The sequence below is a fragment of the Staphylococcus sp. AtHG25 genome (assembly GCF_003217445.1).
Lineage (GTDB): Bacteria > Bacillota > Bacilli > Staphylococcales > Staphylococcaceae > Staphylococcus > Staphylococcus haemolyticus.
Genome location: NZ_QJSN01000009.1, coordinates 1 through 57421 on the forward strand (window position 1 = coordinate 1; position 57421 = coordinate 57421).

A 57421-nucleotide genomic window follows, 5' to 3' on the forward strand; every position below is an offset into this window, starting at 1 on the left:
CACTCGGATGTCTGTCCGAGGACTCAATAAAGTCAAAAGAGAACTTGGTTTTGTATTAATGGCACTTAATATAAGAAAAGTAGTAGCTCAACGAGCTGAAAATAATCAAAAAATTTATAAAAAAGACAATTTCTATATTATTTCAATAGAAATTGTCTTTTTTTCACTTATCCAAGAACTTTATGTCCCGGACTCTCTTAACCAAATGATTGCTACTTTTCTATTTATCTTAACCAATTTAATACAGTAGTAATCATACTGCCAGTTGGGCCTTTTGGACCTTTATAGCTAGTCTTGTTAGTTGTCGCAGGACCAGCAATATCGAAATGGATATGTGGTGTAGATCCACTAAAATGGGTAATAAATGTGGCTGCAAAGAGTGCTTTTCCATGACCATTTGTATGATTTACTAAATCTGCAACGTCAGATTGACGTATTAATCGTTGCTCAGTTTGAGTCATAGGTAATTCAAAAGCATATTCATCCATTTCTTTAGCACTAACTCGTATTTCCTCAATCTCTTTATCTGCATTAGAGTTAAATAAAGCTGCTTTATCTTCACCTAGTGCTGCAACTGCAGCTCCTGTTAATGTAGCGAAATCTAAAATAATCTTAGGTTGAAATTGATTAGCATAGAATACAGCATCTCCTAGTACTAAACGCCCTTCCGCATCACTATTTAACATTTCAACTGTTTCACCACTCAATGCCGTCAATACATCATCAGGTTTCATTGCATTACTACTTATCATATTTTCAGCAGAAGCAATAACTCCTACAATATTGATAGGAAGTTGCAAGCGTGATATCGCATCAATCATTCCAACTACATTAGCTGCGCCACACATATCAAATTTCATAGTCTGCATACCTATCTTAGATTTAATGCTATAGCCACCTGAATCATATGTAATACCTTTTCCTACTAATACAATTGGTGCGTCTTCACTGTCACCACCATTATATGTCATAGTTATTACAACTGGAGGATTCTCCGACCCTTTACCAACAGCATGAATAAGTCCGAATCCTTCATCTAATAATTGTTTTCCATCTTTAATATCAACTTTTACTGATGTTTCATCAAAGTGTTGCGTAACCTGTTCAGCAAAATAATTAGGCGTTAGTATATTAGGTGGCATATTGCTATAGTCACGTGCAACATTAACCGATTGTCCGATTATAGCACCATTGATAAAATATCGATGTAAGTCCTCTTTATTCGTACTTATGTTTAACTCTAATTGATAGGGTGCAGATTTATCAGATTTATAGTTGTCAAAACTGTAAACTGCCTGTTCACTTTGTAGTCCCATAACCTCTGCGACTTTGGCTTGCTCCATTTTCTTTGAAATCAATGTATCGAATAATACATCTGCTTCAGTTACACGTTCTTCTTTTAAAAATTGAAATAAATTGCCGAAAGCTCTCAATAGCGCACCATAATCAAGCGTCTTTAAATTTCCTAATCCAACAGTAATAAGTCGTTTTGATGAGTCTTTTAAAGGTAACAAAGTTGAAGATATTTTACCTAATTGACTGCTAATTAAATGATGATGACGGTATGTATCAATTTGTTTTGTTATATCTTCATTATTGTAATTAATATAACCAAGTTGATTGATGTGATCAGGCAACCCTATAATAAATACTTCTGAATTTAAAACTGTATTACTTATATTGAAATTAACCATAACCTCTACACTTCCTTTTTATATCATATAAAAGAAGGAGTGGAACAGAATTCACAATGAATTCGTTGTTCCACCCCCATAAGGATGACTAGAAATGAGAAAAGCTTGATTTATGCGCTTTTTCAGTTCAGTCAGCTACTGCGAATTGGCATTGTAGCTTTAAATTAGTATTTATTTTCAAAATCATATTAGATAATTTATATGAGAAACTTAGAATTTACCTTTTTTGAATGCTAAGCCTACGCCACCGATTTTGAATACTGCACGAGTATCGATAACTTTTTTCATGAATGCAGCTTTTTTACCAGTAATGTCTCTACCGTATACGATACCAACACCATCATGTGCACCTAATGAACATACAGTACCACGATCAACATATTCAAAGTCTGTAGCTGCTTGACCGTTTAAGATGTTTTTAATGCTTTTCGCAACGTGTTCACCTTGTTGCATTGCAATTTGTGCTGTAGTTGGTAATGGACGTTCTTCACCAGCTGGGATGAATGCTGAAACGTCACCAATAACAAAGATATCATCATGACCTTCAATAGTTAAATCTTGTTTAGTCACGATACGACCACGTTTAACACCTTCAAATGATTCTTCCATTAATTTACTACCACGAACACCAGCAGCCCAGATTGCTGTGCCAGCTTCTAATTGTTGTTCTTGATCATTAATTTTAACTACGAAACCTTTTTCGTTACAAGCAACGATTGGAGTAGCAATTTTGAATTCAACACCACGGTCTTCTAAGTAGTTAACTGCGTAATTAACTAATTCATCAGAGAACATTGGTAACATTTTTGGTGCAGCTTCAACACAAGTTACTCTAACTTTGTTTTGATCAACACCGTATTTATTACATAATTCAGGAATTCTTTCAGTTAATTCACCTAAGAATTCGATACCTGTAAATCCTGCACCACCAACTAAGATAGCTAAGTCTTTATCATCTTTTTCTTTAGAAGCTGCATAGTTTGCAAATTTATCTTCGATGTGACGAGATAATTTACGTGCAGTTTCAATATTTTCAATTTGGAATGCATAGTCTTTCATACCATTAATTCCAAATGTTTCACTTTCGAAACCTAATGCTACTACTAAAATGTCGTAATCATAGATACCGTGATTTGTTTCTACTTTTTTAGCGTTACGGTCGATTTTAGTTACTTCTGCATTGATAAATTTAACTTTATCTTCTTTAATTACACTTTCAATTGGGTAAATTAAATCTTCATAGTTTAATGTACCAGCTGAAGCTTCATGTAACCAAGTTGCTTCGTAGTGATATTTATTTTTGTTAATTAATGTAATATCCGCTTCGTCAGCAGAAAGTTCTTTTTGTAATTTAGTTACTGTTTGTAAACCCGCATAACCTGCACCTAAAACAAGTACTTTTTTACGATCTTGTGCCATTTCATTCACCTAAGCTTTCATAATTATTTTCTTAAATGTAGAAAAAGGCTACAAATTTCAGAACATAACAAAGTTCAGATGTAACAATATATTTTACCTTAATATATGTTTATCTGATTCATTTAAAAGACTTTGCACTTAACCTATTGTTCATCCCCATTTATAGTCTTAGTCAACACTTTCATTTTCAGTTCGATTTTATGAACTTTAGTTCACAAAAAAGACAAAGTTCAATCCATCTTCAATTTTATAGCTTTTATAGTTCATTTTCAAGCAACAACAAGACTATTATTAAAATAATCATATTATCCTGAAAATTACTGTCTTAAAGGATTACTCTTAGTGATAAATTACTTGCAATTATATTAGCATTCTTCCGGATTTCCAGCTACTTTAGCAGTTCTAAATGAACTACCACAACTACATGAAGCGATTGCGTTAGGGTTATCAATTTGGAATCCTCCACCCATTAAAGATTGTTTGAAATCAATTGTCGTACCATTTAATACAGGCATATCATATTTGTCTACTAATACTTTTAATCCATAAAATTCAAGTACTTCATCATTTTCTCCTGGTTGTTCTTCAGCTGACATACCATATGTCAGACCTGTACAGCCACCACCGTTTACTTTAATCTTTAAATATCCATCTTCCATGTCATTACTTTTCAACATATCTTTTACTTCATAAGCTGCTGCTTCAGTTAATGTTACAGTTGACATAAACCATTCCTCCTATAATAAGTTAGTAAAGTCATTCTCTTCTATATGTTTATAAATATTATTTAATAACTCATCTGGTGTATCACCTTCAACAGTATCACCATCTACCAATGCATACAACCCACATGAACATACGCCACAATTATTTAAACATCCGTATTCTAATACATCCACATCAGGATCATTCTCAAGCTTATCGTAAACGTAGTCTCCGCCTTTTGCCATATTTGAAATGCAAAATTCGACTAATGGAAACATACTTCACCTTCTTCTTCATTTTTTTAATTATATTATTATAACAAATCTTGATTTGACCTGCATTGTCTTCGCTCATCATTTTTATATTATTTAGAACAACAATACACACCTATATCTTTAGCTTAGTTTCGTTACCACACATTTCATTGTAGTCATTTTGAAAAAAAGATATAATAGCCATATACATATATCATACACTTTATTGTTAGGGGCAATAAATGTGGTGGATAAACTACTTTGATTGTTTGAAATTTTTAAATAAAAGTTTAAATAATTTACTAAAGTTTGCTTAATTCAAAGGGTATTAGTCAAAATCATTTCGGAATAACAAATTTTTATAAAGGGGTATAACAGATGAAAAATTTAGTATTACTTGGTGGCGGCTATGGTAATATGCGTATCATGTCGCGTATCTTACCTGATGCATTACCAAAAAATTATACTTTAACGTTAATTGATCGTATGCCATTCCATGGCTTGAAACCAGAATTTTATGCTTTAGCTGCGGGTACTAAGTCTGATAGTGATGTTCGTATGAACTTTCCTGATTCAGAACGCATTAATACAATTTATGGAGAAATTAATGATATTGATTTAGATGCTCAAATCGTATCTGTTGGTAATACAAAAGTAGATTATGATGAATTAGTTATTGGCTTAGGTTGTGAAGATAAATATCATAATGTTCCTGGTGCTGAAGAATACACGCATAGTATTCAAACACTCTCCAAGGCGCGCGAAACATTTCATAGTATTAGTGAATTACCTAGTGGCGCTAGTGTAGGTATTGTTGGTGCTGGCTTAAGCGGCATAGAGTTAGCAAGTGAGCTTCGTGAAAGTCGTGAAGATTTAGAAGTCATACTTTATGACCGTGGTGAGCGAATTTTAAGGAATTTCCCTGAAAAATTAAGCAATTATATCGCTAAATGGTTCCGTGAAAACAATGTTAAAGTAGTTCCTAATTCTTTAATTGATAAAGTGGAACCAGGAAAAATTTATAATAGTGGTACACCAGAAAATGTCGATTTAGTTGTCTGGACTGCTGGAATTCAACCTGTTGAAGTTGTAAGACATTTACCGATTGATATCAATCGAAGTGGACGTGTCATCATCAATCAATATCATCAAGTGCCAACATACCTTAATGTATTTATAGTCGGAGATTGTGCTGATTTACCTCATGCACCAAGTGCACAATTAGCTGAAGTTCAAGGTGATCAAATCACTGATGTACTTAAGAAACAATGGAATAATGAACCATTACCAGATAAAATGCCTGAATTAAAAGTACAAGGTTTCCTTGGTTCTCTTGGCGAGAAAAAAGGCTTTGCCTATATTATGGACCGTACAGTTACCGGACGTCTTGCTCATATACTTAAATCGGGCGTCCTATGGTTATATAAATATCATAATGGTTAATATTAAAATAAGGGGTAGGATAGAATTCATGATGAATTCTATCCTACCCCGACCTCTTTTTCTCAAGAATTATACTTTAAATTAATTTGCAAAATGTTTATCTACAAAGTTTGTAATTTGCTTTGTTTGAATGTAACCATCTGCTACATACTCATCATTCATTGTAATTAAAGGATAAAATAATTCATCTTCCTCAATTTGTTCAATATACTGTTGGTCATGATCACTTAGATTATCTGTTTGATTTTGAAAATCAATGTATGTGTATTTAAATTGAATGTCTGGATACTTTCTTTCTAATAAAGGTTTAATCCATTCAAATGTATTAATAGATGTTGGTGCATTGACGCAACTTGCACATACGACATCAGCGCCATATACTACCACGCTTACTTTAGTCATACTCAAATCCCCCGTTTTGTTTTATAGATTTTTCTTTCTTTATCTATTATAATAAATTAATAATGAATTTATGAAGTAATTTACTTGAAAGGAGACATATCTCATGCCTACTGAGAATGCAACAATGTTTGATCAAGTAGCTGAAGTCATTGAACGTTTACGTCCATTTTTATTACGTGATGGTGGAGACTGTACATTAGTAGATGTAGAAGATGGTATCGTGAAATTACAATTACACGGAGCTTGTGGTACTTGTCCTAGCTCAACAATCACATTAAAAGCCGGCATTGAACGTGCATTACACGAAGAAGTTCCAGGCGTTATTGAAGTTGAACAAGTATTCTAAGCGTCTGACATATATGATATATATTCAATAAAGCACCAACGCGCAGAGTCCTTAAACTCTAAGCGTTGGTGCTTTTGTTAATTATTGGTGTTCATGTTGTTTATTATGATCTTTGTTATGCGGGTTTTTGTCATCATTCATATGTTGAACAATATGTTGGTTCATGTGAGCCCAACCTTTCCAACCTACGTGAACGACATCACTAAGAACATATTTCTCATAATCTTTATCTGACATATCATACACCTTACCACCATGTGCTACTACAGTTTGATGTATTTTTTTATAGACTGGTTCTCTTGTTGAGCGTTCAATACCTAAGTAATCATACCATTTACCATTCACAGGTAAAATAACATATTGTACGTCTGCACCTGCATTATGCATTGTATCTACTAACAATGATAAATCATTAAATTCTGGAGAGTTCATTTTAAACTCATATTTACGATGATTCATTGGCTTTTTATGCATAAGTTTTTCCCAATATTCATTACGTATTCCATAATTATTTGATGATGAGCGTTTCGCACCTAATGTCACAGCTTTATCTTGCATTTCCTGCCATGATACATTTGGCTCAGTCACAGGTTTCACATGTGATAATGGCGACTTATCTAATGAGAAGTAAGTTTTAATCGCTTCAATTTTTAATAACTGATTCTCTTTAAAGCGAGAAACATAGTTAGCATCTACTTCACCGTGATTATTTACGACGTCTTTCAAGAATTCTTTATTCGACGCACTTTTAAATTGTAATAAGCGTTTGGCATATCTCTCTTTTAATTCTGAAGGCATATCTTTTTGTTGAAATAACTGATTAATTTGATTTGGTGTTGTACGTGCTGCAAAATCACGATCATTAACACCATGTGTACTAAACCATTGTGGTGAAATAATAAATGTCATCTTTTTCCCTTTTAGTTGATCGTATTGACCAGCTAATTCAATTGTATTGATTAAATCTGTATTACCACCCGTACCAATTAGAAAAATTGGTTTAGTATGTTTTCTATGATTTAGAGCAAGTGCAGGGTTAAATGGATCTAATTTATTCAGTTCACTTGACCCATATATTGGATAATATTTATCACTACTAAATAGTTTATTTTGAATGAGCGTACCTTTAAGAACTTTATCTGTTAAAGATATTCTATTATTAGCGACAGCCTTGTTTGTAACTAATCCAGTAAACCAGCTAGCAGGCATTAATACGAAGGCTAGAAATAAAATGCCGCTAATAATAATTGGTAAAAATGGTTTTAACTTCATCGTAATTCTTCTAATGCTTCAACAATTTTGTTTGGAGTTGCCCACTCATCACGATCGAAATCCATGATAGATACTTCAATGCCTAATCTGTTTTGAATCTCAAGTAATAAACCTACCGTTTGGAATGAATCGATGATACCCTCTTCGAAGATTTCAACATCAGGGTTCTCTTTTACAACATCATTTTCTGCCACATCAACTAATAAATCTAATACTTGTTCTTTAAATTCCATAATTTATGACTCCTTTTAAATTAATTTTCCTGAAAAGATTAAAAATCCAAATGCTACAAAATGGAAAGTAATGATAATACTCAACGCTGTAGTAAAACCATTTTGCCAACGTGGTGGATGTTTCTTTCTCCAACGTTCATAGTATCCATAACCAATAAACATTAGTCCATGGTAAATACCATAAACGATATAGAATAACTCTAAACCATGCCACACACCCATGATAAAGAAGTTTAAGAAGAATGCGAAATTAGACATCGCAAATTGACTTTTAAATGTTTTTTTACGTGACATATAGAATAATGTACGCATATAAATACAATCTCTAAACCAGAATGATAATGACATATGCCATCTATTCCAGAAGTCTTTTATATTTTTGGCTTTGAAAGGTTGGTTGAAGTTAGGCGGTGTATGAATACCGTATAAATAACTTATTGCTACAGCAAACAAGCTGTATCCTGCAAAATCAAAGAATAAATAGAAACTATAAGCATACATATATAGCCATTTATGAGTAAATCCATCTAGATTCATTAATAATGGATGAATTGCATAAACATTGATTAAATAAGCAATAATATACTTGTATAAAAATCCAAGCATAATCATGTGTATCGCTTTGGCAACCATTTCCCTATATTGTTCACTTGTAGGAACCTTTTTATCGTCTTTAACAAAACGTTTATAGCGATCAATTGGCCCTGAAGACACCGTTGGGAAGAAAGAAATGAATTGGAATAATTTCCCAACTTTGATCTCTTTAATAGATCCATCTCGAATCTCCATAATTAATTGTACACTTTTAAACGTTACATAAGAAATACCTAGGAAACCTACAAATTCTATAAGCTTGTGTTCATGGAAATGGATTTGTTGACCACCTAGCCATGAGCTTTGTAATACTTTAACAATCACTAATGGTAAAATGGATAAAATCATAACAATGACAAATTTGCTAAATGTATTACTCTTCTGTCTTGATTTATAATATCCCATGATTAATAACACTTGCCATATGAGATAAATTACAAAACTGATGAGTTGAATACTTAAATATTTATTACCGAATATATTATGTTTATCTGATGAAAAGATGATGACAATCATAATTGCAGTACTTAAACCGTTATAAATATAGCTTCGCTTACCTAAAAATCCGAGTATGATGACTGGTAAAAGTACTATAAATGCAACTAAGAAGAAGGTAAACGTGCCATATGGAATCATGCGTTAATATCCTCTGCGACTTGTTTACGATCAAGCTTTCCGTTTGACGTTAATGGTAACTGTTTCATCCAAACAAATTTTCTCGGAATCATATATTCAGGTAAGCGAGATTTTAGTTCAGATTTAATTTGTCTTGTCATTTCTAAATCATCTTTAACTTCTTCAGTCGGAACGACAGCACCGATTAAGTGTATTACTTTATTATTTTTATATACTGGAACGACAACAGTTTCTCTAACAAACTCTGATTGTCTAAGTTGCGTTTCAATTTCTTCCAATTCCATTCGGTAACCGTTAAGTTTAATTTGGAAATCAATTCTTCCTTGAATGAACCATTGTCCATCTTTCTCGATGGCTTTATCACCCGTATGATATATACGAAGTCCATCTTCAAAGTTAAATACCGCATCGGTTTTTTCTTTGTTATCTAAATACCCAAGACTAACACTATTACCTTTAATAACAAGTTCATCTTCGTCTGTTGTAAACAATGATGTGTTAGGTCTTGAAACACCAACAGGTAGCGGGTTATAAGCTTCAATAATTTCAGGTGTCAATTTAATACCTGTAACAGCTACTGTCGCTTCCGTAGGTCCATACGTGTTATAAACCACTGCACTTGGATATCTATCTAAAAGTGCTTTCGCAGTTCTATGAGGCAAGATTTCTCCACAGAAGAAGAAATGATTCAAGCTTGGATAACTTGATTCGTTAAGGTTAGGTAATAGCAAGCACATTTCCATAAATGATGGTGTAGATACCCATGCATTGATTGGTGTATTAACTAACATTTCATTGAGTAATTTAGGTTTATTGATCATTTCTTTATCTACTAAATTAAGTGTGCCACCTGATGTTAAACAAGGATAAATTGCCATGACTGATAAATCAAACGAGAATGGTGCTTGATTTAACCACTCTTGTGAACCCTCTGATTCATTAAGTGATACCATCCATTCTGCAAATTCTATTAAACTTGCATATTCGATCTGAACACCTTTAGGCGCACCTGTTGAACCAGATGTAAAAATAGTATATACAACATCCGTTAATCCCATTTGACTGTCAAATAGTGTTGGATTATCAGAATCTTGGATACTTTGAATTGTAAGTTCTTGTATATTGGAATGATTTAATTGTGTATCTGTTGTGTTAAATATAATGACCGGTTGTACTTTATTTATAATCATATTCACACGTCCACTTGGTACTGAAGTGTCAATAGGTACATAGCCACAACCTGCTTTGATAGCACCTATCATTCCTACTAACATGTAAGGTGACATATGTCCATAAACGATTAACGGCTTATGATTATCTTGTAATAGATGCGCTAATTTACTAGATTCATCCATTAATTGTTGATATGTTAATTCTTCATCTTTATGTCTAACTGCTACACGTTCAGGATTACTTTGACCGAAGTCATTTATTAAATTTATGATATCTGTCATAATTAGACTCCTTATTAAAATTCATTGTAAATGAAATTATTATGTGTATCGCCGGAACCATAAATTAGGTACAGCGCAATAAATATCGCTAAATATAAAAGTGTTAATAAATAAGGTTTAGCTTTCTCATAATATTGCATCATCTTATGATTATTCTCTTTCAATGCACTATTGCACCTCACTATCATTTCAAATATCGGAGTGAAGTATTCATCCTACTCCTGAGTTAAAACCGAATTCACGAAAACAAAACAAAATTCATTAAATATATTTTTTATATATTATACATTCATCTTATTATAATTAAAATTTGATTTTAAGGCAAATTAAATTTCCCACTTCAAACTATTGTGCTAATGATGCTAAATTAATTCTTAAAAAATTAATAAGATTTTATGCGTTAATGTTACTATCAACAACACTGCATTAGTGGCAATGACGAATTCAAATGACAATAATTATATTAGTACCAAATAGTTAGCTTAACAATTACATACGGTATAACAAAACTGTTAGTTATAATAAAAGAACCTCTATCGTTCATGGTTTAATCTTTACCTAAACGTTAGAAGTTCTTTAAAATTTATTTATTAGTAATCGGAGTCAACGGTTTTTCTCCTTTTAATATCGCAGCAATGTTATCAACACATAATTGAATCATTCGATCTCTAGTTGCTACAGAAGCACTACCTATATGCGGTAATATGACTGCTTTCTCCATTTTCAAGAGAGGGTGATTAAGTTTAATAGGTTCCTCACGTAAGACGTCTAAACCACATCCACCAATTTCATGATTGTTCAATGCATCAATTAGAGCATCCTCGTCTACAATAGCACCGCGGCCGATATTAATGAGGATTGCATCGTTTTTCATTTTTGAAAACGCATCTTTATTAAACTTATTCTCTGTTTCAGGTGTCAATGGCGCAGTACATACGACAAAATCACTGTCTTCTAATAATGTATCAAAGGATACATAACTTGCATTAAGTTCTGATTCTGCATCTTCATGTCTTGAACGATTATGATACAAGATAGTTGTATTAAATCCTTGAAGTCGACGTGCAAAACTCTTTCCAATATCACCCATACCATAAATACCTACAGTTGAACCATGAACATCCTTACCAGATAATAAGTATGGTCCCAGCTTTTCCATTCACCATCTTGTACATATTTTTCCGCTTCAACAATACGTCGTGCCACAGTTAACATTAACGTAAACCCTAATTCGGCTGTCGTTTCCGTAAGTACTTGAGGTGTATTAGTAACGACTATACCTTTTTCTTGAGCTAGCTTAACATCAATGTTGTCAAAACCAACCGCCATATTTGCTATTACCTTTACATGTTTAGCATGTTCGAGACATGTGGCATCAATCTTTTCACTTAATGTGATGAAACATGCATCAACATCTTCTAATTCTTTCAAAAATTGCTCTCTAGGCATAGGTTCAAATGCTTCTTTCCACATTTTAACGTCGCCGAACTGTTCCAATTCCTCTATGAAACGATCTGGAATTTGACGTGTGACTAGAATTTTAACCATGTCATGCCACCCCTCTTTTTATTTTTGGGCATTTCTTTCTAATTCTGAAATTGCTACATTTAAGTCTTTAAAAGAATATGTAGGTTGTTGGTCTTTTTCTTTTAGTTCTTCATAAGTCGTTACACCAGTTTGTACATGAATTGTGTCAACACTTACATTAATACCAGACATGATATCGGTATCATACAAATCGCCAACCATTGCTACGTCTGATTTATCTAATTTCAAGATGTCTAAAGCAATATCCATAATGACTGACTCCGGTTTACCAATAAATTGTGGTGCTTGACCTGTAGATAAACTAACTACACTTGTAATCGCACCATTACCCGGTAAGAAGCCACGTTCTTTAGGAATCGATACATCAGGGTTCGTTGAAATAAATCTTGCACCCTTACGTACTGCAAGCGTTGCCACAGCTAATTTTTCGTAAGTAACGTTTTCATCTAAACCAATCGCAACATAATCAACGTTTTCATCATCTTTTACAGTTAATCCAGCTTCAGTTAAAGCTGTGCGTAAGCCACTGCCGCCAAGCATGAATACCGTAGCATCACTTTTCTCATCTGCAATATAATTTGCTGTTGCTAAGGCAGACGTTACAACTTCCTCAGGTTTCGCATCAATATTCATTTCTTTTAATTTTTGCGTTACCTCTTCAGGCGTCTTTGTAGAGTTGTTTGTAACATATAAATGCGGGATTTGATGATTGTTTAAGTAGTCAATAAATTGTGCTGCACCATCGATTTCATCTGTACCTAGATACATAGTTCCATCTAAGTCGATTAAATATCCTTTATAATTCTTCATTACTTGTTGTCTCCTTTTCCAAAAGCGGTAACTGGAACATTCTCTTTCTCAAGGAACTGAGTTACCTCTTGAATAAACTGTTCATAATAAGGCAAAGCCTCGTCAAATAATGGCTGAATCTTGCTATTATCAAGTTCTGTATAATGGTGTGCGAACTGCTTTCTAACGTCAACTGTTTCATTAACATGTTGTTGAGTAGATTTCGAAATAACACCTTCTAGTTCAAGAATATCAATGACATCTTTATAATTTCCTGGATCCCTCAAGATAAAACCATCAATAATCATATTACCTATATCCACAGATGATTCAATTAACATTTGTGCGATACGTTCAAATGCATAATGATTTCCTTTATTCGATTCATAATCTTTAATTAATTGATTTAAGTAAGTTAATTTTAAAGTAAGCTGATCTTTATCTACAAAATACATATCCTTCACCTCTTAATATGTCTATCATATCACAGTTTTGCATAGGTCTTCATTTGTCGTTATACTTAATTAAAAATACAAGATAAAAGGAGTTCTACTCTTATGATAGATATGTACTTATATGATGATGAAGAACAAAGCCAAGTACAGTTTGTAGGCTTTGTAGGTGAACATAGCCGTTATGATTTAATGCTCGTTCAAACAGATCGTCATTACGGTAAGACACTTGTGCTAAATATGCAAACAAACAAATTCGGTATTATCGGGACAGATGATATTGAAGAAGAAGGATATATCGCGCATATTCTAGGTGTGAGTCAAGAAGAAAGTGATGAAATCATTGAATATCTTAATCAAGTCATTCAATAATTACTATTTTAAAAGCTGTGAAAAAATCTCTTCTCATAGATTTCTTCACAGCTCATTTTATTAATTCTATAGTTACTCATCTTGGTGCTTAACTTCCTGAATGGTAGGTTTAATTTTAACATCATGCAATTTATCTTCAGAATCAGATAAAATAACATCCTCTTCATCATGATTTAATTGTTGTACCTCTTTGTTAGATAAATGACGTAATACAAAATAAGGACAACCGAAATTGCAATATTCTAATATATAATCTTGAATACTCGAAAAACGTTTCGAGATTTCAGCTTTTTTATTCGTATCCTTATAAAAACCTTTTAATCGTAATTGATCATATCCAAAATCCCCTACAATAAAATCATACTTATCTAATATATCTGAATATCTCGATGCAAATAATTCTTCATCAAAGCATGATCTATATTCTTCAATGATTTCAAAATATTGTTGACCTATCTTAATCATAATTTGTCACCTTTAACTCGTATAATAAAAACTTAGATTACACAATTCAATTTAAAATGTGCAACCTAAGTCTCTAAAAACTTAATCCAAACCGTTTAATTGTTCAAATTAATTTTGTTGTAATTTTTCTTCACCTAGACGGTGTTTTTCTTTAGCCGCTTCATTTACTTGTTCGTCGGCATGATAAGAACTACGTACCATTGGGCCAGCCTCACAGTGTTTGAAACCTTTGTCCATAGCTACTTTTCTTAATTTACCAAATTCTAATGGTGTATAGTATTTTTCAACTTTCAAATGCTTACGTGATGGTTGTAAATATTGACCAATTGTTAAAATGTCTACATCATTTGCACGAAGATCATCCATTGTTTCATAAATCTCTTCAATCGTTTCTCCTAAACCAACCATTAAGCTTGATTTAGTAGGAATATTTGGTTGCAATTCTTTAGAACGACGTAAGAACTCTAATGTTCTTTCATATGTTGCACGTGCACGAACTCTTGGTGTTAAACGACGTACTGTTTCGATATTATGGTTTAAGATATCAGGTTTAGAAGCCATTAATGTTTCAAGTGCTTCATAGTCACCACCCATGTCTGATGGTAAGATTTCAATTGTAGTGAATGGATTACGTTCACGTACTTTACGTACTGTTTCAGCATATACGTTAGAACCTGCATCTCTTAAGTCATCACGTGCAACTGCAGTGATAACAACGTGTTTTAAATTCATTAACTCAACTGATTCTGCAACACGTTCTGGTTCATTTAAGTCTAGTTCATTAGGTAAGCCAGTTTTAACTGCACAGAAACGACATGCTCTTGTACATACTGCACCTAAAATCATAAATGTAGCAGTACGTCTAGCACCCCAACATTCATGTATATTTGGACACTTTGCTTCTTCGCAAACAGTGTGTAAGTTCTTTTCACGCATCATCTTCTTGAGGCCAATATAGTTTTCGTTCGTGTTAAGCTTAATTTTCAACCAATCTGGTTTACGTAAGATTTCTTCATTTTTAGTAGCCATAACCACGTATACCCTCCTGTATAATCTATCTTTTCCTATTATAACGAAATTTACATTAAATTAAAACGTAATAAACCATAAATTTTAAGCTTGAATTTTATTCTATTCTATACATAAATCTATTTGTGTTATTCTATTGCAGTCTCAATAACTTATCTTTAAAGATATCTCTAAGGAACTCAGGCATAATATAATCAATCGACTTCCCTTTCAATATAGGGAAATATCTACCAAACGTATACATATCAACTGTTCCTAAAGTGTATAATTTATCATCAACTACTTCTTCACCATTAACAAAGAATCTATTTTCTGACTGGATAAAACCGCAATTATATAAAATATAGCCTCCAAATATATCTCCTCTAAAACCCAGTCCTTGAGCATGTTCATGCATATATTCTTGCTTCTGACTTTTTTCAATTACTTTTTTCAATTCACTACCTGTCAAACGTACGCGCACTAGATTAATTGGATGTGGCAACATTTTATGAATATCATATTCCGTTAGTCTATCCGCTTCAATTCCTTTTACAATTAAACCAGCATTTATGATAGTACAATCTGTATTAGTAAATTCAAATACACTTTCAGCTAATAAATAAGTCGTTTTAGTAATGACATCTGTTTTACTACTTAAGTTGATAGGATAATCAATCACCGGTTCACTCATCAATGCCTTTCCTTCTGACTCATAATCTGTTTCAACCATAGGTAATGTTTCAACCGGATAAATAATCGCTTCTTTACTAACAACATTTTTATTTTCAATAGTTAAATTAACTTCACCTAAATAATAACCATATTTACCAGCAGCTGCCATAAGTACGCCATTATTCATTTCACCCTCATCAAAATGATGGTGTGTATGACTCCCAAAAATCACATCAATTTCAGGAATCTCTTGGCATAACTTTTCATCAAAAAAGATGCCTACATGACTCATCACAATAAGTACATCATAATTACCCTGTTGATTAGCGATTTCATCTTTAATCGCTTCTAAAGGATCCGTTACAATCCAATCAAGAGCTCTGTAAAATGGTGTGAAAGGTGCTGTTGCCGCCACAAATAAAATACGTACGCCTTCAATTTCTTTAATACATGATGAGGCTATGTTATGAGGTAACTTCCCTTCCTCATCGATAACATTTGTACAAATGACGTTAAATGTCGCATTATTATATAAATTATTTAATGCTTCATGAGAGATGGTCATACCTTCATTATTACCTATCGTCGCAATATCGCACTGAGCCTCATTAAGCAAGTCGATATTCTTGCGACCTATCGTTGTTTGAGTCACTGGTGCTGATAAATCCACATGGTCGCCTATATCTAAATAGAGTGAGGGATGTTGAAGTTTTGGTCTATGTTCTGCCATATAAGATGTTATACGTGCATATTCGTTTAAATGACTATGAATATCGTTCGTGTGAAAAATGGTTAACTTCACTTAAATTCCCCCTATATTTATTTAAAGAAAAGATTTAATAATTAAGTATACACCCATTATCAACATAACCGTACGTAATAGCGTTACAACAGTTTCAGATTTAATGGAGTGGTTAACACGTACGCCAATTTGGGTGCCGATATAACTTGAAATAATAAGAACTATAGAATATGACCATGCAACATGTCCTTGTAAAATGTGACCTATAGAACTCATAACACTTGAAAAGAAAATCATCATCATGCTTGTACCAACTGCAACGTGTGGTGGAAATCTGAAAACAATTAACATTAGTGGTGTCATTAATGCGCCACCACCAATTCCGAATAGACCTGTTAAAATACCAATGAACAGTGTCGCAACAAATGCAAATAAAGGTGGTACGCTATAGTGATATGTCTTTCTTTCAGAATCAACATACGTTTTACGATATTTCTCTTTATCAAAAATCTTAAACGGTTTGATTTTATGTCTCACCATTAAAATAATTGAAACAATAATCATAAAAATACCGAAGTATAAATTGAAAGACTCTAAAGTAAGATATCTACTTAAAAACGAACCTAACAATGAACCTGGTAATAATCCAAACAAGAAGATAGAGCCATTTTTAATATCTACCTGCTTCGTCTTTAAGTAGCCTAATGATGAAGATAAGCCTGTGACGATTAGAATCACCGATGATGTTCCTATCGCTATTTGTGGTGTAATACCATGTAAAACATCGTGTGTAACGCCCAAGTATACCAGTGTTGGAACAATAATGATCCCACCACCAATACCTACTAATGACCCTAAAATAGCAGAGAAAAGGCCGATAAGCACTAATAAAATAATTGTCACTAACATTATATTTCGCCTCTTAGAATAATTTTAATTGTTGCGGAGCTAAACCTGTGTATTCAATATCTAACATATCCTGATATGTTTTAGCGTTTTGAGCAGCATGCCCACCCGAGTTATTATTAAATACGACATAAACCTTTTTAGCTTTTTGTTCTATAATTCTAACTTTATTAGCTAAATCGGTAAGCTCTTCTTTGTTGTAGTTATATAAGTATCTCACATCACGCCACTCTTGGTCTGTCATGTCTTTTTTGGTCCAGCCTTGTCTATTTCTTCCATGATAGCGTACAAAAGCCGTCTCAGTAGTAATACGATTAACTAGTGGTATTGAGCCTTCGCGCACTTGTGGCTCATCTACTACTGAATGGATAATGTGGTGCTCAGTTAAAAATGACAGCGTTTGTTCCTTAAATTGATCGTTAAACCATGATTGATGTCGAAACTCGACGCAAATCGGTACATCAGCCAATTGTTGACGAACATACAAGATATATTTGATATTTTGTGCCGTACAATCAAACCAAGGTGGAAATTGAACTAAGACCATAGCTAGTTTGTGATGATCTATAAGTGGTTGTAGCATTTGTTTGAATTGCTCGAATAATTCACTTCTTGTTTCTGCGTAATCTTTATAATCTGCATGTAGTGTAAGTGCTTGATGAATCTTCACTATAAATTCAAAACGATCAGGTGTTTCTTTAACCCATTTCATGATATTTCTTTCAGGTTGGATGGCGTAGTAAGATGCATCAAGTTCAACGATTGGAAAGTGACTAGCGTATGTTTGCAACTTATCCGATTGTCGTTCTAAATCCTCATATAAAGAATCGTGATCTCCCCATCCAGTAAGACCTATATTTATCATTTTTATCACCAGCTATATGATACCATATTCAATTTTATGATATCACTTGTTCTATATCATCTTTACATTATCTTATTATTTTCGGAAATGTTGCATTCTCATGCACACTCTATTTTTCTAAAAATCATCGAACAACCGTTAATAGTGTTTCTACTTGTTCAACAAGTCGATCCATCAATTGATTGACATGTTGTGACGTAGCTAAACGTGGCGATTGACCACTCCACATATGCGTCCATTCACGATGCCCTGTGGAAGCGGCTGTCTTTCTAATAGAATTAGTTAGTTGATTTTGTACAGGATATGGCGGTATGTTCCCTTCGTATTGTTTCATCGTCTCTACAAATTCATTGTTGATACCGCGTGCTGATTTACCACTAAATACGTCAGTGACTACTGTATCAGTCTCTTTACTATGAAGCACTGCTTGTTTAACTAATTGATTTGCGCCACTTTCTTCAGTAGTTAAGAAAGCTGTTCCCATTTGTACACCTTGTGCACCTAGTATCTGACTAGCTAATATACCACGACCATCCATAACACCACCTGCAGCAACAACTGGTATCGATACATGATCAACTATCTGTGGTATTAAACTCATTGTTCCTATGAGCGGTTCACGCTGATTGTTGGTTGTTAAAAATGACCCCCTATGTCCACCTGCTTCACTGCCTTGAGCAACTACAATATCCATACCTGCATGCTCATTTGCAATTGCCTCATCTACAGTAGTAGCTGTACCAATTAACGTAATTTTAGCACCTTTTAATTGTTCAATGATTTCTTTTGACGGGATACCAAAGGTGAAACAACATACTGGTACTCTATATTTAATCACAGTTTGAATTGCACTTTTAAATTGTTGTTCTTCAGAAATATTGACTACTGGCTCTTCAAGATTTAATGCCTTACGATAGGGTTTCAGCCAAGCATTCATATGTTCGACTTGTTCATTAGTGTATGATTGATGACTTGGTACAAACAAATTCACACCAAATGGTTGTGATGTTAATCCTTGCACTTTTTGAATTTCTTGAGCTAACTTTTTTGTAGTAAAGTAGCCCGCTCCAATACAGCCTAAACCACCTTTATTACTTACAGTTGCAACAAGTTCCGCAGTTGTACTACCAGCCATACCTGCTTGAATAATAGGATATTGAATATTTAAAGATTGCGTTAGTTGATTGTTATACCACATTTAAAATCACCTTTTCTTTATTTTAGGGTAATTACTATGCTTATTTCACTTAAATAATTATTCAAAGTATTCCCTACTCCCATTTTCAGTAAACTTTGCTAATTTTTGAAAAAATAAAAGCAAGGACTGAACTTATTTAAAGTTAGCCTTGCTTATAAAATGATGATTTTACAATAGTGCACTTGTTAAAAAGATAATTATTTAATTATGCAGACATCACATATTTATGTATTTCAAAAAGATATTTAAAATTAGGAAAGTTTCTAAATTTTGTACTTATCTAATTATTAATTTTTAAATCGAAATCAAAAATAAAAATTGCCATAAACACAAAATCATTGGTCGAAATACTAGACCGGGAAATTTACCTCTTTTATTCCATAACACTACGTCAACAATGAAATAAATGACAATTAAAAACGCTGAGATTAAAAACATAAAGCCTCCAAACCCTAACAAATTATCAGTAGTTTTGGTCAATTCTTGCGCCATCATCCATTCCTTACTATGTATAAATCTTACTTTAGCTGACCAAGCAACTATTAGAAAAGCGGCTCCAATTGAACCTGACCATGCAATTATATTAGCCGATTGCAATTCGTCTTTCATATCTTTCATTTCTTGCTTGGTAACTTTGTTAATTTTACCGTGACCAGTTTTCACAAATTCTAATTTTGTTTTGAATGGTCGTTTTACCAAATAATGACTCGATAAATAACACATCAATAAAAAAGGAAGAAGTGTTACGACAAAAACCAAGTTGTAAGTATAAATATCTTCCCCTGTAAAATGTATTAACAATTCAAGTAATGATGAATAAATTAAGAATATTCCTAAATACCAAATCTTCTTTTTCTTTTGAATTTGTCTTAGACTGACCATTGCTATAAAGATTAAGCCAATTGAACCTAAAAATATAGCAAGATATTCAATAATGATAATCAACGAATACCAATTCGCATAAAAGTCAAACATTGTAGAGTCCTCTCACAACATGTATTTTGTTAAATCAATTACTTTTTAAATATTATATAAAATTATATCATAATAAAAATAAACATTTAATATAAATAAGTGTTAACTATTTAGAGATAAAAAAGCACCAAAGCATTCACTTAGTTGGAACACTTTGGTACTTGTTATTGTTATTAAGAAAAAGTTGGTGATATAGGTTAAATTAACCGATAGAGCCTTCCATTTCGAATTTAATTAAACGGTTCATTTCTACTGCATATTCCATTGGTAATTCTTTAGTGAATGGTTCAATGAAGCCCATAACAATCATTTCTGTCGCTTCTTCTTCTGAAATACCACGGCTCATTAAGTAGAATAATTGTTCTTCTGATACTTTAGAAACTTTCGCTTCATGTTCTAATGAAATATTGTCATTGAATACTTCATTATAAGGAATAGTATCTGAAGTAGATTCGTTATCTAAAATTAAAGTATCACATTCAATATTAGAACGTGCACCTTTCGCTTTACGTCCGAAGTGAACGATACCACGATAGATAACTTTACCACCATTTTTAGAAATAGATTTAGATACGATTGTTGAAGATGTGTTTGGTGCTTTATGAATCATTTTAGCACCAGCATCTTGTACTTGACCTTTACCAGCAAAGGCGATAGATAATGTACTACCTTTCGCACCTTCACCTAAAAGAACACAGTTTGGATATTTCATCGTTAACTTAGAACCTAAGTTGCCGTCAACCCATTCCATGTTACCATTCTCATGAACAAACGTACGTTTTGTAACTAAGTTATAAACGTTGTTAGCCCAGTTTTGAATTGTAGTATAACGTACGTGTGCATCTTTATGAACGATGATTTCAACTACTGCTGAGTGTAATGAACTTGTTGTATAAACAGGTGCAGTACAACCTTCAACGTAGTTTACTGAAGCACCTTCATCAGCAATAATTAATGTACGTTCGAATTGACCCATGTTCTCAGAGTTAATACGGAAGTATGCTTGTAATGGTGTATCTAATTTAACATTCTTAGGTACATAGATGAATGAACCACCTGACCATACTGCTGAGTTTAATGCTGCGAATTTGTTATCAGCTGCTGGAACAACAGAAGCAAAGTATTCTTTAAATAGTTCTTCGTTTTCACGTAAAGCACTATCAGTATCTTTAAAGATGATACCTTTTTCTTCTAATTCTTTTTCCATATTATGATATACAACTTCTGATTCATATTGAGCAGAAACACCTGCTAAATATTTTTGTTCAGCTTCTGGAATACCTAATTTATCAAATGTACGTTTAATTTCTTCAGGCACCTCGTCCCATGAACGTTGAGTATGCTCTGAAGGTTTAACGTAGTATGTGATGTCATCAAAGTTTAATTCTGATAAATCGCCACCCCATTGAGGCATTGGCATTTTGTAGAATAATTTTAAAGCTTTTAATCTGAAGTCGAGCATCCATTCAGGCTCTTCCTTCATTTTTGAAATTTCTCTAACGATATTTTCTGTTAAACCACGTTCTGATCTGAAAATGGAAACATCCTCATCGTGGAAACCATATTTATAATCTCCAACTTCAGGTGCTTTTTTAGCCATTTCAATCACTCCTTAAATATATTTAAAACGACGTGCGTGAGATTTTTAATATTCATTATTGTCTATTGCCATTGTAACAATATGCAACCTTCATAAAAAGTCAAAAGTGTAAAAAGTTAAAGTTGGACTTTAGAAATTGCTATCTATCATCACTATAAAGTTTCACATACGACTAAAGTTTACTCTTCTGTCGTACCTTCTGCTTTACCTTCCTTTTCAACTGTTCCTTTTTCAAGTGCTTTCCAGGCTAATGTTGCACACTTGATGCGTGCTGGGAATTGAGATACACCTTGTAGTGCTTCAATATCTCCCATTTCTTCAGTGATTTCATAGTCTTCACCAAGCATCATCTTAGTAAATTCTTGACTCATTTGCATTGCTTCACCTAGAGAATGACCTTTTACAGCTTCAGTCATCATAGATGCACTAGACATCGAAATAGAACAACCTTCTCCTTCGAATTTAGCATCATTAATAATGCCATTTTCAATATCAAACGTTAATCTGATACGGTCACCACAAGTAGGATTGTTCATGTCTACAGTCATTGAGCCATTGTCCAAAACGCCTTTATTTCTAGGATTCTTATAATGATCCATAATTACAGATCGATAAAGTTGATCTAAATTATTAAAATTCATAAGAGAAAAACTCCTTCGTTTGTTTCAATGCTTCAACAAGTTGGTCTACATCTTCTTTAGTATTGTATACATAGAAGCTTGCACGTGCAGTAGATGATACATTCAACCATTTCATTAACGGTTGTGCACAATGGTGTCCAGCTCTTACAGCAACACCTTCTGTATCTACTGCTGTAGCAACATCATGTGGATGGATATCAGCCAAATTAAATGTGATAACACCGGCACGACGTTCTTTTGGAGGACCATAAATTTCAAGTCCTTCAATAGATGACATTTGTTCATAGGCGTATTCTGTTAATGCTTTTTCATGTTCATGAATAGCATCAAAGCCTAATTTCTCAATGTAGCGAATGGCTTCACCTAAGCCAATTGCTTGAGCGATAATAGGTGTACCAGCTTCAAATTTAGTAGGTAAATCTGCCCATGTAGCGTCATATTTACTTACAAAGTCGATCATATCTCCACCAAATTCAACTGGTTCCATTTCTTTTAATAAATCACGTTTACCATATAACACACCGATGCCAGTAGGTCCTAACATTTTATGACCACTGAAACTGAAGAAATCAGCGTCTAAATCTTGAACGTCTATTTTCATGTGAGGTGCTGATTGTGCACCATCGACACTAATAATTGCACCATGCTCATGGGCAACTTTAGCAATTTCTTTGACATCATTAATTGTACCTAACACATTAGACACATGTGCTATTGCTACAATTTTAGTATTATCATTTATTGTCGCTTTAACATCCTCAAGTCTTAATTCACCCTCATCTGTCATTGGAATGAATTTTAATGAGGCATTTTTACGTTTAGCTAATTGTTGCCATGGAACAATATTGGCATGGTGTTCCATTTCAGTAACAACTATTTCGTCGCCTTCTTCAACATTGGCATCTCCGTAACTGCGCGCAACAATATTGATTGCTGCAGTTGTTCCTCTAGTAAAGATGACTTCTTCAAAGTATTTAGCGTTAATGAAACGTCTTACAGTCTCACGAGCACCTTCGTATCCGTCAGTAGCAAGTGAACCAAGTGTATGAACACCACGGTGTACATTTGAATTATAACGTTTATAATAATCATCCAATACGTTCAACACTTGAACAGGTGTTTGACTGGTAGCTGTAGAATCCAGGTATGCTAATCTTTTTCCATTAACTTTTTGATCTAATATTGGAAAATCTTTAATGATTTCCTCAACATTTAATGAAGTTTCGGCCACTTTTTTCACGACCTTTCTAATATTAAAAATCTCTTTTAGATTTATATGTTTATTTATTTACTTTAAGTTCAATTACTTCTCTCAATTGACGTTTAACGTCTTCAATTGGTAATTCACGCACTACAGGATCTAAGAAACCATGAATTACTAATCGTTCAGCTTCTTTTTGAGAAATACCACGACTCATTAAGTAGTAAAGTTGCTCAGGGTCAACTCGGCCAACAGACGCTGCGTGTCCTGCTTCTACATCATCTTCATCAATTAATAAGATTGGATTGGCATCGCCTCTTGCATTCTCAGAAAGCATTAAGACACGTGACTCTTGGTTAGCGATAGATTTTGTACCACCATGTTTAATATATCCAATACCATTAAATACAGATGATGCATTTTCACGCATAACACCGTGTTTTAAGATGTAACCATTAGTTTCTTTACCGTATTGAACAATTTTAGATGTTAAGTTGATTTTTTGGTCACCTGTACCGACAACAACTGATTTAAGTTCACTTGTTGAACGGTCACCAATTAAATTAGTTGTATTATCAATGATTTGATTACCTTCATTCATTAGACCTAATGCCCAATTGATTGATGCATCTGCAACAGTAGTACCACGACGAATGATATGACCAGTAAATCCTTTATCTAAATAGTCAACTGAGCCATAAGTGATATTTGAATTAGCACCGGCAATAACTTCTGAAACAATATTTAATTGGTTACCTTCACCACTTGCAGTTGATAAATAGTTCTCAACATACGTTACTTCAGCGCTTTCCTCAGTAACAATAATCACGTGGTTAAAGAAACTAGCATTATCATCATCATGTAACACAACATATTGAATTGGATCTTCAACAACTACATTTTTAGGCACATAAACAAACACGCCACCATTAATTAAAGCTGTATGCAATGCAGTTAAACGATGTTCATCAACACTCACTGCATCTGTCATTAAATATTTTTGAACTAACTCCCCGTGATTAATTAAAGCTTCTGATAATCCTTCAATTATCACGCCATTTTTTTGTGCTTGATCTGATACTTGAGTATAAGCTAAAGCATTATTATGTTGAACAACTAAATTTTTAGTGTTTTCAACGTCTATAATTTTTTTAATAGCTTCTGGAAGCTCTGATAAATTACTGAAAGATTGACCTTTAACTTCATGTTGTTTAAATGAATCAAAGTCCCATTTTCTTAATTTAGTTTTATCTGGTTTTGGCATTTCTAAAGTTTCTGTTAATTTCAACGCTTTTTGACGTAACTCAGTCATCCAAGAAGGTTCATTGTGCGCTTTAGAATAATCAACAAGTTGTTCCTCAGAAATGTTTAAAGTTTCAGTTGTCATAACTCTCTTTTCCTCCTACTTGATGAAAAATTTTAGCGACTGTAGATATTTCGTATACTTAAATGATTAAGTTTATACGATGTCTAAGTCTCACATATTTAATCGTTGATATTAATGCATTGTTTCACATTAACACCATGTTTCTAGTTTCATCATTTAAAATAAACGATTGCTAGATTATTCTTTAGCACCGAATTCTTCTTTAACCCATTCATAACCTTCTTCTTCAAGACGTTTAGCTAGTTCAGGGCCTCCTGATTTAACTACTTTACCACCGTACATAACATGTACTTTGTCTGGTGTGATGTAGTTTAATAAACGTTGATAGTGTGTAATCATTAAAGCACCAAATTCTTCGCCACGCATTTCGTTGATACCTTTAGATACAACTTTTAATGCGTCAATGTCTAAACCTGAGTCGATTTCATCTAGGATGGCAAATTTTGGTTCTAACATCATTAATTGTAAGATTTCGTTACGTTTTTTCTCACCGCCAGAGAAACCTTCATTTAAGTAACGTTGTGCCATATCTTTATCGATATCTAAGAAATCCATTTCTTTATCTAATTTTTTGATAAATTGCATTAAGTTGATTTCTTGTCCTTCTTCACGTTTCGCGTTAATAGCTGAACGCATGAAGTCAGCATTTGTCACACCAGTAATTTCTGATGGATATTGCATTGCTAAGAACAGACCAGCTTTTGCTCTTTCATCAACTTCTAATTCTAAAATATTAACGCCATCCAGTAACACTTCACCTTGAGTTACTTCGTATGATGGATGTCCCATAATCGCTGATGATAATGTTGATTTACCAGTACCATTTGGTCCCATAATTGCATGTATTTCACCTGTATTAATAGTTAAATTAACACCTTTTAAAATTTCTTTATCTTCAATAGACACATGTAGGTCTTTAATTTCTAATGTTGATGACATTTATATTCCCTCCGTAAAATATAAAGTTTTCTTAACTAGTTTATAATAATTTTAATTTGTAGTCAAAAAGACTTTGTGTACTTTAATACACTTCATTATAACGTAAATAGCCCTTAATATAAACTTATTAAAACTCTAAATTATAGTGATTATCTATCTAAAATAATTTTTATTTGATACTCAATTTTTTCTTGCAACTGATAATCAAAGGCTTATTGTTCTCAATAGAAATATTTCCGCCACAAATGTTATTAATTTAGCGCGATTTTTATAAAAATTATATTTTTACAAACTGAATATTTTATAATGATTCAAAATTCTGTTATGATGCTATTTAATTGAAAGGAGACATTCATGCAAAATTTTAAATGGATAAATATATTAAAAGGGTTTGGTATGGGAACAAGCGATTTAGTTCCTGGAATAAGTGGAGGAACCATTGCCTTACTATTAGGCATATATGATGGATTCATTTCTTCAATTAGTGGCTTATTCTCAAAACGATTTTGGCCTAGTTTAAAGTTTTTACTTCCTATTTTAATAGGTATGGCTTTAGCTGTCGGTATATTAAGTAATCTAATCAATTATTTATTAGAACATCACCAAGTAATTACAATGTTCTTCTTTACCGGTTTAATTATTGGTATCATCCCTTATTTACTAAGAACTGCGAAATTTAATAAAACGTTTAAAGCAAAACATTATAGCATTATGGTAGTAGGCATTATCATTTTAGTAGTAATTACATTAATGAATTCAAGTAATCAAAGTGCTGATACATCACTAGATTTATCATTCGGTCTTATTATTAAATATTTCTTAGCTGGTGCGTGTGCTTCAAGCGCAATGTTATTACCTGGTATTTCCGGATCGTTTATGCTACTAATATTTGGTGCTTATGGAACAATTATGTTAGCCATTGCTGATTTAGTTAAATTGAATTTCGATGGCCTACCATTATTAATTGTTGTAGGATTAGGTGTATTAGCAGGTTTTTTATTATCAAGTCGTATTATTAAATACTTCTTACATCATCATTTCTATACCACATTCGCATTAATAACTGGATTCGTTATCGGCTCCATATATGCTGTATTCCCCGGTCTTCCTCAAACTGGTATTGAGTGGACACTTTCAATCATCACTTTAATCATTGGATTTGCAGCTAGTTATTGGATTGGTCAAATTACTGATGATAATGTGTAATTAAGTTTAAAATATTATATAAATATTTATAATGAAACGGACCCATAAGGTTAATCTAATGGGCCCGTTTTTCTGATAAATTAAAATTCATTTTAAATTGAAAGCGCAAGTGCTGAGCACTTACGCTTTGTGATATAGACAAATTATTTGTTATCGTTATTACCTTTTACTTTATCGACAAGATCGTTAGCTTTATTTTTAACGTTTTCAACTGCTTCTTTGGCTTTACCAGAAGCTTTATCGTTTTGACCTTCTTTTTCTAAATCTTTATTGTCAGTTACGTTACCAACAGTTTCTTTTAAGTTACCTTTTGCTTGTTCAAATTTATCTTCAGCCATTTAAAATTCCTCCTTGATTGTCTGTATCTTTACTTATTGATTAAATACCCCTATAATCTTATCATTAAACACCTTATTCATAAATTTTATATATTATAGAATATTTTCATTCTATTGAATAATTCTTATATAATGACACTGTAACAATAAAATTAAAGGGGGTATATGATGAAATTTATTAATTTTACCGCTATGACTGAAAGTGGTTTAACTAAAAAAGTAAATCGCTTTTTAGAGGAGAACCCGTATATCGAAGTTATTAAATTTGATTATACAATGGGATCTGGTGGACAAGGCGTCGGTATATTGTATAAGGACAGAAAATCTTTCTAAATAATAGAAACTCCGTAATCAAAATGGTTACGGAGCTTCTTTCATTATTATTTCGCTGGTACAACTGTACCTTTATATTTGTCTTTAATGAAATCTTGGATTTCTTTAGATTGTAACACTTCAATTAAAGCTTTAATTTTTTTATCATCTTTATGTCCTTTTTGAACTGCGATTAAGTTAGCATAAGGGTTGTTATTTGGTTTTTCAATAGCAATTGAATCTTTTTGAGGGCTTAAACCTTGATCAATCGCATAGTTAGAGTTGATGATTGCAGCATCTACATCTTCATTTTGATAGATTTTTGGAAGATATTCTGCTGATTGTTTACTGTTGAATTTGATGTCTTTTTTGTTTTCAGTGATATCTTCGAATTTAGCATCTTCGATTTTTACACCTTTTTTAATTTTAATTAATCCTTCATCAATAAAGATTTTTAAGAAACGTCCTTGTTCAGCTGGGTTATTTGATACATAAACTGTTGCACCTTTAGGAAGGTCTTTTAAACTTTTATATTTTTTAGAGTAAACAGCCATTGGTTCTAAGTGAACTTTACCTGCGTCTTCAATTTTGTATCCTTTTTCTTTACTTTCAGTTTTTAAATAAGGTACGTGTTGGAAATAGTTAGCATCCAATTCACCTTTATCTAATAATTTGTTTGGCGTAGTGTAATCATTAATTGCTTTAATTTCTAAGTCATAGCCTTTCTTTTTAAGTAAAGGTTTAGCCTTTTCAAGAATTTCAGCGTGAGGTGCTGGAGATGCGCCTACAACAATTTTTTTATCTTTATCCCCACTACCATTACCACAAGCTGCTAAAACGACTGTTAATGTTAATACTAAAAATAAGCTTAAAAGTTTTTTCATTGAATCATTCCTCTTTTCTTTTAGCGTTTGTCAATTTTATTTGTAATCCAATCCCCAATAAATTGAATTATAAATACGATAATTAAAATAAATACAGTTGAAACTAAAATGACATCGTTTTGGTTACGAGTGAAACCTGTTAAGTAAGCTAAGTTACCTAAACCACCTGCACCAATTACACCTGCAATTGCAGTAGAACCAACTAATGCGATTGCTGTTACAGTAATACCTGAAACTAGTGCTGGCATTGCCTCAGGTAGTAATACTTTTCGGACAACTGTCCAAGTACTAGCTCCCATTGACCAAGCCGCTTCGATAACACCTTTATCTATTTCTTTGAAGGCAATTTCTACTAATCTTGCATAGAATGGTGCTGCACCAATAACTAGAGCTGGTAAGGCACCAGTTGGACCACTTATTGTTCCAAGGATCACACTTGTAAATGGAATTAATAACAAGATTAAAATGATAAATGGAATCGCTCGGAATAAGTTAACAATAAATGAAACGATGCTATAAAAGACTCTAGCACCTTTAGAATTACTCTTAGCTGATAAGAATAATAATACTCCTAAAATCAATCCAAAAATAAATGCGAAAATAGTTGAAACTACAGTCATATATAATGTTTCATAAATGGCTTGCCATACTTCAGGCCATTGGACGTTAGGCATTGTAATCATCTCTTTAAAAATATCACCATAAGATTTATCCATGCTTAACCACCTCCACATTTACATGTTGCTGATGTAAATCTTCTTTAAATGTCTCAAACTCTGTTTCAGCAATATGCGGAATATGAACCACTAAGAACCCGACAGAACCACCACGGGTATTTTTTATGTTTGCTTCAAGAATATTTATATCAATGTTATGCGTTTTACTTATGTAAGATACAACTGGTTCAGTCGTATTATCACCATTGAAATTAAGTCTAACAATGTATGCATCTGAATCTAATGGTTCTAGATGTTTGATTGATTCTTCAAAATCATCATCCAAATCATCTTTCACAAATCGTCTTGTAACTTCATGTTGTGGATTTTCAAATACTTGCGTTACTTTACCTTGCTCAATTACACGGCCACTTTCCATAACGGCTACTTCATCACAAACACGTCTGATAACATGCATTTCATGAGTGATAATCACGATTGTAAGGTTTTCACGTTCTTTAATTTTTAACAGTAGGTCTAAAATCTCATCTGTTGTTTGTGGATCTAATGCGCTTGTAGCTTCGTCACATAAGAGGACGTCAGGTTCATTAGCCAAAGCTCTTGCAATACCCACACGTTGTTTTTGCCCACCTGATAATTCTGATGGATAAGCATTTTCTCTGCCATTTAAACCAACAAGGTCAATTAATTCTTTCGCCCTTTCATTTGCTTTGCTTTTAGAATACCCTGCAATTTCTAAAGGGAACGTGATATTTCGAAGTACTGTTCGTGACCATAATAAATTAAAGTGTTGGAATACCATACTTACTTTTTGTCGTTTTCTTCTTAATTCTGCTTTTGAAAGTTTGTTAATATTATCGCCATCTATAATAATATCGCCAGAAGTAGGTTCTTCTAAATTATTGAACATTCTGATTAACGTACTTTTACCAGCACCAGAGAATCCGATAACTCCGAAAATAGAGCCCGTTTCTATATTTAAGTTAACGTTATCAACTGCTAGTACATCTTTATCTTTAGTGTGATAACGTTTTACAACTTGATTTAACTCAATCACGTTTAGTGCCTCCTTAAAAATCATTATGTAATTAAAAAATGCTTTCTCACTTTAGCAAAGTTGAGAAAGCATTGATTCATCTTTCTCTCATCTTCTAAAGTAATCAACTTTATGTGAATTGGCACCATTTCTATAACTAGACGGTTGCCGGGCTTCATAGGGCACATCCCTCCACCTCTCTTGATAAGAATTTTCGCACTATTTAATTAATTTATATCCTACCATTGCACTATAATTTCGTCAATAATTATTTTAACTTTTCTAACAAATAAGGAACAGATTGAAAAGCATAGATTCTATCTATCTCTATATCTTTATTCATTACTATTAGAACAGGAACTGACATAATTTTGTTACGCTCACTATATTTAGGATGGTAATTCAAATCGATTTTTTTAACAGGTAATTGTAGTATTTCATTCGCAATATCTAGCATTCGCTCTGACATTTTACAAGTACCACACATCGGTGTGTATCCAAAAATTAGATGTTTTTCTTTATTAAAATTCTCACAAATATCTTCTATTTCTACAGATTTACTCATGCATGATTACTAACCTTTCAGTCGTTAAATTAGGAATTAGACGTTTCTCTTTACGAACTGTAAAGCCATGTTTACTCAATACATGCGCAAGATAATTCTTTGGGCATCTAGCTACCTCACAAAATGTTTTATCCACATAGATATGTTCACATTCGCTAAGATGACGTTTAAACCATTTTCTTATCTTTTCACCTTCGTCATCTGAGTCTGCTAGAACAAAGACTTGCTTATCATATAATGTTTCAATCATGTCATCTAATTTATCAATACTCATTGTACCATGCGTACAAATAATATTTATAGGTTCAGCGATGACTTGTTGTACTCTCTTCTTATCAGATTTGCCTTCAACAATAATAACTTTATTTAAAATTGCCATGATAATCCACCTTCTAAGTCGATAATAAACAATCAGTTACTTTTTCACAGAACGCTAATAGATTAAACATTATTTACGATTACTTAACATTTTATATCAACAAAGTATAAATTTTAAAATTTGTTGATTATTATTTACAAAAAATAGGCAAAATAAAAACTCCATGACCGCAATCAAGGAGTTTAAATTAATTATTCACCAATCATTTCTTTGTATTGATCAGCTGATAATAAATCATCTAATTGGCTTTCATCGCTAAGTTCAACTTTAACCATCCATGCTTTCTCATATGGTGATTCGTTAACAAACTCAGGACTATCTTCTAATTCTTCATTTGATTCAACAACTTTACCAGATACTGGCGCATATAATTCAGAAACAGTTTTAACTGATTCTACACTACCAAAAGTATCCCCTTCGTTGATTTCATCATCAACTTCTGGTAATTCAACGAATACGATATCACCTAATTCACCTTGTGCGTATTCAGTAATACCAATTGTTACTGTGTTGCCTTCAACTTTTACCCATTCATGTTCTTTAGAATATTTTAATTCGCTCGGTACTGCCACGAGAATCCCCTCCTAAAATTAATTACAATTTAATGATGCCATACCGTAAGTTTTCATTCAACTATTAAAACAAAAAGTTACAATAATTTATATAAATAGAATTTGTAATTTTAAACTATAGCCAAATTTCTTTGTATTGATCTTCTTTAAATCCTAATGTGATATTATCTCCAGAAATAGCTAATGGTCGTTTAACTAACATGCCATCTGAAGCTAATAAATTTAATTTTTCATCAGTTGATAAATCTTTTAATTTATCTTTTAATCCTAGTTCTCTATATTTAGCACCATGGGTATTAAATAATTTATTAACCTCTACACCTGTTTTATCGATAATTTCTTCAAACTCTTTTTTAGTTGGTGTGTGTTGTACAATATCAATTGGTTCGTAACTTACGCCATGTGTATCTAAAAATTTTGCGGCTTTTTTACAAGTTGTGCAATTTGAATATTGATAAAATTTAATCATTCAGATGTAACCTCCTATTCTGTCTTAATTTAAATATATCAGATAATCTATGTGAACGCTCTATATTTTAAGCTTAATTTTTCAATTAAAGGAAATTATTCGTTATAATACATTTAGTAATTATCTAAAGGAGCGTTTATTATGCAAAGTATTAATACAACTGATGCGTTTAAATCAACAATTGAAAGCGATAAACCAGTTATCGTAAAATTTGAAGCTGGTTGGTGTCCTGATTGTAAATCTATGGACATGTGGATTGATCCAATCGTCGAAAAATATAACGACTATGATTGGTATACTGTTAACCGTGATGAACTCGAAGATGTAGCTGCAGATAATGATGTAATGGGTATTCCTAGCTTATTAGTATTTGAAAATGGCAATAAACTTGCGCATTTACACTCTGCTAATGCTAAATCGCCTGAACAAGTAGAATCATTCTTATCAGAAACATTTAATAAATAGAATATAGAATAGTTATCTAATTTGAAAAATTAATTTGATGATACTATTCTGGCATAGATGACTTAAACTGAATAAAGTTTGTTATAGATGCTTTCTCAGTTCTGTTAGCTATGCCCGTGTAATAATAAAGACGGTTGAGACATTTATTTGTCCAGCCGTCTTTATTAATTCTAGTATTTTGAAATTAAATGTTTGTTTTTACGCGGTGCTTTTGGTGGCACTTCTTCTAAATCTGTTAGGTAAAGGAAACCTGCAATGACTTCATCTCCATGAACGCCAAATACCTTACGAACTTTAGGTTCAAAAATGTATGGTGGTGTCTTCCAACATGTACCAATCCCTTGTTCATGTAATAGCAACATTAAGTTTTGAGCATACGCACCCATTGCAAAAAAGTTTTCACGATTTTGTCGTTGTCTTGGGTCAGTTTTAAGTACTAACACTAACATACCACCAAGATTAGTCACATTATTATAATGATCTTCTTGTTTCTCAGGATGATTTGGAAATGCAAAATGCGTTACATCTCTGCTCATTTCACCTAATCTATCTTTGGCTATATGGATAATTCTCCATGGTTCTCGCATGCCATGGTTTGGAGCATCTGCAGCTTTTTCAATCGCTTGATAAAGCTTATCATCATCTATTGTCATATCATGTTTGAATTTCTTTATACTTCTTCTTGAAGCAATTGCCTCTTGTAATTCCACAATTATCGCTCCTTATTGTTGATAACTCTTCTCAATTATAAAACCTTTACCTCTTAATTTCAAATGTATCTTAATAATTACTATAAAATAATAGTTGTTGTTTTAAAGTTTTAACATGTATTTGTCCAGGCGCTTGGGGCTCACCTAAACATCCATAGGATACAGTGCCTCCAAACACACCTTGAGCTGTTCTACTAACTAAGCCAACACTAGACATAGAAATACCAATCACCTTAGCATCAAGAGTGTCGGCACTTGTTGCTACCGCTTCAAGCAATGTAGCTACGTCTTCTTTGTCTTGTGGCATGACAGCTATTTTGACATAATCTGGGTTTAATTGATTCATTTTATAATATGTGAATTTTAAAATATCTATATCAGGTGTTTCTTGAAAATTATGATAAGATACAACAACTTGTTTATTATATCGATGTGCTAGGTCAATTAAATCACGATGCGTGAAAACATCAAAATTACTATCCCATTCAATATCAATCATTGGGCAATGATGATTTTTAATAATTTCTTTTAATAATGTCATGTATGCTTCATATGTCATTTCACCTTTACCGCCTTGTGAGACCGTGCGATACGTTACCAAGACGTTAGCGTTTATATTTAATTCTTGTAGTTGTTCTAAATTGGATTTAAGCAATTCAAGGTGTCGATCTTCCCATTGGTCAATTCGTAATTCGATTATATCAATATCATTACTATATTCTTTGATATTATTTATTGTTAATGTATCCAGTAATTGATTGGGAGCAACTGTGGCAGCCACTTCAACATTCGTCATAATGATCCCTTCTTCCTCAATTTAACTTGTATTTATTTTAAACTATTGGCTGTCTCTCTCCAACCTTGAGTAACTTACTTTTCAATAAAATTAATATTCAATGATTTAAAATTATGTAAATGGGTAGATAATATATGTATACAAATTTAGGAGGTAATAATAATGGCAGTTCAATATGAAACAAAAGCTACTAACGTTGGTGGACGTAAAGGACATGTAAACACTGACGATAATGCAATAAATGTAGATGTATTACCACCACAACAAGCGGACGGAAATGCAACTAACCCTGAGCAATTATTTGCTGCTGGTTACGCTTCATGTTTCAATGGTGCGTTCGATCTTATCTTAAAACAAAATAAAGTACGTGACGCTGAACCAGAAGTTACTTTAACTGTTCGCCTTGAAGACGATCCTGATGCGGAAAGCCCAAAATTAAGCGTAGCGATTGATGCTAAAGTTAAAAATGTATTGTCTCAAGAAGACGCTGAAAAATATTTACAAGATGCACACGAATTCTGCCCATATTCTAAAGCAACTCGTGGTAACATCGATGTTGATTTAAATGTTCAAGTAGTAGATTAAATTTATATATAAAATAAATATGTGATTATTTTTAATCATATACTAATTTTTAGACACAAAAATCTTTTCAAGGATTTTTGTGTTTTCTTTTTTTGTGAATTTTTCAAATTTAAGTTATTCTATAAATACAGTAAATAATTAACTTTATAAAACATTTATACATATTAAAACTCAAATAGTTTTTTATAAAATCATTTTTATACCAATTTTTTTGATTTTAACCTATTATATATATAAGTAAGAAACGTTAAACTATGACAGTTATGGGAGGACATGATGACTAATATTCGTATACTAAATCAAAATGATTTAGACCATTATACTCAACTATTATTCAGCAACACGCACACTTATTCGTGGGACAAAGTCTATTTAGAAAATCTTTCAAACGAAGATCTTAAACAAATGCTATCCGATGAAGATGAATTTTGTAATATTATCGGTGCTTTTAAAGATGATAAACTTGTTGCATGTGTTACTTTGCGTCAATTAAAACAAGTTGGAAGTTCGCACAAAGCTATGATAGAGAATTTATTTTTACTTGATAAAAAAGATGAAAGTACGATTTTAAATTTAATGCAATTTGCTATAGATCACGCTAAATCTCGCAACATTGAAAAATTGATGACTTGTGTAACTTCTAATAACATTAGTGGTAAAATCTTTTTCTCATCTATAGGATTTGAAACTTTGGGTCTCGAATCGAAGTCTTCAAAAATTGGTGACGAATATTTCGATGTTCATTGGTTGTTGTATGATATCGTTTAATCCCTTATTTTAACTATACTACTAAAAATTTTTCTCTAGACATTTAATTTATAGCCACTTTAATAATTGATATATTCTAAATTTTCAGATTTTATAAAATTTAAAAATACTTAAGTCTAGGGGGATAAAATTGTTAGAAGCTATTTTTCATGGAGTATTGTTAGCTATAGGCTTAATACTACCATTAGGCGCTCAAAACATATTTGTTTTTAACCAAGGCGCTAACCAAACGAAATTTAGGCGTGCACTTCCTGCTGTTATTACAGCTGGTTTATGTGATTCTTTACTCATCATACTAGCAGTGGTTGGTGTGTCCCTTATACTTATGTCATTTCCAATACTTCAAATGATTGTTTACATAATAGGATTAGTATTTCTACTTTATATGGCGTGGACATTGTGGCATGAACAAAGTAGTGATATTGATGAACAAGGTGGCATCTCACCTGCAAATCAAATAAGCTTCGCACTTTCTGTTTCATTACTTAATCCTCATGCAATTATGGATACCATTGGCGTAATAGGTACAAGCGCTTCTGCCTATGGTGGTTCAGAAAAGGTAGCCTTCACTGTTGCGACAATTAGCGTTTCATGGCTATGGTTTATCTTTCTATCTATTGCTGGTCGTACTGTAGGTCATTTTGATAAATCAGGTCATCTATTAATCTTACTAAATAAAATTTCAAGTATTATTATCTTAATTGTTGCATTAATGATACTTCAAAAAATTTATCAACTCATATTTTAAATGTGTTTTTCTAAACAATAGTAGCAGGCTAGAACTTAAAATAACTTATCATAAGTGTTTTTAGGTTCTAGCCATTTCTGTTTTGAAGATTTAAAAAGCAAAAAACCTCTACAAGTAATTGACCTTGTAGAGAATGTTGAGTTACTATTTTATTTTTTGACTTGTGTCTATCTATATTTGCTATATTTTAATTTTCATGTTTAGTAATTTCTCCGTTTTCTGGATCAATCTTTTCAATAAACTGAAATTCATTATTTCTATATTCAAATTTTAGAATATGACAATTGCCAATAAAGTAATTAATTGCATCTGTATCTCCAATAACTTTTCTTAAAAATACGTCAATCGTAGTTCCATGACTTACAACTAAATTCGAATCACTATCTGATGTGCGCATTATTTCAGTTAATGTACCTATAAAACGTTCTTCTACTTCATTTTTAGACTCTCCGTCAAACACTACTAAACGATCCCCAAAAGCATCTGTAATATCATAATTTGCATTTAATAAATCATTACTTTCGCCTTCTAAAATACCAAAATGCCATTCTTTGAGTCCCTTTAAACGGTTATAGTCTTGGTTTGGTGCGACGCATTCCAATGTATCACATGCGCGTTCAGAGCTCGATGAATATAAATTTCCAAATGAAATATTATGTTCGTTAAAATATTGACCAGCTTGTTTGGCTTGAGAGGTTCCTAAACTTGTTAAAGGAGAGTCACTTGCCCCCTGCACCTTACCTCGTAAATTAAACATTGTTTGTCCATGTCTCATTAAATAAAGTGTTTTTGACATTGTATACACCTCAAACTTAGTTTTTGTTTCAAATTACTGACATTAATTGAACGCTTTTATTTGTTATTAACCGTTCCAAGTACAATTGTATTTTCGAGTAATAGTATACATTAATTTTTTAATTTTCAAAAACAAGAACATAGAAAAAATTTATAAAGTAGTTTGAGTCCCGTCATGGTGGGTATAAAATATTATAAGATTCACAATTCTAAAAGGAGTGTCTTTCATGAGCGACCATAATCAATATAATTATGTTAATCCAAATAAGCTCTCGTTAGATTGGGAATGTTTAATCATAAGTAAAACAGATATGTTATTAGATGGTGTTCCAAAAGAATTAATTAATTCTTGGATGGACAGAAATATTATTGAGCCTTTTTCAATAAAAGATAATGAAATTAACTTTAAAACTAAAGATGTGTGGAATGCGCTAAACACCCAAAATTGGTATTACGCTCACTCAAATTAATTTATATAGACTTATTGCTCTATTAGTACTTTCAATAAGTTGATGATCGGCGTAGTTAGACATAACATACGATCTAATAGCTTTGTTATTTCGTTCATGTTTTGGAAACTCACAGTCGTTTTCAATATATTGAGCTAAAATTCCTAGAGGTGTATCATCGTTTATAAACCCAATTACAAAATCATAGAATGTCATAGTTCCCCTCCTCAGTTTAATTAATCTCTCTTAAAATATTTCATTATTAATATTGTCTAAACATATAAGATAACTCAACTTTAATATGTAATTAGCAACTTTTGCTTGTTTCTAGTATATAACTCATTGCATTAAATATACTGTTTAAGATTATTAAATCATTTACCCAATAATTAATCACTAAATTTGTTATTTATTAAGATGGTAACTTGTCGTAATTGTTACAATATGGTGAAGAAATCGAAGTTCATTTGTTTAGTTACGTAGCTTCATGCAAAAATGAAAATAAATATTAAAACATTCATCAAAAGTTATAAGGGATGTTGTGTCAGCCGCTTCATTAAGTCGGTTGGCATTTTTGTATATAAAGAAGATTAAATATAAGTTTGATATTTATTACTGCTCACTTTTACAATATTAGCAACTAAATTTTTGACAAAATCTAATATTAAGATAAAAACATACAATTACTTTGATTAACTCATTTTACCGGTATACAATAAATGATATGATTATATAAAGTTTTACTATTTAATAAGAGGTGACACCCATGAATAATAATAAAATTTTTTGGATAAATATTTTTATTACGCTATTATTTTTGGGTTTCAATATCATTGTTACTTACAATGCAGAATTAGATGATTTCTTCTGGCTAATTCCAGGACTTACAATTAGTGGTATCACAATTGTACTAAGCTTAAGTACTGCGCTCATTTGCAAGAACCTGGTTAGCGAAGTTATTTTTCTAATCAATATTGCTATGCTTTTATACTACATTTATCCTATAGTATATACATTCTTTTAATATAAATTTAGGAGGCTTACACATGAGTTTGCATTTAACTATATTGTTATGGCTTGGTATCATTTTTGTAATAGCAGCCTCAATTATATTGGGCTTATTACTTAAATCTAAAAAAGAAGAACGTAAAGAATCATATTTAGGTTTTACCGTAATATTTTATATTTTTGGATTTGCTTTACTCATCTACGTATTCATATTTGGTATATTATAGCGTAGAATTAAAGAACAAAATGACACTGTTATTTTTGTTCTTTTTTATTTATATCTATATGTAATATTCATTAATAACTCATCAAATATGATTTATTAATTTCTAAGGAGTATCAAAGTGAAATATTCAATTTCTCCATTTATAAAAATATTATTTGTTACACTGATAATTCTTATAACTTTTCCAACACACTTATTAGCTTATACGAGTAACTCTAATCCACTTTCATCAACTGAAGATGATTTTGATTTACAGCCAGGTGATATTATACTTACTAAGGGCCCAGTTTTATATGGTTTCTTTGGTCATTCTAGTATCGCACTTGATCACGATACCGTTTTACAAATAGAAGGCCCTGGGGACAAACCTATTACAGAGTCGTTCCATTCTTTCAAACAACGATTTGGTGAAGGCAAAGATGATTGGATTAAAATCTATCGTTGTTCTATGCCTGGAGCTGGAGAGAGAGCCGCTAAATGGGCTGAAGAACACTATAAAGATACAGATAAGACATATCTAGTCACTTTAAATCTTAAAAGTGAAAGATTTACATACTGTACTAAGATTATTTATCAAGCTTATAAATATGGCGTAAGTAAAAATTCAATTAACAAACATGGCTTACTCATCATTTCTCCATACGCGCTTGTAGATAATTTCACGAAAAATTATCAACTCAAATTAGTTAAACAATATTAAATATCCATAGTAAAAAGAGTAGCTTTGAAATAGCTACTCTTTTTTCGCTAGACAGTTTCCTTGAAATAATTTATGAAATGCTCATTTTCTTCTAATAAATCAATATAAGAAATAGAGCTAAACGGGATAATACGCGTACAATTTTTTAAAGGATAGATAATAATTTCATTTTCATAATCTAGATGAATATCATTTTCTAACACCATTTTTTTAGAACCCACTACTATCGCAATTGCTTTAAAATCATTATTATCAAAGTACTTTTTTAATAATTTTTTATCCATGTTATCTCACATCCTATTCACTTCATATTTACCATTATTTTGTAAAATAATAATGAACTTACCTTATAATTTATGTAAATATATCTTTTAAAATATTTTCAAAAATTTAAAACATTTACTAGTCATTTCGTTATAAAATAATATTATATTAAATTTAGGAGTGACTATATTGAAAAAAGTTTTATTTACATTATTATTAGGTCTTTTTATATTAACTGGTTGTAGTTTTTCGAATGAAGATAAGGAAGAAGATCATTCTAAATCTAAATCTTCCTCACATAATAAAAAAGAGAATGAAAATACTAAAAAGAAAAATGATCAACATTCTGATTCTAAGTCATCAAAATATGATGCAGAAAGCGATGATGAATCTACTGATCAAAGCAATGAAGACAGTTCTTCCAACGAACAGCAATACACTTCTAATTCGAATTCTCAGAATGCAAAGCAAATCGATATTCATAATATAACTGACCGTGCCACATTAGAAGCAGTTATTAACAGCAACAATTACTCTGAAATAGATAAAATTGCTGCATATAATAGTGCAGTTGCAAATGGTGTTATTCCACAAGGTAATGTAATGGAAGGCCCTGCAAGTGAAGCTTATGCAAGTTCACTACGCGTGGAAAGTGGTCAAGAAAAATCTGTTTATGATCAGTCTAACCAGTCTTCAGAAGAAGAAAACATAGACGATCCAAATGCAGAAATCAACGCTGCAACTAATGAGGATGAATACGTAGATGCTTTGAGAAAAAAATATAACGGCGGTTTATCTTCTGGAGAGATTCAAACTAAGCATGCAATTGAACAAGGCTATTATGATGGTGATGATGCTGAAGAAGTTTATCAAATAATACAACAACGAGAACAAGATATAGCTAACGGTAAATACGATAAATATAAGAATAATTAATAAAGTTCATTGGACTTAGAGAGAGGGAAGCTATCACATGTTAAATATGTGATGTGACTATGCCTCTCTCTATTTTACTTCTTTTCTCATTTGATATAAATAATACGGTTTTCTATTAATTTCTCCAACAATTTCAAATCCCATTTTTTGATATAGTTTCAATGCTACATCATTATCTTGTACTACTGTTAATGAAAGTTTACTGAAGCCTGATTCTTTAGCTTTTTGTTCAGCAAAATTTAATAATTGTTGCCCTACTCCTTTTCCCCTTGCATTAGGCATAGTCGCTAGCATACTAATATGGTATTCATCTTCATTACCCTCGTCCATCGTAACAAGTGAATAAAAGGACTTCGGATGTGAGATGATTGATAAGAAAGGTTTCAACTTATTCATTGAAATAATTTGAAGTACTGTTGGCGTCATCGCTCTATCAATCTGTTTTAAAGGATTGCACGTAATAGCTCCAAGCACTTGATTATCATCAAGAGCTACAAATGACATATCATGACTAAAGCGATTCGCACGATTATTCCAAAGTTGTTGTAAGTCACCAATAATTTCATTATCACTTGACTTACCTAATATAATTTTAGCCATGTCATCTATTGCCGAGTAAATTAACTGACCCCCTTCATTATGGTGAGGCTTCGCTGATTGAATTGTTATTTTCGTCACTTTCATTCCTCCTTATTTCAATTATTTACTTATTTTTCTAAATTAAACAATATTTGAGGTTATCAGTAATATAATTTATAATATAAAAGTTAAATTACACATTTTTATTATTACAATCAATATAAAGGAAGGTCATATGAGAAAAAGAAAAAACTGGTATTCTAAATTATATTATATTTTTATTTCTGTCTTAATTATTACTATTATAGCTATTGCATTTATACTTTATAAAACACGTGAAGATAAACAAAATTGTTCATTAGATTATTATTCAAATTTCGAAGAGCTAAAAGAAAACACAACAGAAGGTAAAGATTGGCGTATTAAAACGAAAAATCGTAAAGATAATCACATGCTTGTCACAGCGATACATGGCGGAGGTATTGAACCAGGTACAACTGAACTTGCACGTCGTGTGGCCAATATAGGTGAATATGATTTTTACACATTCGAAGGATTAATGCCAAAGCATAACGAACGCTTGCATATCACTTCAACTGTGTTTGATGAACCGACACTATTAAAAATGTTAGACCACTCAGATGAGACAATATCCATTCATGGCTATTCTGGTGAAGACCCTATTGTTTACGTTGGCGGTAAGGATAAAAAATTAGCGAAATCTATCACAAAATCATTAAAAAATAGAGGTTTCACTGTTCAAAAGAGCCCTAAAGGTATTGAAGCGACATCATCATCTAATATTATTAATAGAAGTGATAATGATTCAGGCGTTCAACTTGAATTAACTACTGGACAAAGAGCATTATTCTTTAAGGATAAACAATTAGATCAAAATACAAGAAAGAACCCAGACAATTACACACATACATTTTACAAATTCGCTAAAGCAGTTAATAAAGGCATTGAAGATGCACAGTAGTTTATTAACCTCTACACTACGTTTTCAATCATATTTAATTTGGGTATAACGTATTATAGTGAGGGGGAACATGTCATGTTAGATTCATTAACTCAAGAACAAAAATATACGATAGCTAAATTTTATAAATTATACATGGAACGTTCTAATGAAGGGCAATCTGAAAGTGAAGCGAATTATTTTGGAGATAGTATAAAAGCACAAGATGATTATTTCTGTGATCGTGAATACGATGATTTTTTAGAGAATTGTAAAGTTCTAATCGATCATGGTTATCTTGAAGGACAACTTACAGCAGATAGAATTGATGACATTAGCGTTACTAACAAAGCTTTTACAGAAATAGAGCAAAGTTTTAAATAGTTAAACTACTGGGCCTAGGGCATAAGTAAAATAATGATGCTATTTTGCAATTTCGTAGTAGCTGATTGAACTGAAAAGGTGCTTAAATTATGCTTTTTCATTTCAAGTCATCCTTGCGGGCGGAGCCCCAACAAAGAGAATTTCCCTAAGAAATTCTACAAGCGAACCAAGCTGGAAGTGGAACGAATTAAAAAATTCTGTCCTACTTCCAGTTGTATTTTTACGAAAAAGGTGAATATATGACTAACTGGAAAATAGATAATCAATCACAAAGACATTTGATGATTCAAGAACATGCGAATGAAATATCTATTGTTGAACCTTATCATAATGGATTTTTCAAAATATTAGCTGAAATTAACTTAAATCAAACATCAAACGAAGCACAACTTAACGATGAAAACTTATATGTATCTGTAAGTAAAGAGCATAAAGAGATTAGCATTTTCGATAAGGTGAAATAGCTTGATTAATTATACGTTTACACTACTGTTTTTAAATAGTAATTAGATGTTAATTACAAAGTAATATGTATTATATTATATGTGTAATACAATACAATTAATGATGTAAATTTAATGGAGGTAGCGTATGGAGAAACTGTTGTTCTATACAGGCACGGTATTACTAATTATTGCGATTATATTAATCTTGTTCGCTATTATGGCAGTATTTAAAAATAAGAATTATTTTAAATATTTTGCGATGGCTATTACGATTATTCTACTAAGTATGCTTGCTTTGGGCATTCATAAAATGATTGAAAGTAATAATCCATCTGAAAATCAAGCAACACAATCTAAAGATAAGCAATCTAAAGAGGATAAATCATCTAAAGATAAAAAGAAAAAAGACAAAAAAGATGACGACAAAGATGATAATAATGTTACTCAAGAAGAACAAAATCGTTCTGAAGAAACTTCAACTAATGAAGAATTAAATACTCAAGAACAACAAAGCTCACAACAAGAGCAACCAACAACTGAAGAATCAAATAACGAAGCACCTTCTACTCAACAAGATACTACACAAGATAATACTGTAAACAATCAAAATAATACTTCTTCTAATAATAATCAAAATGCGAATCAAGCAAACGACACAAATCAAAACTATAATCAAAGTAATAGAAATAGTAATGATAATGATGATAATAGCCGTTCAAACGGAAATATTTCTACAGAGGATAGTTCAAGTACTGATAATCAGTCTAATGAAAATCAAACACAGACATATTCAGAAAATAGCTCCGCTGAACAATCTGACAATGGCGAAGAAGCAACTGAGACTAATACAGATGAATCAAATAATAGTGCAAACTAATTAGTATAATCAATATATAAATTAATTAATACAATTACTTTTACCGGGATAATCAACTTTTCGACTTATCCCGGTATTTTTTAATTTAAATTATCAAATATTATTAACTGTTGAATTTTTAGAAAAGTGTGACATACTTATAGTAATAATATTTATATCAATTAGATATTAAATATAATTAAATAAAGGGTGACACTTATGAAGAAAGTAGCTTTTGTACTACTCTCAAGTTTTTTACTATTAGGGGCATGTGGTAACAATGATGATTCAGTAGATAATGTTAAGAAAAGTACTCACAAAAAAGACAACCCTAAGGTTCACAAAGATAAAGGCGAATCAGATCGTACAGATGGTAAAAAAATCAACGATAACTAATAGCAAAACAAGCATTTACATGCTTCTTTAATTGAAACGTAAATGCTTGTTTTTTCTATCAATATTACTGACGCAACAAATTTATTAATCCACCTTCTGTCACTTATTATAATAAATATTTAACGAATCCAAATACTTTTCTATCTAAACCATTACTTGTATAAAAAGAATGAGCATTTTTTCTTTCTTCCTTTATACCACTATTCAGGGTAAGTACTTTACATCCCAATGTACATACTAAACTCTCTCCTTTATTAAGTAAAAAATGAGCCGTAACCTTTTTTCAATAATTAGAATTAATGACAAATGCTAAAACCCTCATATATTCTCCACTTTAAAAAAAACAATATTTTACACATACCACTTAAGCCATTAATTTTATTATCTTTCAACTATAATAACAAATAATAATCATCGCGTTGATTTAAATTTTTCAGTCTATCTTTTAATTCCTATTTATTATAGAGCCATTTTTTGTATGGCAATTTTGGGGCAATACTGTGGCAACAAAAACAAAAAAACCACAACCACATGGGTTGCAGGCTATATAATGGAGACGGCGGGATTCGAACCCGCGTCCAGAGGTCCTGATACACATCTTTCTACGTGTGTAGTCTATTGATGAATTTCGCATAATAGTAAGCAACAGACAACCAGTATTATGCTAGTTTGATTAAATTTCATCTAAACAGACTTCAAACGGCAGTGTTTAGCATATCCTACTAGGGTTGAATCGCGTTAACAGCACGTAGGAGATGCTGTTAGGCGATGCAGAGTGCTATTACGCAGCTACTGCGAAATTATTGTTTGATTTGTCAGTTATATTTACTGAAATGTGTTGATGTCGGAGACAGCCCTCCGACACGCTTAATGAGCTCGAGGGACCCCTGTCGAATCCAAAAACGCCCCCGTAATAAAATTTATAAATCATTACAATACGTAGTAGTGACTGACTGAACTAAGAAAGCAATATATAAAGCAATTCTTAGTTCTAGTCATTCATACTAAAGTGAAATAACACAATCGAAAGAATCCTTCTTCACTCTCTATCTAACGTATTTCTTAATTCACAACATCAGTTATCATACCAAATAGCACCCGATTAATCAACAAACACGCTTAATAACGGTCTTTGATTGCACGATCAACATCACGTTTCATTGCTTTATCTTTTAAAGCTTGACGTTTATCATGTATTTTCTTACCACGTGCTACGCCTAATAAGACTTTACATTGACCATGTTTTAAATAAAGTTTTAATGGAATAAGTGAATAGCCAATTTCTCTCGTACGTTCCCCAAGTTTAATAATTTCCTTCTTATGAAGTAATAACTTTCTAGAACGTAAAGGGTCATGATTGAAGCGGTTACCTTCCTCATAAGGTGCAATGTGCATATTATTAATGAACATCTCGCCACGTTTAACTTGCGCATAGCTATCTTTCAAATTGGCACTACCTCGACGAATAGATTTAATCTCTGTTCCCTTTAAAGCAATACCCGCTTCAATTGTATCTTCAATATTATAATCATGTCTGGCTTTACGGTTTTCAGCTAGTGTACCGGGTGATTTCGTTTTCTTCTTAGCCATTAATCTGTGTCACCTCTTTGCTGATTATTTTTTCTTACGACGTGATTTTTTCTTCACACTTTTATCTTTATAGAATGGTTTGTGATTCGTTCTACCTTGTTTATCACGACTACGTTGGTTTTTACCTTTTCGTTGCTTACGTTTTTTCTTCTTGCCTTTATGATTATCATCTTTTGATTTATCTAAAGACTTGCCACGTGTTTTAGCTTGAATCGTTTTACCTCTCGATGGTCGTTGACTTCGATCATTTTTTGGCAATGGCATACCAACAATTTGGAAATCAATCATTCGTTCATCTACATCAACATGTTTGACTTTCACTGTAACTTGATCGCCTATACGGAATACTTTTGCTTGGCGCTCACCAATAAGTGCCATTTGGCGTTCATCAAATTGATAATAATCATCTGTCATATTTGAAATATGAACCATACCTTCAATTGTGTTAGGTAGTTCGATAAACATACCGAAATTTGCAACAGAGCTTACAATACCTTCAAATTCATCACCGATATGTTGAATCATATACTCAGCTTTTTTCAATTCATCAGTATCTCGTTCTGCTTCAATTGCACGACGTTCACGTTGAGACGTGTGCTCAGCTAATTCAGGTAATTTATCTTCCCATTTGTGTAATTCTTTGTTATTCATTGAATTATCGATAAGGTATTTTCGAATTAAACGATGAACTGTTAAGTCCGGATAACGTCTAATAGGTGATGTAAAATGTGTATAGTATTCCGCTGATAAACCGAAGTGACCTAAGTTTGTATCATCATAATGTGCTTGTTGCATTGAACGTAACATCATTGTTGAGATAACCATTTGTTCAGAGCGACCTTCAACTTCTTCTTGGATAGATTGTAATGTTGAAGGATGAATATCTTCACCCGTACCTTTAATCATAATTCCAAAGTTTGTAATAAAGTCGAAGAACTGTCTTAAACGATCTGATTTAGGTTGTTCGTGAACACGGTAAATGAAAGGAACTTCAAGTTTATTGAAATGTTCTGCCACCGTTTCGTTAGCAGCTAACATAAATGATTCAATTAAACGTTCACCTTCGCCTCGCTCACGTAAAACCACATCAGTTGGTAAGCCTTCGTTATTCACTAACACTTTAGCTTCACTTATGTCAAAGTCAATTTCACCACGACGTTTACGCATTTGGATTAAACGATTTGATAAATCTTGTGCTAAATCAAGCATTGTTGTAATTTCTTGATACTGCTTACGTACGTCAGGGTCCTTTTCAGTTATAATTTGATTAACTGCATCATATGTCATTCTGTAATTAGAATGGATTACACTATCAAAAATGTCATGATTAACCACTTCGCCTCGTTCATTGATTTCCATGCGACAACTTAGTGTTAAGCGATCGACTTCTGGGTTCAATGAACAAATACCGTTACTTAAACGGTGTGGAATCATTGGAATAACACGGTCTACTAAATAAACACTTGTCGCTCTATCGTAAGCTTCTTTATCAAGTTCTGAGTCTTCTTTAACATAATAGCTAACATCCGCAATACTTACAGTTAATTCAGTGTGACCATTTTTTAATTTTTTTACACTAATAGCATCGTCTAAGTCTTTTGCGTCTGCACCATCAATGGTAATCGTTAACTCGTCACGCAAGTCTGTACGACCTTTAATTTCATCAAGCTTAATCTCTTCAGGAACCGCTTCGGCTTCTTTCAATACATTATCAGGGAATTCGATTTCGATACCGTGTTGATAAATGATTGATAAGATATCTACTCCTGGGTCATTTTTATGGCCTAGAATCGCAGATATATGTCCTTCAGGATTATCTGTACCATCTGCATACTTCGTAATTTGAACGAGTACTTTATGACCATCTACCGCACCAAGACTTTGACCTTTCGGTATGAAAATGTCTTGCATAATACGTTTATCATCTGGGATAACAAAACCAAAATGTTTCGCTTCACTATAGGTACCGACTACTTGAGTGACAGAATGTTTCTCGATTGATTTAACTTCGCCTTCAATTTTACCTTTATGCTCACCTTTAGACTTCTGTATTTCTACAATAACTATATCACCATCTAATGCACGATTAATCTTAGTTGGTGGAATAAAGATATCATCCATATCTTCTTGTTCAGGACGTAGGAATGCAAAGCCCTTCTTATTTTGACTTAACGTCCCTTTAATCAACTTAGAATTCGAACTTTTATGCGATTGTTTGCGTTGGTATCTATCTGTTTTAGTTCGTTCAACTAAACCTGCTTGTTCAAGTTCTACTAGCACCTTTATTAAATCTCTAAACGAGTCGGCACTATTAAGACCTAAAGCATCTTGAAAATCAGATACCGACATCGGTTCGTAATCAGGCTGCTTTATGATTTCTTCAATGGATTGCTTTAAATTCATCATGCCCCTCCTTTCTTCTTTCGTTTAATATTTTTAAATTTATTATTCAGACCAATCTAAAGATTCTAAGAAACTGTATACATCTTCGAATACTTGTTCTTTTTCTTTATCGATTGTAATGACATGTCCTGAATTTGCATACCATTTGATGTCTTTTTCATCTGAGTCGACATTCTCATATATATAATTTGCTGATTGAGGATTAATCATTTCATCATTTTCAGCTTGTACTACTAAAATTGGATCTAACACTTCATCGATTTCGTTTCTAACGTTATTTAATGTTTCGCTTAACTCTTTTAACGTTTCAGTAGGATGGAAGTCTTCCATTTCTTTATCAATCGTTGCTTGATCTTTGCCTTCATATTTTTTGAAGTTTCGTGCATATTCTAAAAAGCCTTCGTATATCGCACCTTGCGTTTTACCTTCAGCGGGTGCACACATAGTTACAATACCCTTTACAGAACGATTTAAGCTCAATTTCAATGCGAATACACCACCGAGAGATAAGCCTGCTACGGCAATTTCTTCATAGCCTTGATCCACTAAATAATCATAACCATCAAGCACATCTTTAAACCACACATGTGGGCTTGATTTTAGAATTTCTTCAGGTGGTGCAGCATGCCCTTCGTATTGAGGCGCATAAGAAGTGTAACCTTTCTTCTGTAGGAATCTTCCTAATTGTCTTACGTCTGATGAATTACCTGTAAATCCATGTAGAAGCAAGACTGCTCGTTTCCCTTCCTCAAAGAAAAACGGTTGTGGTAATTTAATTTGCATTTAAAATCCCTCTTCCATCATTATCTCAAAATTATTCTTGCGTTATATTTTTAATTCAAATACAATGCTTCGTATTAATATTATATTTAACTAAATATTCCCTTATTATCTCGGAAATATACATTATTTAAATCGGACCTTAGGTCTCCTGACTAAATATCAATGACGTCGTCCGTCACTATTCATTATAAATAAAAAAGCCCGACATTAACATCGTCGGACCTTATAAACCAAAGTAACTGATACCAATCATTATTAAAAAGAAAATGACTGCTAAAATAATTGTTAATCTATGCAAGAATAAATCGACGCCACGTTGTTTTTGTTTACCAAATAACTGTTCTGCGCCACCACTAATAGCACCTGAAAGTCCATTACTTTTACCTTCTTGGAGTAATACAACAGTGATTAATGCAATACAATCAATAATTAAGAGTACTATAAAAAGTGTATGCATGAAAATTGTCCTCCATTCATTATATACGTTCCGAATTATATCATATACTAGTCTTTATAATCAATGACTATCGATTAAAAGTACTCTTACGAATGATTGAAATAACTAGCATGTATAATGCTAATACTGTAGAGCCCACAATTACGATTATAATAGGAATAATAAACAACACTGATTTAGCTGTTATTATCGCATTTATAACCATAGTTACGTTTACTAATGTAAATAATACATTTGAAACATAGACTGCAAACATAAACCACCACAGATATTTATGTCGATTCCATAATGCAATGACACCTGCTAAATATGCCAAAATATACATAATGCCAGTATATCTAAAGCTATTTAATATATTAGCTACTGCACTATCACTTGCTTTCTGTCCTGCCTGTGATAATAGTGTCTTAGCAGTTAACGTATCTAGTGCAATAAAGTTATGGATGATCAATAAAATACATAAAATTAAAGAACTGTAGCCTATTAATTTACCTGCATTGCGTTCTCTTTGACTAGGTTGATTAAGTTGATTCTCCATCTTTATTTCTCCTTCTTTTATATACATAACTATTATATCAGTTTGTATACCTAAATTAAATCTGTTCCATGTTCGTTAAAAATCATTAGTAGGTTAGATATATGTGATAAAAGCTGCATTAATGATTTTGTCATTATGATTTTACAATTTAGTTAATCACTTACATTGTTTAATAATTTAAAAAACCTGCCACAGTCTCAACTCTGTGACAGGTAATACATAAGCGTGAACTCTATTATTGTTTTAAATAGGTTAAATTATTAGACTTATTTGTCTAAATTGTAGAATGATTTGATACCATCGAATTTAGCAGTTTCAAATAATTCATCTTCAATACGTAATAATTGATTGTATTTAGCAATACGGTCAGTTCTTGATAATGAACCAGTTTTAATTTGACCAGCATTAGTAGCTACTGCGATATCAGAGATTGTAGTATCTTCTGTTTCACCTGAACGGTGAGAAACTACTGCAGTATATCCAGCTTTTTGAGCCATTTCGATTGCTTCGAAAGTTTCTGTTAAAGTACCAATTTGGTTAACTTTGATTAAGATTGAGTTACCAATACCTTGTTCAATACCTCTAGAAAGGATTTCAGTGTTAGTTACGAATAAATCGTCACCTACTAATTGAACTTTATCTCCAATACGATCAGTTAATTGTTTCCAACCGTCCCAATCATTTTCATCCATACCATCTTCGATAGTGATGATTGGGTATTTACCAATTAATTCTTCTAAGTAGTCAACTTGTTCAGCTGCGCTACGTTTCGCACCATGTTCACCTTCGAATTTAGTGTAATCATATACACCATTTTCGTAGAATTCAGATGAGGCACAGTCGAATCCTAAGAATACATCTTCGCCAGGTTTGTAACCTGCTTTTTCGATAGCTTTAATGATTGTTTCTACAGCATCTTCAGTACCTTCAAATTTAGGAGCGAAACCACCTTCGTCACCTACTGCTGTTTCTAAACCACGTTCACTTAAGATTGATTTTAAGTTATGGAAGATTTCAGCACCCCAACGTAATGCTTCTTTGAATGATTCTGCACCTGTTGGTAAAATCATGAATTCTTGGAATGCGATTGGTGCGTCTGAGTGAGAACCACCATTAACGATGTTCATCATAGGAACTGGTAATTGTTTACCGTTGAATCCACCTAAATATTTGTATAAAGGTTGACCTAATAAGTCTGCTGCTGCACGTGCAACTGCGATAGATACACCTAAAATAGCGTTTGCACCTAATTTACCTTTGTTAGGTGTACCGTCTAATTGAATCATCATTTTATCAATAGATACTTGATCTAATACTGAAAATTCACCTTCAACGATTTCTGGTGCAATAATTTCGTTAACATTTTCAACAGCTTTAGTAACACCTTTACCGCTATAACGTGATTTATCTCCATCACGTAATTCAACTGCTTCGTGTTCACCTGTAGAAGCACCTGATGGTACTAATGCACGACCGAAAGCACCGCTTTCAGTTAATACTTCAACTTCAACTGTTGGGTTACCACGTGAGTCTAAGACTTCGCGAGCATAAACATCTGTAATAATTGGCATGTGAAAAATCTCCTTTAATTTAGATTCTAAAGCTATTATAGCTTGATTTAATCTTTAAATAAAATATTTATATCAGATAAGGACTGAATCCCTAAAGTTTCAAATATCGTATTAGGGATTTCAATATTCTTACCATTTATAACTGGACTAATTTTTAGTGTTTAATAAGTGATTCACCAGTCATGTCTGATGGTTGATCTACATTTAATAAATCTAATAGTGTTGGTGCTAAATCTCCTAGACGACCAGTTTCACGTAATGTAACGCCTTCTTTAGTTACAATAACAGGAACCGGATTAGTCGTATGAGTAGTCATTGGTTGATCATCATCTGTTAATACTTCGTCTGAGTTACCATGGTCAGCTGTAATAATTGCATAACCATTCATGTCTAAGATTTTATCAACAACTTCACCTAAGCATTCATCCACTGCTTCAATTGCTTTGATAGTTGGTTCTAACATACCACTATGTCCAACCATATCAGGATTAGCAAAGTTTAAGATAATTAAATCTAAATCACCTTTATCTAACTCTTCTAATAACGCATCTTTAACTTCATACGCACTCATTTCTGGTTTTAAATCGTAAGTCGCTACTTTTGGTGAATCGATTAAACGACGACGCTCACCTTCAAATTCTTCATTACGTCCACCACTCATGAAGTACGTTACATGTGGATATTTTTCAGTTTCAGCAATACGTAATTGTTTTAAGTTATTATTTTGAGCAACTTCACCAATTGTATTTGTTAAATCCACTTTCTCGAAGACAACTTCAGCATCTACATTGTCATTATATTTAGTAAATGTTGCGTAGAATAAATCTTTAACTTGTTCTACTTTAAAGCCATCAAATGCTTTATTAGTAAATACTTCTGACAACTGAGCTGCTCTATCAGGGCGGAAATTGAAGAAGATAACTGCATCTCCATCATTGATGCCATTATTTTGACCTTCAACAATAAATGGCTCAACAAATTCATCTGTTAAATCATTAGCGTAGTTAGCTTCAACGCCTTCTTTTGCTGAAGCATAAGCAGGCCCTTCAAAGTTACGGATAGCATTATATGCTTTTTGTTCACGGTCCCAACGTTTATCACGGTCCATAGCGTAATAACGGCCAGAAATAGATGCGAACTCACCTACACCTAATGATTTAAATTTAGCTTCTGTGTCCTCAATGTATTTTAGTGCTGATTTTTGGTCTACGTCACGACCGTCTAAGAATGCATGTACATAAACTTTATCTAAACCTTTTTGTTTAGCAAGTTCTAACAATGCAAATAAATGTTGGTAATGACTGTGTACACCACCATCAGATAGTAATCCAAAGACATGTAATGCAGAATCATGCTCATTAACATGTTGCACGGTGTTATTTAACACATCATTTTCAAAGAAATCGCCATCTGCGATTGATTTATTGATACGTGTCAAACTTTGGTAAACAATACGTCCTGCACCAATGTTCATATGACCAACTTCTGAGTTACCCATTTGGCCTTCTGGAAGACCTACGTCTAAACCACTTGCTTCAATTTGTGTAGTTGGGTATTTACTGTAATAGCGGTCAAAATTTGGTTTATGCGCTTGTTTTACAGCATTACCATGTTCACTTTCACGATTAGCGAAACCATCTAAAATGATTAAAGCTGTCGGTTGTTTAGCCATAATTATTTTGCACCTTCTAACAATTGTACGAAATCTTCAACTTTTAATGACGCGCCACCTACTAATGCACCATCAATGTCAGATTGAGCCATGTATTCTTTAACGTTGTTAGGTTTAACACTACCACCGTATTGAATACGTGTTGCATCAGCAACATCTTGACTAGCCACTTTCGCTACTGTTTTACGCACGTGAGCACACATTTCATTAGCATCATCAGAAGTAGCTGATTTACCAGTACCGATTGCCCAAATTGGTTCGTATGCAATAACAACTTCTTTAAGTTGCTCTTCTGATAAACCTTCTAATGCTTTTTCAACTTGATTGCTAACGATTTCATTAGCTTTTCCATTTTCGCGTTCTTCATCTGTTTCACCAACACAAATAATTGGTGTCATGCCATGATTAAATACCGCATGTGCTTTTTTATTCACATCTTCATCTGTTTCATGGAATAATTCACGACGTTCTGAGTGTCCAATAACTACGTATTTAACACCTAAGTCAGCTAATGCCACTGGAGAGGTTTCTCCTGTGAATGCACCATTATCTTCAAAATAAGTGTTTTGAGCACCAATTTTCAATCCTTTTGCTTTGCCATCATTCACTAATGAAATTAATGCATCTAATTGAATTGTTGGTGCACAAATTACTGATTCAACTTCTTTTTCATCAGGTAATGTTGGTAAATTATTAACGAAGTCTTTAGCTTCTTTAACTGTTTTGTTCATTTTCCAGTTACCAGCTATGATTGGTTTTCTCATTGATTACACTCCTATATATTTAAAATTATAATTTTAGCGTTAAATAACTTTTAAGACGTAAAGTCTTATTCTTTGTACATTTCCCCTTGAAAATACTTAGAAAAACGTACACCTTTTATAAGGTGATTATTTATCATTAATTGCTTTAATTCCTGGTAATTCAATACCTTCTAGGTATTCTAATGATGCACCGCCACCAGTAGAAATATGTGTGAAGTCATCTTCAAAACCTAAAGAAATTGCAGCAGCTGCTGAGTCACCACCACCGATAATTGTAGTAGCGTCTTTTAAGTTAGCAATGGCTTTACATACACCGATTGTACCTTGAGCAAAGTTACTAAATTCAAATACGCCCATAGGTCCATTCCATACTACTGTATGTGCACCTTCTAATTCTTTAGAGAATAATTCTACAGTTTTAGGGCCAACGTCCATTGCTTCTTGATCAGAAGGGATGTTATCAATTGATACTTCAGTAATTTCAGCGTCATTTGAGAATTCTTTCGCAACTTTCGCATCTACTGGTAACATAATTTGATCGCCGTTACTTTCAAGTAATTCTTTAGCAAAGTCGATTTTGTCTTCTTCTAGTAAAGATAAGCCAATTTCTTTGCCTTGTGCTTTTAAGAAGGTATACGCCATTCCACCACCAATAAGAATTTTATCAGCGATATTTACTAAGTTTTTAATAACACCAATTTTGTCAGATACTTTTGCTCCACCTAAAATTGCAACTACTGGTTTATGTGGGTCGTTAACAACACCACCGATAAATTTAATTTCTTTTTCCATTAAATAACCAGCCGCTGTTTCTAAATGCGTTGAAATACCAACATTAGAAGCATGTTCGCGGTGAGCTGTACCGAAAGCATCATTTACAAATACATCGCCTAGTGATGCCCAATATTTACCTAGTTCAGGGTCATTTTGAGATTCTTTTTTATTATCTAAATCTTCGAAACGTGTATTTTCAACTAATAGTACATCGCCTTCACTTAAGTTTTTGATAGCTGATTCTAATTTTTCACCACGTGTTTCAGGTACGAAAGTAACTTCTTTACCTAATTTTTCAGATAAAGCATCAGCAACAGGTTTTAATGTAAGACCTTCTTTATCACTTTCTTGTTTAACTTTTCCTAAGTGAGAAAATAGTACTAATTTACCACCTTGTTCGATGACATATTTAATTGTTGGTAAAGCCTGAACAATACGGTTATCATTTGTGATCTTACCGTCTTTTAAAGGTACATTGAAATCAGCACGTTCTAAAACAACTTTCCCTTTTAAATCTAAATCAGAAACAATTTTCTTTGCCATTATAATTTCCTCCTCTAAATAGGAATTACTAATATAAAAATAAGCGGAGAAGCGTTAGTGCTCCCCGCTTACTCATAAGCTAACTTATTTCAATAATTTGTACAAGTGTACTGTGAATAGTACATCCATACTGAGCACAAGTTTATTTAACTATGCTTCTAAATTATTTAGATAATTCTGCTAAATATTCTAAAGTACGAACTAATTGAGCAGTGTAAGACATTTCGTTGTCATACCAAGCTGCAACTTTAACTAATTGACGGTCACCAACAGACATTACACGAGTTTGAGTAGCATCGAATAATGAACCGTAAGTCATGCCAACTACGTCAGAAGAAACGATTTCGTCTTCAGTGTAACCAAATGATTCGTTTGAAGCGTTTTTCATTGCTTTGTTAACGTCTTCAACAGTAACGTCTTTTTCTAATACAACTGTTACTTCAGTTAATGAACCTGTAGCAACTGGTACACGTTGAGCACCACCGTCTAATTTACCATCGATTTCAGGAATAACTTTACCGATTGCTTTTGCAGCACCTGTTGAGTTAGGTACGATGTTTTGAGCTGCTGCACGCGCACGACGTTTGTCACCTTTTTTATGTGGACCGTCTTGAGTCATTTGGTCACCAGTGTATGCGTGAATAGTTGTCATTAAACCTTCAACTAAACCAAATTCATCACTTAATACTTTAGCAACTGGTGCTAATGAGTTAGTAGTACATGATGCACCTGAAACAACTGTTTCTGAACCATCTAAGTCATTGTGGTTAGTGTTGAATACGATTGTTTTTACATCACCTTTAGCTGGTGCAGAGATTAATACTTTTTTAGCACCTGCATTGATGTGTGCTTCTGCTTTTTCTTTATCTGTATAGAAACCAGTACATTCTAATACTACGTCGATATCTAAATCGCCCCAAGGTAATTTGCTTGCATCTGGTTCTTCGTATGATTTAACTTCTTTACCATTTACGCGGAAACCACCATCAATAACTTCAACTTCTCCTGTGAAACGACCTTGCATAGTGTCATATTTTAATAAATGAGCTAACATTTCGTCGTCTGTTAAGTCGTTTACTGCAACTACTTCAATACCTTCTACGTCTTGAATTCTTCTAAATGCTAAACGACCAATTCTACCAAAACCATTAATTGCTACTTTTACTGCCATTATAATGGCCTCCTTTAAAATGATATTTAAAAAGCTTTAAACTTTTTATTACTAATTTAATATTACCTTTGCTGCTGCTTCATCAGTAATTAAAACTGTATTTTTAGGTGCAATACTTAAGTAAGCTTTAATTGCTTCACCTTTAGATTGTCCACCTGCAACAGCGAATATAAAATCTTTGGTTTCTAAATCTTCAAGTTGTAGTCCTATTGTCTTTACTTTGTAGACTACATTTCCTTGAGCGTCAAAATAGTAACCGAAAGCTTCTGCGACGGCTTGATGATGTTGAAGGTTTTCAATCACCTGTTCTGACGATTGTCTACGATACGCCATCTTCAGCGCATCACCAATACCGTGAATTGTTATATTTGCTTGTCTAATTTTATCTAATGTATGAACCACAGAGGGTTCCATCAGAAGTGTATTATAT

Annotated in this window: 68 protein-coding genes, 1 other RNA gene, 2 pseudogenes and 1 riboswitch (1 of these 72 cut by a window edge); of the genes and pseudogenes, 20 read left to right on the forward strand and 51 right to left on the reverse strand. The window is 32.6% G+C overall.

Annotated elements, in window-relative coordinates:
- A pseudogene (locus BDW31_RS07700) lies at positions 1-209 on the forward strand (IS5/IS1182 family transposase); the annotation flags it as partial.
- Positions 210-224: 15 nt separating this feature from the next.
- On the opposite strand, the gene BDW31_RS07705 reads toward BDW31_RS07700, so the two are convergent.
- From BDW31_RS07705 to BDW31_RS07720, 4 genes are all read right to left on the reverse strand, one after another.
- Positions 225-1694, reverse strand: coding sequence for a M17 family metallopeptidase (locus BDW31_RS07705; RefSeq protein WP_053024286.1), 1470 nt, complete (start codon positions 1692-1694; stop codon positions 225-227).
- A gap of 210 nt (positions 1695-1904) precedes the next feature.
- Positions 1905-3113 (reverse strand): NAD(P)/FAD-dependent oxidoreductase, encoded by a 1209-nt coding sequence (locus tag BDW31_RS07710; RefSeq protein WP_011276277.1) that lies wholly within the window; start codon positions 3111-3113, stop codon positions 1905-1907.
- Between the two features lie 365 nt (positions 3114-3478).
- A complete protein-coding gene (locus BDW31_RS07715; RefSeq protein WP_110709474.1) occupies positions 3479-3838 on the reverse strand; it encodes a HesB/IscA family protein in 360 nt (119 codons plus the stop codon).
- Positions 3839-3850: 12 nt separating this feature from the next.
- Positions 3851-4096 carry a YuzB family protein gene (locus tag BDW31_RS07720; RefSeq protein ID WP_037538976.1) on the reverse strand — a complete coding sequence of 82 codons (246 nt, stop codon included), beginning with the start codon at positions 4094-4096 and terminating at the stop codon, positions 3851-3853.
- Positions 4097-4450: 354 nt separating this feature from the next.
- Between BDW31_RS07720 and BDW31_RS07725 the strand changes: the two genes are divergently transcribed.
- Positions 4451-5515, forward strand: a complete 1065-nt coding sequence (locus tag BDW31_RS07725; RefSeq protein WP_110709476.1) for an NAD(P)/FAD-dependent oxidoreductase — start codon at positions 4451-4453, stop codon at positions 5513-5515.
- An 81-nt stretch (positions 5516-5596) separates the two neighbouring features.
- Here the strand turns inward: BDW31_RS07725 and BDW31_RS07730 are convergent, their stop codons facing one another.
- Positions 5597-5917 (reverse strand): YuzD family protein, encoded by a 321-nt coding sequence (locus tag BDW31_RS07730; protein WP_037548965.1) that lies wholly within the window; start codon positions 5915-5917, stop codon positions 5597-5599.
- 103 nt (positions 5918-6020) lie between these two features.
- On the opposite strand from BDW31_RS07730, the gene BDW31_RS07735 reads away from it, so the two are divergent.
- Complete coding sequence (locus tag BDW31_RS07735; protein ID WP_002433501.1) at positions 6021-6263, forward strand: NifU family protein; 243 nt, start codon at positions 6021-6023, stop codon at positions 6261-6263.
- 81 nt (positions 6264-6344) lie between these two features.
- Here the strand turns inward: BDW31_RS07735 and dltD are convergent, their stop codons facing one another.
- From dltD to BDW31_RS07775, 8 genes and pseudogenes are all read right to left on the reverse strand, one after another.
- On the reverse strand, positions 6345-7535 hold the full coding sequence (dltD, locus tag BDW31_RS07740; RefSeq protein WP_053024283.1) for a D-alanyl-lipoteichoic acid biosynthesis protein DltD: 1191 nt from the start codon (positions 7533-7535) through the stop codon (positions 6345-6347).
- Positions 7532-7768 (reverse strand): D-alanine--poly(phosphoribitol) ligase subunit 2, encoded by a 237-nt coding sequence (dltC, locus tag BDW31_RS07745; RefSeq protein WP_110709478.1) that lies wholly within the window; start codon positions 7766-7768, stop codon positions 7532-7534. The genes dltD and dltC overlap by 4 nt, the downstream gene beginning before the upstream one ends.
- A gap of 15 nt (positions 7769-7783) precedes the next feature.
- Entirely contained in the window at positions 7784-8998 is a 1215-nt protein-coding gene (gene dltB / locus BDW31_RS07750; RefSeq protein ID WP_053024282.1) for a D-alanyl-lipoteichoic acid biosynthesis protein DltB, read from the reverse strand.
- Positions 8995-10452 carry a D-alanine--poly(phosphoribitol) ligase subunit DltA gene (gene dltA / locus BDW31_RS07755; RefSeq protein ID WP_110709479.1) on the reverse strand — a complete coding sequence of 486 codons (1458 nt, stop codon included), beginning with the start codon at positions 10450-10452 and terminating at the stop codon, positions 8995-8997. Before dltA ends, dltB begins: the two co-directional genes overlap by 4 nt.
- A 14-nt stretch (positions 10453-10466) precedes the next feature.
- Positions 10467-10595, reverse strand: coding sequence for a teichoic acid D-Ala incorporation-associated protein DltX (locus BDW31_RS07760; protein WP_160380485.1), 129 nt, complete (start codon positions 10593-10595; stop codon positions 10467-10469).
- 440 nt (positions 10596-11035) lie between these two features.
- Positions 11036-12000 (reverse strand): annotated as a pseudogene (locus BDW31_RS07765) (2-hydroxyacid dehydrogenase).
- A gap of 18 nt (positions 12001-12018) precedes the next feature.
- Positions 12019-12810, reverse strand: a complete 792-nt coding sequence (locus tag BDW31_RS07770; RefSeq protein ID WP_110709481.1) for a TIGR01457 family HAD-type hydrolase — start codon at positions 12808-12810, stop codon at positions 12019-12021.
- Positions 12810-13244, reverse strand: a complete 435-nt coding sequence (locus BDW31_RS07775; RefSeq protein WP_037548942.1) for a DUF86 domain-containing protein — start codon at positions 13242-13244, stop codon at positions 12810-12812. The genes BDW31_RS07770 and BDW31_RS07775 overlap by 1 nt, the downstream gene beginning before the upstream one ends.
- Before the next feature lie 102 nt (positions 13245-13346).
- Here BDW31_RS07775 and BDW31_RS07780 point away from each other — a divergent pair, with 102 nt between their 5' ends.
- Complete coding sequence (locus tag BDW31_RS07780) at positions 13347-13613, forward strand: DUF3055 domain-containing protein (RefSeq protein WP_037548938.1); 267 nt, start codon at positions 13347-13349, stop codon at positions 13611-13613.
- A 72-nt stretch (positions 13614-13685) separates the two neighbouring features.
- Here BDW31_RS07780 and BDW31_RS07785 read toward each other — a convergent pair whose 3' ends face one another.
- The 12 genes from BDW31_RS07785 to sufC form a co-directional block, all read right to left on the reverse strand.
- On the reverse strand, positions 13686-14078 hold the full coding sequence (locus BDW31_RS07785; protein WP_011276293.1) for a YutD family protein: 393 nt from the start codon (positions 14076-14078) through the stop codon (positions 13686-13688).
- Positions 14079-14186: 108 nt separating this feature from the next.
- The gene (gene lipA / locus BDW31_RS07790; RefSeq protein WP_053024335.1) at positions 14187-15107 is read right to left on the reverse strand and encodes a lipoyl synthase; all 921 of its coding nucleotides are present in this window, start codon (positions 15105-15107) and stop codon (positions 14187-14189) included.
- A gap of 133 nt (positions 15108-15240) precedes the next feature.
- Positions 15241-16563, reverse strand: coding sequence for a bifunctional metallophosphatase/5'-nucleotidase (locus BDW31_RS07795; RefSeq protein WP_110709483.1), 1323 nt, complete (start codon positions 16561-16563; stop codon positions 15241-15243).
- Between the two features lie 21 nt (positions 16564-16584).
- A complete protein-coding gene (locus tag BDW31_RS07800; protein ID WP_110709484.1) occupies positions 16585-17412 on the reverse strand; it encodes a sulfite exporter TauE/SafE family protein in 828 nt (275 codons plus the stop codon).
- A gap of 13 nt (positions 17413-17425) precedes the next feature.
- Positions 17426-18274 carry a DUF72 domain-containing protein gene (locus BDW31_RS07805; RefSeq protein ID WP_053024279.1) on the reverse strand — a complete coding sequence of 283 codons (849 nt, stop codon included), beginning with the start codon at positions 18272-18274 and terminating at the stop codon, positions 17426-17428.
- Positions 18275-18398: 124 nt separating this feature from the next.
- Positions 18399-19472: an NAD(P)H-dependent flavin oxidoreductase gene (locus tag BDW31_RS07810; RefSeq protein WP_053024278.1), complete on the reverse strand. Its 1074-nt coding sequence runs from the start codon at positions 19470-19472 to the stop codon at positions 18399-18401.
- Between the two features lie 294 nt (positions 19473-19766).
- Positions 19767-20447, reverse strand: coding sequence for a hypothetical protein (locus tag BDW31_RS07815; RefSeq protein ID WP_053024277.1), 681 nt, complete (start codon positions 20445-20447; stop codon positions 19767-19769).
- Between the two features lie 202 nt (positions 20448-20649).
- Complete coding sequence (gene sufB / locus BDW31_RS07820; protein WP_110709486.1) at positions 20650-22047, reverse strand: Fe-S cluster assembly protein SufB; 1398 nt, start codon at positions 22045-22047, stop codon at positions 20650-20652.
- A gap of 179 nt (positions 22048-22226) precedes the next feature.
- Entirely contained in the window at positions 22227-22688 is a 462-nt protein-coding gene (sufU, locus tag BDW31_RS07825) for a Fe-S cluster assembly sulfur transfer protein SufU (RefSeq protein WP_011276301.1), read from the reverse strand.
- Positions 22678-23928: a cysteine desulfurase gene (locus tag BDW31_RS07830; protein ID WP_176744130.1), complete on the reverse strand. Its 1251-nt coding sequence runs from the start codon at positions 23926-23928 to the stop codon at positions 22678-22680. The genes sufU and BDW31_RS07830 overlap by 11 nt, the downstream gene beginning before the upstream one ends.
- 40 nt (positions 23929-23968) lie before the next feature.
- On the reverse strand, positions 23969-25276 hold the full coding sequence (gene sufD, locus BDW31_RS07835; protein ID WP_037548923.1) for a Fe-S cluster assembly protein SufD: 1308 nt from the start codon (positions 25274-25276) through the stop codon (positions 23969-23971).
- 177 nt (positions 25277-25453) lie between these two features.
- Complete coding sequence (gene sufC, locus BDW31_RS07840) at positions 25454-26215, reverse strand: Fe-S cluster assembly ATPase SufC (protein WP_011276304.1); 762 nt, start codon at positions 26213-26215, stop codon at positions 25454-25456.
- 354 nt (positions 26216-26569) lie between these two features.
- Between sufC and popT the strand changes: the two genes are divergently transcribed.
- On the forward strand, positions 26570-27421 hold the full coding sequence (gene popT / locus BDW31_RS07845; RefSeq protein ID WP_053024275.1) for a polyprenyl-phosphate transporter PopT: 852 nt from the start codon (positions 26570-26572) through the stop codon (positions 27419-27421).
- A 143-nt stretch (positions 27422-27564) separates the two neighbouring features.
- On the opposite strand, the gene BDW31_RS07850 is transcribed toward popT, so the two are convergent.
- A complete protein-coding gene (locus BDW31_RS07850) occupies positions 27565-27759 on the reverse strand; it encodes a CsbD family protein (protein WP_037548915.1) in 195 nt (64 codons plus the stop codon).
- Positions 27760-27927: 168 nt separating this feature from the next.
- Between BDW31_RS07850 and BDW31_RS12480 the strand changes: the two genes are divergently transcribed.
- Complete coding sequence (locus BDW31_RS12480; RefSeq protein WP_016931019.1) at positions 27928-28092, forward strand: hypothetical protein; 165 nt, start codon at positions 27928-27930, stop codon at positions 28090-28092.
- Between the two features lie 47 nt (positions 28093-28139).
- Here the strand turns inward: BDW31_RS12480 and BDW31_RS07855 are convergent, their stop codons facing one another.
- The 7 genes from BDW31_RS07855 to BDW31_RS07885 form a co-directional block, all read right to left on the reverse strand.
- Entirely contained in the window at positions 28140-28955 is an 816-nt protein-coding gene (locus BDW31_RS07855; protein ID WP_110709488.1) for a MetQ/NlpA family ABC transporter substrate-binding protein, read from the reverse strand.
- A 20-nt stretch (positions 28956-28975) separates the two neighbouring features.
- Positions 28976-29671, reverse strand: coding sequence for a methionine ABC transporter permease (locus BDW31_RS07860; protein ID WP_011276310.1), 696 nt, complete (start codon positions 29669-29671; stop codon positions 28976-28978).
- A complete protein-coding gene (locus tag BDW31_RS07865) occupies positions 29664-30689 on the reverse strand; it encodes a methionine ABC transporter ATP-binding protein (RefSeq protein ID WP_053024273.1) in 1026 nt (341 codons plus the stop codon). Before BDW31_RS07865 ends, BDW31_RS07860 begins: the two co-directional genes overlap by 8 nt.
- An 84-nt stretch (positions 30690-30773) precedes the next feature.
- Positions 30774-30879, reverse strand: a riboswitch (SAM riboswitch).
- Between the two features lie 57 nt (positions 30880-30936).
- A complete protein-coding gene (locus tag BDW31_RS07870) occupies positions 30937-31233 on the reverse strand; it encodes a thioredoxin family protein (RefSeq protein ID WP_011276313.1) in 297 nt (98 codons plus the stop codon).
- Complete coding sequence (locus tag BDW31_RS07875) at positions 31226-31612, reverse strand: toprim domain-containing protein (protein ID WP_037537242.1); 387 nt, start codon at positions 31610-31612, stop codon at positions 31226-31228. Before BDW31_RS07875 ends, BDW31_RS07870 begins: the two co-directional genes overlap by 8 nt.
- A 191-nt stretch (positions 31613-31803) precedes the next feature.
- Positions 31804-32184, reverse strand: a complete 381-nt coding sequence (gcvH, locus tag BDW31_RS07880) for a glycine cleavage system protein GcvH (RefSeq protein WP_011276315.1) — start codon at positions 32182-32184, stop codon at positions 31804-31806.
- 115 nt (positions 32185-32299) lie between these two features.
- The gene (locus BDW31_RS07885) at positions 32300-32653 is read right to left on the reverse strand and encodes an arsenate reductase family protein (protein WP_037537244.1); all 354 of its coding nucleotides are present in this window, start codon (positions 32651-32653) and stop codon (positions 32300-32302) included.
- A gap of 141 nt (positions 32654-32794) precedes the next feature.
- On the opposite strand from BDW31_RS07885, the gene BDW31_RS07890 reads away from it, so the two are divergent.
- Complete coding sequence (locus BDW31_RS07890) at positions 32795-33118, forward strand: thioredoxin family protein (RefSeq protein ID WP_011276317.1); 324 nt, start codon at positions 32795-32797, stop codon at positions 33116-33118.
- A 170-nt stretch (positions 33119-33288) separates the two neighbouring features.
- On the opposite strand, the gene BDW31_RS07895 is transcribed toward BDW31_RS07890, so the two are convergent.
- The gene (locus BDW31_RS07895; protein ID WP_011276318.1) at positions 33289-33828 is read right to left on the reverse strand and encodes a nitroreductase family protein; all 540 of its coding nucleotides are present in this window, start codon (positions 33826-33828) and stop codon (positions 33289-33291) included.
- Between the two features lie 70 nt (positions 33829-33898).
- Positions 33899-34624, reverse strand: a complete 726-nt coding sequence (gene aroD / locus BDW31_RS07900) for a type I 3-dehydroquinate dehydratase (RefSeq protein ID WP_053024271.1) — start codon at positions 34622-34624, stop codon at positions 33899-33901.
- A 162-nt stretch (positions 34625-34786) separates the two neighbouring features.
- Between aroD and BDW31_RS07905 the strand changes: the two genes are divergently transcribed.
- From BDW31_RS07905 to BDW31_RS07915, 3 genes are all read left to right on the forward strand, one after another.
- Positions 34787-35209 carry an organic hydroperoxide resistance protein gene (locus BDW31_RS07905; RefSeq protein WP_016931015.1) on the forward strand — a complete coding sequence of 141 codons (423 nt, stop codon included), beginning with the start codon at positions 34787-34789 and terminating at the stop codon, positions 35207-35209.
- A 276-nt stretch (positions 35210-35485) separates the two neighbouring features.
- Positions 35486-35977, forward strand: a complete 492-nt coding sequence (locus BDW31_RS07910; protein WP_053024270.1) for a GNAT family N-acetyltransferase — start codon at positions 35486-35488, stop codon at positions 35975-35977.
- Positions 35978-36107: 130 nt separating this feature from the next.
- Complete coding sequence (locus BDW31_RS07915; protein ID WP_053024269.1) at positions 36108-36725, forward strand: LysE/ArgO family amino acid transporter; 618 nt, start codon at positions 36108-36110, stop codon at positions 36723-36725.
- 187 nt (positions 36726-36912) lie between these two features.
- Here BDW31_RS07915 and BDW31_RS07920 read toward each other — a convergent pair whose 3' ends face one another.
- Positions 36913-37521: a histidine phosphatase family protein gene (locus BDW31_RS07920; RefSeq protein WP_053024268.1), complete on the reverse strand. Its 609-nt coding sequence runs from the start codon at positions 37519-37521 to the stop codon at positions 36913-36915.
- A gap of 226 nt (positions 37522-37747) precedes the next feature.
- Here BDW31_RS07920 and BDW31_RS07925 point away from each other — a divergent pair, with 226 nt between their 5' ends.
- Entirely contained in the window at positions 37748-37990 is a 243-nt protein-coding gene (locus BDW31_RS07925; RefSeq protein WP_011276324.1) for a hypothetical protein, read from the forward strand.
- On the opposite strand, the gene BDW31_RS07930 is transcribed toward BDW31_RS07925, so the two are convergent.
- On the reverse strand, positions 37982-38185 hold the full coding sequence (locus BDW31_RS07930; RefSeq protein WP_016931011.1) for a sterile alpha motif-like domain-containing protein: 204 nt from the start codon (positions 38183-38185) through the stop codon (positions 37982-37984). The genes BDW31_RS07925 and BDW31_RS07930 overlap by 9 nt on opposite strands.
- A gap of 550 nt (positions 38186-38735) precedes the next feature.
- Between BDW31_RS07930 and tsaA the strand changes: the two genes are divergently transcribed.
- The 3 genes from tsaA (at position 38736) to lnsA (ending at position 39903) form a co-directional block, all read left to right on the forward strand.
- Positions 38736-38993: a type II toxin-antitoxin system antitoxin TsaA gene (gene tsaA, locus BDW31_RS07935; RefSeq protein WP_016931010.1), complete on the forward strand. Its 258-nt coding sequence runs from the start codon at positions 38736-38738 to the stop codon at positions 38991-38993.
- Between the two features lie 22 nt (positions 38994-39015).
- Positions 39016-39204, forward strand: a complete 189-nt coding sequence (gene tsaT / locus BDW31_RS07940; RefSeq protein WP_011276326.1) for a type II toxin-antitoxin system toxin TsaT — start codon at positions 39016-39018, stop codon at positions 39202-39204.
- Between the two features lie 141 nt (positions 39205-39345).
- Positions 39346-39903 carry a lipoprotein N-acylation protein LnsA gene (gene lnsA, locus BDW31_RS07945; RefSeq protein ID WP_306419458.1) on the forward strand — a complete coding sequence of 186 codons (558 nt, stop codon included), beginning with the start codon at positions 39346-39348 and terminating at the stop codon, positions 39901-39903.
- Between the two features lie 47 nt (positions 39904-39950).
- Here the strand turns inward: lnsA and BDW31_RS07950 are convergent, their stop codons facing one another.
- Positions 39951-40187 carry a hypothetical protein gene (locus BDW31_RS07950; protein ID WP_016931008.1) on the reverse strand — a complete coding sequence of 79 codons (237 nt, stop codon included), beginning with the start codon at positions 40185-40187 and terminating at the stop codon, positions 39951-39953.
- A gap of 169 nt (positions 40188-40356) precedes the next feature.
- On the opposite strand from BDW31_RS07950, the gene BDW31_RS07955 reads away from it, so the two are divergent.
- Positions 40357-41103: a membrane lipoprotein lipid attachment site-containing protein gene (locus BDW31_RS07955; RefSeq protein ID WP_053024266.1), complete on the forward strand. Its 747-nt coding sequence runs from the start codon at positions 40357-40359 to the stop codon at positions 41101-41103.
- A gap of 69 nt (positions 41104-41172) precedes the next feature.
- Here the strand turns inward: BDW31_RS07955 and BDW31_RS07960 are convergent, their stop codons facing one another.
- Positions 41173-41781, reverse strand: a complete 609-nt coding sequence (locus BDW31_RS07960) for a GNAT family N-acetyltransferase (RefSeq protein ID WP_053024265.1) — start codon at positions 41779-41781, stop codon at positions 41173-41175.
- 136 nt (positions 41782-41917) lie between these two features.
- On the opposite strand from BDW31_RS07960, the gene BDW31_RS07965 reads away from it, so the two are divergent.
- The 5 genes from BDW31_RS07965 to BDW31_RS12485 all read left to right on the forward strand — a co-directional run bounded on the left by BDW31_RS07965 (position 41918) and on the right by BDW31_RS12485 (position 44725).
- Entirely contained in the window at positions 41918-42664 is a 747-nt protein-coding gene (locus tag BDW31_RS07965; RefSeq protein WP_053024264.1) for a poly-gamma-glutamate hydrolase family protein, read from the forward strand.
- Between the two features lie 75 nt (positions 42665-42739).
- A complete protein-coding gene (locus BDW31_RS07970; protein WP_016931004.1) occupies positions 42740-43027 on the forward strand; it encodes a hypothetical protein in 288 nt (95 codons plus the stop codon).
- Between the two features lie 239 nt (positions 43028-43266).
- Positions 43267-43491 (forward strand): hypothetical protein, encoded by a 225-nt coding sequence (locus BDW31_RS07975; protein WP_053024263.1) that lies wholly within the window; start codon positions 43267-43269, stop codon positions 43489-43491.
- Between the two features lie 127 nt (positions 43492-43618).
- Positions 43619-44350, forward strand: coding sequence for a hypothetical protein (locus BDW31_RS07980; RefSeq protein WP_110709490.1), 732 nt, complete (start codon positions 43619-43621; stop codon positions 44348-44350).
- 198 nt (positions 44351-44548) lie between these two features.
- Complete coding sequence (locus BDW31_RS12485; RefSeq protein WP_016931001.1) at positions 44549-44725, forward strand: hypothetical protein; 177 nt, start codon at positions 44549-44551, stop codon at positions 44723-44725.
- Positions 44726-45273: 548 nt separating this feature from the next.
- On the opposite strand, the gene ssrA is transcribed toward BDW31_RS12485, so the two are convergent.
- The 12 genes from ssrA to BDW31_RS08040 all read right to left on the reverse strand — a co-directional run.
- Positions 45274-45635: a transfer-messenger RNA gene (ssrA, locus tag BDW31_RS07985) on the reverse strand.
- Positions 45636-45844: 209 nt separating this feature from the next.
- The gene (smpB, locus tag BDW31_RS07990; protein WP_011276368.1) at positions 45845-46315 is read right to left on the reverse strand and encodes an SsrA-binding protein SmpB; all 471 of its coding nucleotides are present in this window, start codon (positions 46313-46315) and stop codon (positions 45845-45847) included.
- Positions 46316-46339: 24 nt separating this feature from the next.
- The gene (gene rnr, locus BDW31_RS07995; RefSeq protein ID WP_110709492.1) at positions 46340-48718 is read right to left on the reverse strand and encodes a ribonuclease R; all 2379 of its coding nucleotides are present in this window, start codon (positions 48716-48718) and stop codon (positions 46340-46342) included.
- Positions 48719-48760: 42 nt separating this feature from the next.
- Complete coding sequence (locus BDW31_RS08000; RefSeq protein ID WP_053024259.1) at positions 48761-49501, reverse strand: alpha/beta hydrolase; 741 nt, start codon at positions 49499-49501, stop codon at positions 48761-48763.
- Positions 49502-49724: 223 nt separating this feature from the next.
- Positions 49725-49958, reverse strand: coding sequence for a preprotein translocase subunit SecG (gene secG / locus BDW31_RS08005; protein WP_011276371.1), 234 nt, complete (start codon positions 49956-49958; stop codon positions 49725-49727).
- 67 nt (positions 49959-50025) lie between these two features.
- Entirely contained in the window at positions 50026-50496 is a 471-nt protein-coding gene (locus BDW31_RS08010; protein WP_016930998.1) for a hypothetical protein, read from the reverse strand.
- Positions 50497-50762: 266 nt separating this feature from the next.
- On the reverse strand, positions 50763-52067 hold the full coding sequence (eno, locus tag BDW31_RS08015) for a surface-displayed alpha-enolase (protein WP_011276373.1): 1305 nt from the start codon (positions 52065-52067) through the stop codon (positions 50763-50765).
- A gap of 154 nt (positions 52068-52221) precedes the next feature.
- A complete protein-coding gene (gene gpmI / locus BDW31_RS08020; RefSeq protein ID WP_053024258.1) occupies positions 52222-53739 on the reverse strand; it encodes a 2,3-bisphosphoglycerate-independent phosphoglycerate mutase in 1518 nt (505 codons plus the stop codon).
- Positions 53740-53741: 2 nt separating this feature from the next.
- Positions 53742-54503 (reverse strand): triose-phosphate isomerase, encoded by a 762-nt coding sequence (tpiA, locus tag BDW31_RS08025; RefSeq protein ID WP_011276375.1) that lies wholly within the window; start codon positions 54501-54503, stop codon positions 53742-53744.
- 126 nt (positions 54504-54629) lie between these two features.
- The gene (locus BDW31_RS08030; protein WP_110709494.1) at positions 54630-55820 is read right to left on the reverse strand and encodes a phosphoglycerate kinase; all 1191 of its coding nucleotides are present in this window, start codon (positions 55818-55820) and stop codon (positions 54630-54632) included.
- Between the two features lie 163 nt (positions 55821-55983).
- Positions 55984-56991 (reverse strand): type I glyceraldehyde-3-phosphate dehydrogenase, encoded by a 1008-nt coding sequence (gene gap, locus BDW31_RS08035; RefSeq protein ID WP_011276377.1) that lies wholly within the window; start codon positions 56989-56991, stop codon positions 55984-55986.
- A gap of 51 nt (positions 56992-57042) precedes the next feature.
- A protein-coding gene (locus tag BDW31_RS08040) for a sugar-binding transcriptional regulator (protein ID WP_016930995.1) crosses the window boundary here: on the reverse strand, positions 57043-57421 show its final stretch. Its footprint extends 635 nt past the window's final position; only the last 379 of its 1014 coding nucleotides appear in the window; its start codon lies off the right edge, out of view; the stop codon is at positions 57043-57045.

Coding starts and splice junctions, on each gene's coding strand:
- BDW31_RS07705 (WP_053024286.1), bottom strand. CDS start 1,694: ATGGTTAATTTCAATATAAGTAATACAGTTTTAAATTCAGAAGTATTT.
- BDW31_RS07710 (WP_011276277.1), bottom strand. CDS start 3,113: ATGGCACAAGATCGTAAAAAAGTACTTGTTTTAGGTGCAGGTTATGCG.
- BDW31_RS07715 (WP_110709474.1), bottom strand. CDS start 3,838: ATGTCAACTGTAACATTAACTGAAGCAGCAGCTTATGAAGTAAAAGAT.
- BDW31_RS07720 (WP_037538976.1), bottom strand. CDS start 4,096: ATGTTTCCATTAGTCGAATTTTGCATTTCAAATATGGCAAAAGGCGGA.
- BDW31_RS07725 (WP_110709476.1), top strand. CDS start 4,451: ATGAAAAATTTAGTATTACTTGGTGGCGGCTATGGTAATATGCGTATC.
- BDW31_RS07730 (WP_037548965.1), bottom strand. CDS start 5,917: ATGACTAAAGTAAGCGTGGTAGTATATGGCGCTGATGTCGTATGTGCA.
- BDW31_RS07735 (WP_002433501.1), top strand. CDS start 6,021: ATGCCTACTGAGAATGCAACAATGTTTGATCAAGTAGCTGAAGTCATT.
- dltD (WP_053024283.1), bottom strand. CDS start 7,535: ATGAAGTTAAAACCATTTTTACCAATTATTATTAGCGGCATTTTATTT.
- dltC (WP_110709478.1), bottom strand. CDS start 7,768: ATGGAATTTAAAGAACAAGTATTAGATTTATTAGTTGATGTGGCAGAA.
- dltB (WP_053024282.1), bottom strand. CDS start 8,998: ATGATTCCATATGGCACGTTTACCTTCTTCTTAGTTGCATTTATAGTA.
- dltA (WP_110709479.1), bottom strand. CDS start 10,452: ATGACAGATATCATAAATTTAATAAATGACTTCGGTCAAAGTAATCCT.
- BDW31_RS07760 (WP_160380485.1), bottom strand. CDS start 10,595: ATGATGCAATATTATGAGAAAGCTAAACCTTATTTATTAACACTTTTA.
- BDW31_RS07770 (WP_110709481.1), bottom strand. CDS start 12,810: ATGAAGAATTATAAAGGATATTTAATCGACTTAGATGGAACTATGTAT.
- BDW31_RS07775 (WP_037548942.1), bottom strand. CDS start 13,244: ATGTATTTTGTAGATAAAGATCAGCTTACTTTAAAATTAACTTACTTA.
- BDW31_RS07780 (WP_037548938.1), top strand. CDS start 13,347: ATGATAGATATGTACTTATATGATGATGAAGAACAAAGCCAAGTACAG.
- BDW31_RS07785 (WP_011276293.1), bottom strand. CDS start 14,078: ATGATTAAGATAGGTCAACAATATTTTGAAATCATTGAAGAATATAGA.
- lipA (WP_053024335.1), bottom strand. CDS start 15,107: ATGGCTACTAAAAATGAAGAAATCTTACGTAAACCAGATTGGTTGAAA.
- BDW31_RS07800 (WP_110709484.1), bottom strand. CDS start 17,412: ATGTTAGTGACAATTATTTTATTAGTGCTTATCGGCCTTTTCTCTGCT.
- BDW31_RS07805 (WP_053024279.1), bottom strand. CDS start 18,274: ATGATAAATATAGGTCTTACTGGATGGGGAGATCACGATTCTTTATAT.
- BDW31_RS07810 (WP_053024278.1), bottom strand. CDS start 19,472: ATGTGGTATAACAATCAACTAACGCAATCTTTAAATATTCAATATCCT.
- BDW31_RS07815 (WP_053024277.1), bottom strand. CDS start 20,447: ATGTTTGACTTTTATGCGAATTGGTATTCGTTGATTATCATTATTGAA.
- sufB (WP_110709486.1), bottom strand. CDS start 22,047: ATGGCTAAAAAAGCACCTGAAGTTGGAGATTATAAATATGGTTTCCAC.
- sufU (WP_011276301.1), bottom strand. CDS start 22,688: ATGAATTTTAATAATTTAGATCAACTTTATCGATCTGTAATTATGGAT.
- sufD (WP_037548923.1), bottom strand. CDS start 25,276: ATGACAACTGAAACTTTAAACATTTCTGAGGAACAACTTGTTGATTAT.
- sufC (WP_011276304.1), bottom strand. CDS start 26,215: ATGTCATCAACATTAGAAATTAAAGACCTACATGTGTCTATTGAAGAT.
- popT (WP_053024275.1), top strand. CDS start 26,570: ATGCAAAATTTTAAATGGATAAATATATTAAAAGGGTTTGGTATGGGA.
- BDW31_RS07850 (WP_037548915.1), bottom strand. CDS start 27,759: ATGGCTGAAGATAAATTTGAACAAGCAAAAGGTAACTTAAAAGAAACT.
- BDW31_RS12480 (WP_016931019.1), top strand. CDS start 27,928: ATGAAATTTATTAATTTTACCGCTATGACTGAAAGTGGTTTAACTAAA.
- BDW31_RS07855 (WP_110709488.1), bottom strand. CDS start 28,955: ATGAAAAAACTTTTAAGCTTATTTTTAGTATTAACATTAACAGTCGTT.
- BDW31_RS07860 (WP_011276310.1), bottom strand. CDS start 29,671: ATGGATAAATCTTATGGTGATATTTTTAAAGAGATGATTACAATGCCT.
- BDW31_RS07870 (WP_011276313.1), bottom strand. CDS start 31,233: ATGAGTAAATCTGTAGAAATAGAAGATATTTGTGAGAATTTTAATAAA.
- BDW31_RS07875 (WP_037537242.1), bottom strand. CDS start 31,612: ATGGCAATTTTAAATAAAGTTATTATTGTTGAAGGCAAATCTGATAAG.
- BDW31_RS07885 (WP_037537244.1), bottom strand. CDS start 32,653: ATGATTAAATTTTATCAATATTCAAATTGCACAACTTGTAAAAAAGCC.
- BDW31_RS07890 (WP_011276317.1), top strand. CDS start 32,795: ATGCAAAGTATTAATACAACTGATGCGTTTAAATCAACAATTGAAAGC.
- aroD (WP_053024271.1), bottom strand. CDS start 34,624: ATGACGAATGTTGAAGTGGCTGCCACAGTTGCTCCCAATCAATTACTG.
- BDW31_RS07905 (WP_016931015.1), top strand. CDS start 34,787: ATGGCAGTTCAATATGAAACAAAAGCTACTAACGTTGGTGGACGTAAA.
- BDW31_RS07910 (WP_053024270.1), top strand. CDS start 35,486: ATGACTAATATTCGTATACTAAATCAAAATGATTTAGACCATTATACT.
- BDW31_RS07920 (WP_053024268.1), bottom strand. CDS start 37,521: ATGTCAAAAACACTTTATTTAATGAGACATGGACAAACAATGTTTAAT.
- BDW31_RS07925 (WP_011276324.1), top strand. CDS start 37,748: ATGAGCGACCATAATCAATATAATTATGTTAATCCAAATAAGCTCTCG.
- BDW31_RS07930 (WP_016931011.1), bottom strand. CDS start 38,185: ATGACATTCTATGATTTTGTAATTGGGTTTATAAACGATGATACACCT.
- tsaA (WP_016931010.1), top strand. CDS start 38,736: ATGAATAATAATAAAATTTTTTGGATAAATATTTTTATTACGCTATTA.
- tsaT (WP_011276326.1), top strand. CDS start 39,016: ATGAGTTTGCATTTAACTATATTGTTATGGCTTGGTATCATTTTTGTA.
- BDW31_RS07950 (WP_016931008.1), bottom strand. CDS start 40,187: ATGGATAAAAAATTATTAAAAAAGTACTTTGATAATAATGATTTTAAA.
- BDW31_RS07965 (WP_053024264.1), top strand. CDS start 41,918: ATGAGAAAAAGAAAAAACTGGTATTCTAAATTATATTATATTTTTATT.
- BDW31_RS07970 (WP_016931004.1), top strand. CDS start 42,740: ATGTTAGATTCATTAACTCAAGAACAAAAATATACGATAGCTAAATTT.
- BDW31_RS07975 (WP_053024263.1), top strand. CDS start 43,267: ATGACTAACTGGAAAATAGATAATCAATCACAAAGACATTTGATGATT.
- BDW31_RS07980 (WP_110709490.1), top strand. CDS start 43,619: ATGGAGAAACTGTTGTTCTATACAGGCACGGTATTACTAATTATTGCG.
- BDW31_RS12485 (WP_016931001.1), top strand. CDS start 44,549: ATGAAGAAAGTAGCTTTTGTACTACTCTCAAGTTTTTTACTATTAGGG.
- smpB (WP_011276368.1), bottom strand. CDS start 46,315: ATGGCTAAGAAGAAAACGAAATCACCCGGTACACTAGCTGAAAACCGT.
- rnr (WP_110709492.1), bottom strand. CDS start 48,718: ATGAATTTAAAGCAATCCATTGAAGAAATCATAAAGCAGCCTGATTAC.
- BDW31_RS08000 (WP_053024259.1), bottom strand. CDS start 49,501: ATGCAAATTAAATTACCACAACCGTTTTTCTTTGAGGAAGGGAAACGA.
- secG (WP_011276371.1), bottom strand. CDS start 49,958: ATGCATACACTTTTTATAGTACTCTTAATTATTGATTGTATTGCATTA.
- BDW31_RS08010 (WP_016930998.1), bottom strand. CDS start 50,496: ATGGAGAATCAACTTAATCAACCTAGTCAAAGAGAACGCAATGCAGGT.
- eno (WP_011276373.1), bottom strand. CDS start 52,067: ATGCCAATTATTACAGATGTTTATGCTCGCGAAGTCTTAGACTCACGT.
- gpmI (WP_053024258.1), bottom strand. CDS start 53,739: ATGGCTAAACAACCGACAGCTTTAATCATTTTAGATGGTTTCGCTAAT.
- tpiA (WP_011276375.1), bottom strand. CDS start 54,503: ATGAGAAAACCAATCATAGCTGGTAACTGGAAAATGAACAAAACAGTT.
- BDW31_RS08030 (WP_110709494.1), bottom strand. CDS start 55,820: ATGGCAAAGAAAATTGTTTCTGATTTAGATTTAAAAGGGAAAGTTGTT.
- gap (WP_011276377.1), bottom strand. CDS start 56,991: ATGGCAGTAAAAGTAGCAATTAATGGTTTTGGTAGAATTGGTCGTTTA.